Below are 55,772 nucleotides of genomic sequence, written 5' to 3' on the forward strand. Positions count from 1 at the left end.
GTGAAACGATGCATCGCCGATGGTAGTGTGGGGTCTCCCCATGTGAGAGTAGGTCATCGTCAAGCGCCAAATAAAAAGCCCTTGCAGAGTCGCTCTGCAGGGGTTTTTTTATGCCTATAAACTTTTAACAATGACTTTAATTAGTTTGAATTCAATCGCGAAAAGGGCAATCCAACAGCTCTGTAGTCCAGGTTGGAATTAGGGTTGCCGGCGAGGCTTTTGAGGCCCGACGCGTCGAAGAAAAAGCAATGCACCCAGTCTAGAATTAAAGCTCAAATCTCAAACTTAAAATCTGCGTCATGATTTGGTTTTTGGTTCGTTGGCAAGTCAGCTTCTGCATTGAATATGTGCTTTGCCTGCAGCTTTATGCTGGCCTAGGCTTAATCGCGCAAAAGTTGCGCTCCCACAGAAGCTGATCCGGCGCGCTAACCTGCTAAAGTGATCTGCGTTAACTCAGACAGCTATCAACCACGCGCCTAATAAAAAGCCCCTGCAATGAAACGGTGCAGGGGCTTTTTTAGTTACTTGCTGAGTAGCGATCTTTGGTGGATACCTATTTATTTACAAACCTCTACTATAGCGTCCGTTACGGCGTCTATGTTTTTCATATTAAGGGCTGCAACGCATATGCGCCCTGTAGACACCGCGTAGATGGCAAATTCTTCGCGCAGGCGCTCAACCTGTGCTGCTGTTAGCCCGGTATAAGAAAACATTCCGTGCTGCTCAATGATAAAACCAAAGTCTTTATTAGCGCCTTTATTTTTGAGTTGTTGCACCATCAGTGTGCGCATTTGTTGAATGCGTTTGCGCATGGAGGCCAGCTCTTCCTGCCATAAAGCATTTAGCTCTGGGTTGTTGAGTACCATGTTAACGATGGTGGCACCGTGAGTTGGCGGATTTGAGTAGTTGGTGCGGATTACACGCTTTACCTGCGATAGAACACGCTGTGCTTCTTCTGTGGTCTGTGTAACGATTGAAAGCGCGCCAACACGCTCTCCGTAGAAAGAAAAAGATTTTGAAAAAGAGCTGGAAACAAAAAACACCATGCCAGACTCTGCAAACAGTCTCACAGCAGCAGCGTCCTCTTCAATTCCCTGCCCAAAGCCTTGGTAAGCAATGTCTAAAAACGGAATGTGCTGTTTGGTTTGTATGATCTTGATAATTTCGTGCCAATTTTCAACTGTCAAATCTACTCCAGTTGGGTTATGGCAACAGGCGTGTAAGATCACAACCGAGCTAGGTGGTAGCGCTTGCAGATCTTCAAGCATGCCTAGGAAATCTAAACCGTTGGTAGAGGGCTCATAGTAACGGTAATCCTGTACTTCGTAGCCGGCGTTTGTAAACAGCGCGCGGTGATTTTCCCAGCTTGGGTTGCTAATGGCTACAATACCGCTGGTATCAAGAGTTTTTAGAAAATCCGCGCCGAGCTTGAGTGCACCTGTACCACCTATAGACTGAGCAGTAACGATTCTTTGCTGTTGAATAACATCACTGTCTTGACCGAACAATAGTTTTTGAACTGCGTTATCATAGGCGGCTATGCCTTCAATGGGTAAATACCCACGAGGTGCCATGGCCTGTTGGCGAAACTCTTCTGCTCGTGCAACAGCTTTTAGCAAAGGAATTTTTCCGTCTTCGTCAAAGTACACACCTACTCCGAGGTTGATTTTTTCTTTGCGAGGATCAGCGTTAAAGGCTTCGTTTAGACCTAAGATTGGGTCGCGAGGTGCCATTTCAACAGGGGTAAACAGGCTCATATAAGATAACTCTTAATTAAAGTTGGTTGCATAGATTACTGATGTTAAGTCGATAGCTAAGCAGGCATTATAGCCTAGAAGCAGTTTGTTGTTAGTTTAGTTTTACCCTAATGGGTGGCATTTTAAAAGGTGGCACAATGTCTAAGTTTCAACTGGTTACCAAATTTCAACCCGCGGGTGACCAGCCGACGGCTATAGCGCAGATGGTGCAAGGGCTTGAAGCCGGTCTTGCTTATCAAACCCTGCTAGGGGTTACCGGTTCGGGTAAAACCTTTAGTATTGCTAATGTTATTGAGCAGGTTCAGCGTCCGACTATAGTTTTAGCCCCTAACAAAACGTTGGCCGCACAGCTTTACGGTGAGTTTAAGCAGTTCTTTCCACATAATGCCGTGGAGTACTTTGTTTCTTATTACGATTATTACCAGCCGGAAGCCTATGTGCCGGCGTCGGATACATTTATTGAAAAAGACGCATCAATTAATGACCATATTGAACAGATGCGCTTATCTGCCACCAAGGCCTTACTGGAACGCTCCGACGTTATCATTGTGGCAACTGTGTCAGCGATTTATGGTTTGGGTAGTCCCGAAAGCTATTTAAAAATGGTGCTACATCTGGACCGTGGTGATCGCATGGACCAACGGGAGATTCTTAAGCGTCTGGCAGAGTTGCAATATACGCGTAACGATATGGATTTTGCGCGGGCAACGTTTCGCGTGCGTGGCGATACTATTGATGTTTATCCAGCAGAGTCGGATTTTGAAGCCATTCGTATCGAACTCTTTGATGACGAGATAGAGAATATAACCGCCTTTGATCCGCTTACCGGCGAGGTACTTGGTCGTTTGCCACGTTTTACTTTCTATCCTAAAAGCCACTATGTAACACCCCGAGAAGTGCTGCTGGAAGCGATTGATAAAATTAAGAAAGAGCTTGCTGAGCGTCTTAAGCAATTGCACGATGAAAATAAATTGGTGGAAGCTCAGCGTCTTGAGCAACGCACGCGCTTTGATTTGGAAATGATTTTGGAGTTGGGTTATTGCAACGGGATTGAAAACTATTCACGTTACTTGTCGGGTCGACCAGAAGGCTCGCCGCCGCCAACGCTCTATGACTATCTACCGGATAATGCATTAATGGTGATAGATGAATCCCACGTTTCCGTACCGCAAATTGGCGCCATGTACAAAGGCGACCGTTCGCGTAAAGAAACCTTGGTTAATTATGGCTTTCGTCTACCTTCTGCGCTAGATAACCGACCTATGCGTTTTGAAGAGTGGGAGGCGGCGAGCCCGCAGGCGATCTTTGTCTCTGCGACACCGGGTAATTATGAGGCTGAACATGCAGGGCAAATTGTTGAGCAAGTTGTCCGTCCTACAGGGTTGATTGACCCGGAAATTGAAGTGCGTCCTGCTAGCACCCAAGTGGATGATCTGTTATCACAAATCCATAGCCGTGTCGCTGTAGGCGAGCGGGTGTTAGTTACTACCCTGACTAAACGCATGTCCGAGGACTTGAGTGAATACCTTGCTGAGCATGGGGTGCGTGTACGTTATTTACACTCAGACATTGATACGGTTGAGCGAGTGGAGATTATCCGCGATCTGCGCTTGGGTGTTTTTGATGTATTGGTGGGTATTAATTTGCTGCGTGAAGGGCTGGATATGCCGGAAGTGTCCTTGGTGGCTATTTTAGATGCAGATAAAGAAGGTTTTTTACGTTCTGAGCGCTCGTTGATTCAAACCATAGGTCGTGCTGCGCGTAACCTGCATGGTAAAGCGATACTGTATGCGGACCGTATTACCGGTTCCATGGAGCGGGCGATGTGTGAAACAGAGCGCCGTCGTAATAAGCAGATCGCTTTTAACGAATTACATAATATCGTGCCGAAGGGCGTACAAAAAGACATACGCGACATTATGGAAGGTGCGACAGTGCCAGGTTCGCGTAGCGGTAAGCGTAAATCGCAGGCGCGTGCTGCAGAAAAAGAGGCCGCCTATGGCAAGCAGTTTGGCTCCGTTGCAGACTTAGCTAAACACATCAAACAGTTGGAAGAGCGCATGTATAAGCATGCGCGCGATTTGGAGTTTGAGGCAGCTGCACAGTTACGTGATGAGATTCGCCAGCATCGCGATCTATTACTAACTATGGATTAGTGTTCGGCAAAGGCTTGCCTAAGTAGCGCCAAGTCAAAACCTGCATTGATGGCGAGCATTAATAGAATGCGTGCTTTTTGAGGTGGCAGGTCATCGGCAGCAATTAGCTGTAAATCGGCATAACAATCCAAATCTAAGATGCGACCGCTGGCCAGTCTGCTGCTCATTACGACTGGGATGTTCGATTGCGATTTCTTCCAGCGGTGAACAACGTCCCGCACCGGTTCCAGCCAAGACAATACCCTCGGGACGTTCGTACTTAAGCGCGCTTTGCAGTAAACGCGCATCTGCACCGGCATGGGAAAAAAGAATCGGTACATAAGGCTCGTGGTTGTTCAACGGTAGTTGGCTAAATATAGAATTTAAGCTGTGTTTGCGGGCGGGCAGGTGGTCTATGCGCACACTACGATCTGTATCAATGCTGCCAAGCGGGCCATTGTTGAGCGCCTGAAAACTTTCGAGGTGATAGCTGTGGGTTTTGCTCACGTCTCGTGCCGAATAAATTTTATCGTTCATCGCCACCAATACGCCTAAGCCATGGCACTGGGGCGCAGCGGCTGTGCGTACAGCATTAAGCAAATTGAGCGGGGCATCGCTGCTTAAGGCAGAAAAAGGGCGCTGTGAGCCGGTTAGAACGACAGGCTTGTCGCTGGCTAGCGTTAGGTGCAAGAAATAAGCGGTTTCTTCTAACGTGTTGGTGCCATGGGTAATGACTGCACCATTAAAACCTTGTGCAAAGCTTTGTTCCAGTCGCTGCTTTAAATCGAGCCAGTGCTGATAGGTCACCGCAGTACTGGTGATATTGTCTATCTGCTCGATGCTGATTTGAGCGTGCGCACTGAGTTCTGGCAGGGCATCAACCAGTTGTTGGGCGGTGTAATGACCTGTTTGATAGTGGCGCAGTTCATCACGTAGTTCATGATGGGCAGAGATGGTGCCGCCTAACGCAAAAAGCTTGATTCGTGGTTTCATTTGCGGCTCCGCTCTTGTACCAGCACCCAGGGTGAAACTACGCTTGCCCAAAGCTCGGGATCGCGCTCATGAAAATCTAACGCGTCCTGGTCGTTTAGATTACGGATACGATTGCTTTGCATCAGTTGAGTGATTTGGGCTTTATCATCGTTAACAATGGCTATTGCGACTTCAATAAGGTCTTGCTCACTATCTATCCAGAGTAATAAACCTTTAGCAAAAAAAGGCGCCAGTTCAGTCCAGCTTATTTGCGCGGTTTTGCCGAAGATTTCTGCATAAAGGGGGCTAATTTCATCAGGCATGGTCAATCCACTTAAAAACTAACATAGCGGCTATGATAACCAGTTATTGGTATTGATGTCTTTGCGGACTTTGATTTCAGCGTTTAACATGGCTTAGCAGTATTCAGTTTGCGTATGGTGGCTTTGTAATTAGCTAGACGCAAAGTAATTAAAGGAGAAGTTATGGCTCTTCGTTTAGGTTTTGCCGGTATTGGCTTGATGGGCTTGCCTATGTGCGAGCGTTTGTTAGCGGCGGGCTATGCGTTAACAGTCTGGAATCGAACACCTGAGAAATGTATTCCGTTGCTAGAGCAGGGCGCACAGCAGGCGCTTACAGCCAAACAACTGGCAGAGACCTGTGATGTGCTCATACTCTGCTTGGCCGATACCCAGTCGGTGCAAGAGGTGGTGCTGGGTGAACAGGGCATAGCTAAGGGCTTAAGACCGCAACAAATTATAGTGGATTGCTCCAGTATTGAGCCGCAGGCTACGCGCGAACTGGCCAGTTATGTACAAATAGAGTGTTCAGCTGTTTGGCTGGATGTGCCGGTTTCGGGCGGTGTAATCGGTGCGCAAACGGGCAGCCTGACTCTAATGGCTGGTGGTGATGCACAGGCTTTAGCGCAGGTTAAACCGGTGCTGATGCAGTTAGGGCAGCGCTTAACACATATGGGTGAAGTAGGTGCAGGGCAGGTTACTAAAGTTTGTAATCAAATGCTGGTGGCTTGTAATGCGCTGGTTATTGCCGAGGTGGTGGCTTTGGCTGAACGGGCCGGAGTGGATGCGCAGTTGTTAGCTCCCGCTTTGGCGGGAGGTTTTGCCGACAGCAAGCCACTGCAGATATTGGCACCACAAATGGCGAGTCAAACCTATGAGCCCATCAAATGGCATGTACGCACACTGCTAAAAGACTTGGACACTGCGGTTAAACTCTCTCAGAATACTCCCAGCGCCACACCCATGAGCGGCCTAGCTGCACAGTTGATGCGCACCCATGCCGTGCAGGGTAATGCAGATAAAGATCCAGCCACGCTGGTTGAGCTGTATCGTGGGGGAAAAGCATGCACGTAATTGCCAATATCTCCATGTTGTTTACGGAACTGCCCTTATTGCAGCGTATCGGTGCAGCCAAGCAAGCTGGCTTTTTTGGCGTTGAGATACAGTTTCCTTATGAGGTATCTGCTTTAGCGCTTAAACGCGAGCTTGATGAACAGCAAATGCCGTTGTATTTGATTAACTTGCCAGTTGGTGACCTTATGCAGGGTGGTTTGGGATTGGCATGTCAGGCGAAAAGACGCACTGAATTTGCTGAGGCTGTAGATACGGCGTTGGAGTATGCCGTTATTGCTAAACCCAAAATGGTTAACGTGCTGGCTGGCCGTCTAGCGCAAGGGCAGGCATGGGACGAAGCATTTAGTATTCTAGCGGCGAACGTACGTGATACGGCTCAAGCATTTTCGCGTATGCATACTAAGGTGTTATGTGAAGCGATTAATCCGCTGGATATGCCCGGGTTTTTGCTTAATACTCCTGAGCACTTACTGCTTTTGTTAAAAGAAGTGGCACGGCCGAACTGTTTTGCTCAACTTGATCTCTATCATCTGGCGCGGCAGCAAATCGATGTCACAATGGCTATCGAAAAACTTGCCGGACAGATAGGTCATGTACAGTTTGCTGATTGTCCGGGCAGAAATGAGCCGGGTACTGGTACGATTGATTTCCTGCAAATTAGAAAAAAACTGTATGAAATTAATTATCAAGGTGTTTGGGCTGCTGAGTATTGTCCGAGCTCCACAACATTAGACGCTTTGGCGTGGTTAGACTCGGCAGCTTTTACGAGCTATGTGTAAACCCCGCTTAACTTATTTGATTAGGATATGTATGCAGCAGAAAATCGAAGCCGCTTTGGCAGAGTTAACGCCTAACTTTTTGGTTATTGATGACGAAAGCTATATGCACAGCATTGGTGAAAACAGTCATTTTAAGTTAGTGATAGTCAGTGATCAGTTTGTGGGGCAGCGCAAAGTACAGCGCCACCAAAGAGTTTATGCGTTGCTAGGTGAGATCATGCAGCAAATTCATGGCTTGGCACTGCACGCCTATACCCAAGAAGAGTGGGATGCGGTAATAGCAGCACCTGAATCACCCGAATGTCAGGGTGGTGGCTTGTTGGATTTGTGAACTGCTAATCGGCTGACGACTATCTGGTTGCCATCCATATAAGCAACGCCGCTTGGAAAACCGCAAAAACCACTAGCATGGTGATGGTGAATCTGAGGGAGTTGTCATCCCGACGCAAAAACTCAACTTGCTCGGCTAGTTTTTTGAGCTGAACCTCTTGTTCGCGCATGTTTTTGTCTGCTGTTTGTAAAATATCAGCCGTTTCAGGCGTTTCAATAATGCGGATTTTTTCGTTATTCCAGTCGGTATGGATTTGGCTAACTCGCGGTGCACTACAGTTTGCGCGCATCTGAACGCCATCTTCGTAACTGACCGTAAAACCTTGTGCTTGTAACGCATAGTCACGACGTAAGCGGGCATTATCGTTAGGCACGAATTTTGACAGCAAAGGTGTATTTTGTACGGTGTAATGTGCACATTTTTGTTTTGCCCAGCGCGCGGCCATTGCAATCATAAAACGACCGAGTCCCCGATTAGCAGGTTCTGTACGAAAACCTTCTTCAGGTAAGAAACGAATTTCTTTGCGTTCGTGATCGACCCAAACCTCAAGCTGATTAAAACCCTTAGTTGCTTTTTGGTTGGTCAGCTCAACAGTTAGCTTAAGCATACTTTGGCTATCACTATGGCGACTTACCCGACCGAAAGTGCCAAACAATAAAGGGCGCAAGCCTGTTTCTCTGTCGGCTGGCAAGGGTGCTAGGCGGATTAGCTGGTGACGTTCCGCAGCAAGCGAGCTCCAGCTATGTTCCAGCTGTTCTTGTGGGGCGTTTTTCTCTACAGCATCATCAACCTGCTCGGAACTTTCCGTAGTCGCAGCATCAGCCTTGGGCTCATTTAGCGGTTCAACGTTTTTTGAGGCGTTGTCTTGGAGTGTATCCGAATTTTCTGCGTGCATATCAGTCTCTAGTGTTTTTTCATTTAAAGCGTAGCTTAATAGGTTCTATTATAACCGCTGTCTCGGCTGTAATTTTGATAACTATAGACTAGCAATGTGCTATCTGATTGTAATTAAAGTTTTTATTTTGCTTGAAAAAAAGAGTTAGTGTGAAGTTTGACCTTAAGCAGCGTGCAAGAAAAGCCTAATCAAGGGTATAATTCACCTTTTAATCGGTGTGATGGAGTGTTGTGATGTCGGGCAATAGCTTTGGCAAATTATTTACGGTGACTACGGCAGGCGAAAGCCATGGCCCGGGGTTGATGGCCATTGTTGATGGTTGCCCGCCAGGAATGCCGTTAACCACAGCAGACTTGCAACATGACTTGGACCGGCGCAAGCCGGGCACTAGCCGTCATACAACGCAACGTCAAGAAGCCGATGAAGTCGAAATCCTTTCCGGTGTATTTGAAGGTGTTACCACGGGCTGTCCGATTGGTTTGTTAATTCGCAACACCGATCAACGCTCCAGAGACTACTCGGCGATTCAAGACTTGTTCCGTCCAGCGCATGCGGACTATAGCTATCAGCACAAGTACGGTGTGCGTGATTATCGTGGTGGTGGGCGCAGCTCAGCCCGCGAAACGGCAATGCGTGTAGCCGCTGGCGCGATTGCAAAAAAATATTTGGCTACTAAGGGCATTCAAATTCGTGGCTATATGAGCCAGCTTGGGCCCATTACGATTCCTTTTCAGTCGTGGGATGAAGTGCATAACAATGCCTTTTTTAGCCCCAACAGTGGAAAAGTAGCTGAGCTGGAAGCCTATATGGATCAGTTGCGTCGCGATCAAGACTCAGTGGGTGCAAAAATCACTGTGATCGCTGACGGGGTGATGCCTGGACTGGGTGAGCCGATTTTTGATCGCTTAGATGCCGAATTAGCTCATGCGCTAATGAGCATTAATGCGGTGAAAGGCGTTGAAATAGGTGATGGTTTTGCCTGTGTTGCGCAGCGTGGGACTGAACACCGCGATGAAATGACGCCTGATGGTTTTTTGTCCAATCATGCTGGCGGCGTTTTAGGTGGCATCTCCTCAGGCCAGCCGATTGTGGCGCATATTGCACTAAAACCCACCTCAAGCATCACAGTGCCGGGACGTACTATTACGGCCAGCGGTGAGGCGACAGATATGATAACCAAAGGCCGGCATGATCCCTGTGTCGGTATTCGTGCTACACCTATTGCTGAGGCGATGATGGCAATGGTGTTAATGGATCATTTTTTACGCCAACGCGGACAGAATGCTGATGTCAGGGTGTCAGTTCCTGTGCTTAAGCAACTCTAAACCTAAAAGCTAGGTGTTGTAGATGCGCTCGTTTAGTGGCAGCCTCTGCAACACCCCCCCCCACTTCCCGATACATATTTGCCCATGCCCTATTGGCGCTTATCCAATTTTTATTTCTTTTACTTTGCTCTGTTAGGTGCAATAGCGCCGTATGTGCCGTTATATTTTGCGCACTTGGGTTTTAGTCCTGCACGCATTGGTGAGCTGGTAGCTATGCCGATGGTGATGCGTTGCTTGGCACCGAATTTATGGGGTTGGTTAGGAGATAAGACCGGACAGCGTTTACGTATTATACGCTGGGGTGCTTTGTTGACACTGCTTGGGTTTAGCCTGATTTTTATCAGTAAAAGCTATGCTTGGCTGGCATTGGTGATGTTCGTACATGCGTTTTTCTGGCACGCGATTTTGCCACAGTTTGAAGTCATTACCTTTGAGCACTTGAGTCAGCGCCCGCAAGACTACAGTCGTATCCGTCTATGGGGTTCGGTGGGTTTTATTGTTACGGTAGTGCTGCTGGGTTATGTATTTGTTGATTTGGGTTTGGGTAGTTTTCCGTGGCTGGTTTGTTTAATCATGCTGGGGATTTGGCTTAGCAGTCTGCTAGTTCCCAAAGCGAAAACCCAAGCCGCGCGCCTTCAAAGTCAGGTTGGCTATGGGTTTTTCAGCTATTTGCAGCAGCGCCCGATAGGGGCGTTTTATTTGGCCGTTATGTTGATGCAAATCTCCCACGGCCCGTATTATACGTTTTTGTCAGTGTATTTAACGGAGTTGGGTTATAGCCGCAGTGCAGTAGGCTGGCTTTGGTCGTTGGGTGTGCTGGCTGAAATTGGCTTGTTTATTTATATGCCCAAATTGTTGTTGCGTTTTAGTCTGCGACACGTATTGTTAGCGAGTTTTGCCCTAGCCGCCGTGCGTTGGTTAGCCTTAGGTTATCTGGCGGATCAATTGTTATGCTTGATTGTGATCCAGATTTTACATGCGGCAACCTTTGGCAGTTTTCACGCTGCGGCAATGCAGTTTGTTCAGCGTCAGTTCCCTAGCAACAGGCAAGGGCAGGGGCAAGCGCTGTATGTGTCATTATCTGGTGTGGGTGCAGCTATTGGTGCACTCTATGCAGGCTATATGTGGAGTGCGGCGGGCGCGGCAGGAACTTTTGCTGTCGCAGCTGGCGCTGCTACTATGGCGTTGATTATTGTGTGGATGGGATTAACCGAGCATCGAAATGGACAAACAGCGTAAACATCTAACCCAGCAAATTATCCAAGCTGGACAATTTTTATACCGTCAGGGTTGGTCGCCAGCGACCAGCAGTAATTATTCAACGCGCTTATCAGCCGAGCAGGCGTTATTGACGGTGTCAGGTCGGCATAAAGGAGAGTTAACGGCTGAAGATGTACTCGTCGTTGACTGGCAGGGGCAAAGCTTGGAAGAAGGTAAGAAACCCTCAGCCGAAACCTTGCTGCATACGCAGCTATATCAGTGGCGTGCCGAGATTGGCGCTGTATTGCATACCCATTCTAACGATGCCTGTGTGCTGTCGTTATTAGAGCAGAGCACAGAGTTGCGCTTACATGGCTATGAACTGCAAAAAGCATTTACCGGCTATACCACACATGAGTCGACTCTGGTGGTGCCGATTTTTGCTAATGACCAGACGATTCCTCGTTTAGCAACGCAAGTGCAACAGTGGTTGGATACACATCCTGACTGTGTTGGTTACTTAATCCGTGGTCATGGCTTGTATACCTGGGGCGCACAAATGAGCGATGCGCTGCGGCATATTGAGGCTTTTGAGGCCTTGTTTGCCTGTGAGTTGAAGCTAAGAGCGCTCAGAGCTGTTTAAGCTGCCGCTTGAAAACCCAATTAAAACATTAGGATAATGGTGCTTGTATGAGTCATTTATGTGTTTATCACAGCAGTAGCCCAAAACAACCGGTGAAACTGTTAAATCATCTGGAAGATATTAGCAGTGCGCTGGCGGAAATAGGTGTTCGCTTTGAACGTTGGCAGGCCAATCAGCCGATCACTGCGCAGTCCACAACCGAGGAAGTGTTAGCGGCTTATCGAGACGACATTGAGCGCTTAAAGCAAGAAGGGGGCTATGTGGCAGTCGATGTCATCAGCGTAGATGAACAGCATCCGCAAAAAACTGAATTACGCGCGAAGTTTCTTGAAGAGCACACACACAACGAGGATGAAGTACGGTTTTTCGTTGCTGGACGTGGTTTGTTTAATCTGCATGTCGATGAGCAGGTTTACTCTGTGTTGTGCGAGCGGGGTGATTTGATTTCCGTACCAGCGGGTGCCAAGCATTGGTTTGATATGGGTGAGCATCCGCGCTTTACGGCGATTCGTTTGTTTAATAACCCCGAAGGTTGGGTGGCGCACTATACGGGTGATACGGTTACGGCGCTTTATCCACTGCTGGAGGACTAAACGTGGCGGTACAGGCAATTCTGACGGATATCGAAGGTACGACCAGCTCGATAGGTTTTGTTTATGATGTGTTGTTTCCTTATGCCCGTGAGCGGATGAAAGATTACGTACAGCAACACGCAGCAGAGTTGAACGAGCAACTGGAGGCGGTGCGTCTTGAAGCGCAAGAGCCGGAGGCTGAACCTGCTCGCGTGGCAGAAATTTTAGTGCAATGGATGGCTGAAGATCGCAAAGCGACGGTTTTAAAAGACGTGCAGGGTAAAATCTGGCGTGAAGGTTATCTCAGTGGTGCGTTGCAAGGTCATGTATATGCTGATGCCGTGAATGCATTGCAGCAATGGCATGCGATGGGTTTACAGCTGTATGTGTACTCATCAGGTTCGATTGAGGCGCAGAAACTGATTTTTGGTTACAGCGTGGCGGGTGATTTAACGCCGCTATTTACGGGCTATTTTGACACCACCAGCGGCGCAAAGCGTGAGCGGGAGTCCTATCAACGTATCGCCGAGGCTATAGACAAGCCTGTAGACAGTATTTTGTTTTTATCGGATGTTGTGCAAGAGCTTGATGCAGCGAGGGCAGCGGGCATGCAAACCTGTGGTCTTGCGCGTGAGGGAGGAGTATTAGGCGATCATCAAACAGTAGCCAGTTTTGCTGAGGTGAAAATCTAAACCCGAAAACTTAAATATACTTGACTTGTTTGGTAGGTCTTTATTTTTACCTGATTTCTGCGTACACTGTGCACACTCTTACCCATTAGTGGGTGCTGGGGTTTTCATAAAAATACAAAACTTCAGCGGCCAGACATGAATGAATCTTCCGAGGAATTACGATGAGCATTATCACCATCACAGACGCAGCACAGGCTTATCTTGCTGAGTTGTTAAGCAAACAAAACACTCCGGGAATTGGCGTGCGTATTTTCATTACCCAGCCTGGTAGTCAGTATGCGGAAACCTGTTTATCTTATTGCAAGCCCGACGATCAGAACCCAGAGGATGAGATCATTGGTTATGCGGACTTTACCGCATGGATTGATCGTCCCAGCATTCCTTTTTTAGAGGATGCCGTTGTTGACTTTACAACCGACAAAATGGGCGGGCAGCTGACCATCAAAGCCCCTAATGCCAAGTTGCCAATGGTAAACGATGATAGCCCGCTTGAAGATAAGGTTAACTACTACATTCAAACTGAAATCAATCCGGGTTTAGCCAGCCACGGCGGTCAGGTGAGTTTGGTGGATATTGACAAGGGCATAGCTATTTTGCGCTTTGGTGGCGGCTGTCAGGGCTGTGGTCAAGCGGATCTGACTTTAAAGGAAGGTATTGAAAAAACTTTAATGGAGCGTTTGCCAGAAATTAAGGGCGTGCGTGATGTTACGGATCACACCTACCGCGAGAATGCCTACTACCGCTAGTTGTACGATTGAGTTCGACCTTAGTGTTTTGTTATTGCGCTAACCCGTTGTAGTGCTTATAGTTATTTAGTTGATTTGTGTTGCAAAAAACTGTTTTGCTACTGTTCAAATCAACCTGTGCATGTTAAAAGCTGTGCAAAACACTAATTAAAGGGATATATAGATGACCAAATCTGAGTTGGTTGAGCGTATGGCAACCAAGCAAGACCAATTGTCAGTGCGCGATATAGAACTGGCAGTAAAAACTTTGCTGGAACAAATGACCCAGGCTTTGGCAGATGGAAAACGTATAGAAATACGTGGCTTTGGTAGTTTTTCACTAAATTATCGCGCGCCTCGCACAGGGCGTAATCCAAAGACGGGCGAGTCGGTGGTGCTGGAAGGTAAGCACGTGCCGCACTTTAAACCGGGCAAAGAACTGCGCGAACGTGTGAACACAGTTAAGTAGAAACTGAGAATATTATGCAAAAAATAAAACGCGCCATTGTGTTTGTTTTCTTATTGGCTGTTGCTGTAGTGGTTTTGTTATTTACTATGGAAAACAGACAGTTGGTACACCTGTCACTTATGGGTCAGCTAACACCTGATTTGCCTTTGGCTTTATTTGTATTGGTGGTCTTTGTTTTAGGTTTGATAGTGGGTTTTGCGATAAATTGGTTGCGTAGCAAAGGGCTGGAATATAAATGTCGCAAACAAGCTAAACAGATCGATAGACTCAAATCTGAACAAAAAAGCACTCAAGAAAAATCAAACTTGCCAGAAATCAGCCACAGCTAAGGCTGCTGCGCTTTCAAGCGGCTCTTGTTCAGCTCATCAGCCGCCTCCAGAGCAGGGTAGACGGTTGAGCAAATGTGCGAATGGATGCGCTTTAAATCCCGAATGATATCCAAATGCAGCGAGCTGGTTTCTAGGCTGGCTAAGCGCTCCTCTCTAAGTCTCTTCATATGGTTTTTTGCAGCTTTTAGCTCAAGTTCACGCATGTGAGATTTTTGTGCTAATAGCATGCGCGCCGATTTTACATCTCCTGACAAAAATACGGTCATAGCCAACTTAAGGTTGTTGACCACGATACTGTGGAACTCAACTATTTCTTGCGCGCCCTCATCGGAAAACTGCAGCTGATGTTTGATTTTTTTGCTGGCTAATTCCATCAAGTTTTTATCAATAATATCGCCGATATGTTCAAGGTTAATCGATAGGCTATGGATTTCCATAGCGCGTCTATTTTCGTGATCCTCAAGGCTGTTCTGGGTGATTTTAACCACATATAGTTTGATGGTTTCATGCAGGCGGTCGACAGAGTCATCCATCTGTGAGATTTGCGCCACTAGCTTGCGGTCGTTAGTCATAATGGCAGTAATGGTGTTTTGCAGCATCTGCTCAATCAGATCGCCCATGCGCAGGGTTTCACGTGTCGCGCAGGAGAGTGCGATAGCCGGATTACTAAGAGCTTGTTTATCAAGATAGATAGGTGTGGCTGGATCGTTGGTTATTTTCTTATCAGGCAGTAAACGTTCTAACAGCTTGGCAACTAAGCCCAGCGGAAGCAGAAAAATAAGCGCCATTACGAGGTTGAATAAAACATGGAAGTTGGCTGTTAGGCGCGCGGGGTTGCTATCAAAGGCCGCCAAGGGCTCGGCGATAAAAGGTAATAAAGGTAAGAAAATTAAGCAGCCCAGCATACGGTTAAATAGATTACCCAGCGGCATACGTTTGTTGGCAGGATTAGCACTGCTCAAACCTTCCAGCAAGGGATTGAAGGCGCTGCCTAGGTTGGCGCCTAGCACCAACGCCATCGAAGCCAGTGGCGTAACCAGTCCAGAGGCAGCAAGTGACATGGTCAATAAAACCGTAGCAACGCTGGAGTGGGCAGCCCAGGTCAGTATTGCGGCCACGAAAAGAGTCAATACGGGCTCGTCCGCCATAGCATTAAATAATTGCTGTGCGGTGGCTGAGTTTTGTACCGGTGTTAAGCTGTCAACCAATAAACCCAGTGATAACAGCATCAAGCCTAGGCCGATAGCGACACGTCCTAAGTCTTTAAACAGCGTTTGTTTGCTGCGTTTAAATACAGCATAACCCGTAATTATCAGCAGCGGAGAAAGGGCGGACGCATCAAAGGAAAGCACCTGCACGATGAGAGTCGTGCCTACGTTAGCGCCGAGCATAACGGCCAGTGCTGGCGCTAGGGCAACAACACCGCTGGCAGAGAAGGAGCTGAGCATTAAAGCTGTAGCGGTGCTGCTTTGTAAAATGGCGGTAACGCCAATACCGGTTGTAAAAGCCTGGATAGGATTTTTTAATACTTTGCCCAGCCAGCGTCTCAGGCGTGTACCAAAAGCGCGCACTATGCCTGTGTTGACCATGTGCAGGCCCCACAGAAGTAAGGCTACACCGCCAGCAATGTTTAAAATAATTTTGGCGCCCATAGCGGTGTCCGGCTGAGAGATAAGATTGCTTACAGCTTTGACTATGAGGCTTGGCTAGCAAGAAGAAAATGCCACATCAGTAGTAGAAAATAGGCAATAAAAAACCCCTAACCGAAGTTAGGGGTTTTTGTGCAGCACTCTGAAACAGTTACAACTTAAACGTTGTCGAACTGGTTCATGGTGTTGTCTTCGCCGCTTGCTTTCAGCGCTGCGTCACCGGAGAAGTACTCTTTATGAGTATCACCGATGTCAGAACCCGCCATGTTCTGGTGACGAACACAGGCAATGCCTTGGCGGATTTCTTTACGCTGAACACCTTCAACGTACGCCAACATGCCTTCTTCACCGAAGTAGCCTTTAGCGAGGTTGTCAGTTGACAGCGCCGCAGTGTGGTACGTAGGCAGAGTGATCAAGTGGTGGAAGATACCCGCTTCGCGCGCTGCATCTTTCTGGAAGCTCTGGATGCGTGCATCAGCTTCGTTACACAGGTCAGTACCGTCGTAGTCAGCACTCATCAGGCGGTCACGATCGTACTTGGATACGTCTTTACCAGCAGCTACCCAGTCATCGTACACTTGCTGACGGAAGTTCAGAGTCCAGTTGAATGATGGGCTGTTGTTGTAAACCAGTTTCGCATCAGGAACAACTTTACGGATCTCGTTAACCATTTCAGCGATCTGGCCAACGTGTGGTTTCTCAGTTTCGATCCACAGTAAGTCAGCACCGTTCTGCAGTGAAGTGATGCAGTCCAGAACAACGCGATCAAAACCAGTGCCTTCGCGGAACTGGAATAAGCCGCTGGCTAAGCGCTTAGGCTTGAGCAGTTTGCCGTTAGATTTGATAACAACGTCGCCGTTCTCGATTTCGCTAGCATCATTGATGTAGTCGCCATCTAGGAAGCTGTTGTACTTATCGCCCAAGTCGCCCGGCTCATTAGTCACAGCAATTTGCTTGGTCAGGCCAGCACCTAGGGAGTCAGTACGAGCAACGATAATGCCGTCGTCAACACCTAACTCTAGGAACGCATAACGCAGTGCGTTAATTTTGGCGATGAAGTCAGCGTGCGGAACAGTTACTTTACCGTCCTGGTGACCACACTGCTTCTCGTCAGAAACTTGGTTTTCGATCTGTAGGGCACAGGCACCTGCTTCGATCATTTGCTTAGCCATCAAGTAGGTGGCTTCTTCGTTACCGAAACCAGCATCGATGTCTGCAATAATTGGCACAACGTGCGTTTCGAAGTTTTCAATTTGGTCTAGAATCTTAGCTTCTTCGGCTTTGTCGCCTTCTTTACGTGCTTTGTCTAGCGCGGTGAACAGCATGTCGAGTTCACGGGTGTCGGCTTGACGTAAGAAGGTGTAGAGCTCTTCGATCAGGTGTGCAACAGAGTTTTTCTCGTGCATGGACTGGTCAGGCAGTGGGCCGAACTCAGAGCGCAGTGCAGCAACCATCCAACCGGAGAGGTAGAGGTAGCGCTTGTTGGTGGTTTTTAAGTGTTTTTTGATGGCAATCAGCTTTTGCTGACCAATAAAACCGTGCCAGCAACCCAGTGATTGGGTGTACTTGGAGGTGTCAGCATCATACTCAGCCATGTCTTTGCGCATGATGGCTGCAGTGTACTTGGCGATATCTAAACCTGTTTTAAAACGGTTCTGGTAACGCATACGAGCGGCAAACTCTGGGTTAATCGCCTTCCAGCTGCTACCAGCTTTTTCTACAACAGCGGCAATTGCCTTAATTTCGTTCTGATATGACATGGTCAATCCTTCATAGAGTGTATTGGGTTGCCCCACAACCTGCTATCGCTGGATGTTAAATTGCGGGTAAGCTCGCCGCTGCTTGCCGGTTTTGTCTGGAGAGTGTTGAGCTGAAGAGGGAAGGCTGAGTAGCATGTTAAAGACTACCCAATATGCTTTTGCTTCCACGTCCCTCAGGACAACAACGTTCCAGTCGCAACCTCGACATGCTTTCTTGTGGAAAGAATGAACACAAATCAACTTGGCAATTCATCAGGCTGATTTGGAGGCAAAAGCCTCTGGCTAGCGGGAGCGGGCATATGATGCGCTTTCATAAAGCGTTCGTCAAATATTTTTGTAGTGTTTCTGCTCAGGCACTACAAGAAAGCACAATGTCGTTAAGTATTATTAATCTAAAAGTTCAACTTTGATGCGTAAATCATTGTTGTTACTGCTATATATTTTGCTTCTTGAGAGTGCGTCGCGACTGTTTGAGTTTTGTTGAGCGTCAATACTGCTGACGCTGATCCACTCATTTAAGCGTCCAGAAATGCGTGTGTTGGTTGATTGGGTTTCGGTGATATGTTGCTGCTGAGCATTGAGGCGGTCGTCCTGATTGCTTAGCTCTAGGGTTACCCAATCACCTTGTACGGTAGCGGTTACATAAAAGCCTTGGGTAAGGTTGCGCTGGCTGGTTTGTTGTTGTGGCTGGCCATGTTGATTCAGCGCCCAGTGTTTTTCTTGTATTTGTTGGCCTGTTTGCACCAAGGCGGCCGAACCCTCAAGCGTCTGTACGCTGCGTACGCCGGTGTTTTGTTTTTGGCTATTGTAGCGTTTGACTTCTACTCTGTTACTGCCACCTTGACCTATCACCACCTCGCCTTGTTTGCCTTTAATGCGGCCCTGCGCATCAAGCTGACTGTCACGACTGATGCTGCTACCTTGCGTATCTACGCTGATAAGTAAACGACGGGCTGGAGTGTCGATTTGCTCAATCAGCTGTTTGATTTCTTCAATTTTCTTGTCGTCTGCCTGAATAATTAATTGATAACCCCACTCAGTGGCACGCTCGTAGGGTTCCATAAAGGAGTTAATTACCGGCAACAGCTCAGCTGCAGTGCGATGCTTAAGTTCAATCACTTCGGTTTTTGCGTGGGATAAACTGATAAATAACGCCAATACTATGCTGACGCTAACCTGCAATATCTTGGTCATAAAGGCATCCTTCTTAGATTGACATCGAGGCGAGCAACAGACCACATGGCCTCGAATTCGGCGTGTTTTTTCTGTGCCAATGCTGGATCGTAGTAATAAGCTGACGCCTGCTTTGGGGTTTCAGCTTGGCGCAGCAATAAGGCCTGTTGGTCGACATCCAGCCAGTAATTATCAGAAAACGGATGCTCGCTATTGACCCGTCTGATTTGGCAGCGGCTATGCAAACGCTCGGCTAAGGGTAGCAAGCGATGACCTTCTTGCACTATGCGGCTGGTATCACGCAGTAAAATGCGTAAACGGTTGCGCTCATGGGCGAGCAGGAACTCTTTACAGTATTGATAGGTTTCGTCGTTGTCGTACAGCCAAGGCTCGAATTCTAGGCTGTAGATACATAGTTCACGTTTGGCTTGGCTAATTAAGTGGATGCTGTGTGTGCGAACAGCATCCATACTTGTCAGTAGTACGCGCTTAGCTTGACCTATTGTCGCAACGGCCTCATCCCCGTCCGTAACCGGCGCGCTGTAAGTAGGCGCAGTAGGGTTATGCACACTGAAGACGCCGGGCGAATTAAATTCAATATCACCCAAATCTTCTGGGGTCTGTGCCTGTGGGGGGATGGTTTTTGGCATGGTCAGTTAGCCGCTGGCGCGTAACATGTCAATATGTGGAATGCCGGCCTCAATAAACTCGTCACTAATAATTTTAAAACCCAGGCGCTCATAAAAGCCTGCCGCATGGGTTTGCGCGGTTAAGGTTTGCTCTGCCAAGCCTTGGCGCTCAGCTTCGCTGATGGCAGCCTGCATTAAAGCTTCACCAATGTTTAGTCCGCGCCAGTCTCTTAGGACGGACACACGGCCGATACAGCCATTAGGTAGTAAACGAGCTGTGCCGACGGCACATTCACCTTCATAGGCGAGAAAGTGCGTAGCTGAAGCATCATCGCTGTCCCATTCTTGTTCTGGGCTAACGCCTTGTTCTTTGATAAAAACACTTTCTCGAATTCGGCGAATCTCAGCATTATCTTTATGCCAATCCGCCGTTAAAACTCGGATATCAGTCATTTATACACTCCAAGCTGCCTTGTTTAATGAGCTCACACAGGAGCAAGGTGGCTTCTTCATTGTTAAGCCAAGGTTGAAGATTATCAACATGCAGACTATCACTGTCACAGATTAGTTTAATAAGTTCTACTAATGGCTCATTAAAAATACGGCTATTGCCGCAGCTAAATAACACAATTTCCTGCAGGCCATTACTCTCAAGTAAGCTCCACGCAAAACGTGCGCTGGGATGTTTTATCAATAGGCTGCCTTGCTGTAATTGGTCGAGTAATTCGTGCTCAGTGATGTCGTGACCCTGAATGAAATCCGGGTATTTGGCTTCAGTAACGAATTGACCCAACCAAGTGAGCAATGTCTGGTCATCAGAAAGCTGCTCGTTAATGAGCGCACGCAAGCGCTGCAGTTCTTCTGCACGGATCTCATTGGGATTGGTAATAGGACTCATGCCGGCATCGTTGTAACGCTGCTCATCGGTCAGAAAACGGGCTACAAAATCGGTATAACCCAATAAAGCATCTGTTGTTGAAGGTGCACGATAACCAAACGACCAAGTCATGCAGTTGTCTAGTGCAGTGCCCCAGTGTGCTAAACGTGGCGGCAGGTAAAGCATGTCGCCGGGCTCTAGTATCCAGCTCTCAGTGGTATTGAGCTCGGCCAAAATACGCATATCGGGATGGTCTTGCAGTGGGCTATCACTGTCACACATTTGACCAACCTTCCATTCGCGACGACCTTCTGCTTGCAGCAAGAATACGTCGTAGTTGTCATAATGCGGGCCAACGCCACCGCCTTCGACGGCGTAACTGATCATCAGATCATCACTGCGCCAGCGTGGTAAAAAGTCGAATTCTTTCCAGTAGTCAGCCGCATCTGGAACAAATTGGTCTACCGCTTGTACCAGTAGCGTCCAGTGACTGGGCGGCAATTTGGCAAAGGTATCTTCGGTGAAAGGACCGTGCAGTAGCTGCCAAGGTGTTTCGCCATGCTCTAAAACAATGCGTGACTCAACTTCGTCCTCTAACGCAAGGCCGGCCAGCTCATCACCCTCAATCGGGCTGACAAAATCAGGCATAGCTTGGCGAATCAGTAGAGGTTTTTTCTGCCAGTAGTCGCGTAAAAACTCTTCAGCTGTTATGCCACCAAGCAGGGTTAAGGGAGTATTGTGCGGGATAGACATGGCGGAACACCTGTGGGTTTTAACTGGGTAGGGTTGTGTAGACGGGCAGTATTTACGCGACACCTGTGTGCTAGAACACACAGGTGTCGCGCATTAGATAGCTTCCTGAAAAGAAAGAGCCTAAACCTGCTTGGCTTGCTCGATAGCGTTGCCTATGTAGTTGGCAGGCGTGAGGGCGCGCAGCTCAACTTTGGCGGACTCAGGCAGCTCTAGGGTGTCGATAAACTCTTGCAGTGCTTGGGCAGTGATGCCTTTACCACGCGTCAGGTCTTTGAGTTTCTCATAGGGGTTTTCAATGCCATAGCGGCGCATGACGGTTTGCACTGGCTCAGCTAACACTTCCCAGCAGTTATCTAAGTCTTCGGCCAGTGAAGCAGCGTTCACTTCGAGCTTGCTAATACCTTTCAGGCTCGCTTCATAGGCAATCACACTGTGGGCAAAACCGACACCCAGATTGCGCAATACAGTGGAGTCGGTCAGGTCACGCTGCCAGCGCGATACGGGTAGTTTGCTCGCCAAGTGCTGGAAAATTGCATTGGCAATGCCAAGGTTGCCTTCTGAGTTTTCAAAGTCAATCGGGTTCACCTTGTGCGGCATGGTGGAGGAACCGATTTCACCTTCGACGGTTTTTTGTTTGAAGTAACCCAGCGAAATATAGCCCCACACATCGCGGTCAAAATCGAGCAGGATGGTGTTGAAGCGGGCAATGGCATCAAATAGCTCGGCAATGTAGTCGTGCGGTTCGATCTGCGTAGTGTAGGGGTTAAAGGTTAAACCCAAATCACCTTCAATAAATTCTTGTGCGTTAGCGACCCAGTCAATCTCTGGGTAGGCAGACAGGTGCGCATTGTAGTTGCCTACGGCGCCGTTGATTTTACCCAGCAAAGGTACTTGTTCAATCTGAGCGATTTGGCGCTCTAGACGATAGACCACGTTAGCCATTTCCTTACCGAGTGTGGTCGGGGAAGCGGGTTGACCGTGGGTGCGTGACAGCATAGGTACGGCGGCGAACTCATGGGCAAGTTGGCGAATGCTGTCCGCGACTTGGCGCATCAGGGGTAGCAGTACCTCATCGCGGCCTTCGCGCAGCATCAGCGCGTGGGACAGGTTGTTAATGTCTTCACTGGTGCAAGCAAAGTGAATGAATTCACTGACTTTAGCCAGTTCGGGCAGCTGTTGTGCTTGCTCTTTGAGCAGGTATTCCACCGCTTTTACGTCATGGTTGGTGGTGCGCTCGAATTCTTTGACCCGCTCAGCGTGTTCGATTTTAAAATTCTCGGCCAGCTCGTTAAGCAGTGTGTTGGCTTGCTCAGAAAAAGGCGCGACTTCACTGATTTGTGCGTGAGCAGCGAGGCGTTGCAGCCAGCGCACTTCGACATGGACACGGTTACGAATCAGACCGTATTCGCTAAAAATAGCGCGCAGGGAGGTAGTTCTGCTGCCGTAACGGCCATCGACTGGGGACACGGCGGTAAGCGGGGACAGTTGCATAGCGTTCTCTTTTAACAGTTTAAGTAATGAAATAAATTGCCGCATTGTACACCAAAGCGGTGCTGTGTTTTAAGGCAGTGTGGAAAAGTATCTAAGCCTGTGCGTGGCAGGTGAGCTTGGCTGAGGCGGTAAAGCCACAGGCCTAGAGCGGCGATTTAACGGATTCGGGGGTGCTCTTATTGCCTTTAGGGTGATAAATGCTGAGTAAACTGGCGCTAAAAATCAGCACTGCTCCCGTAATAGAGGTGCTATCTGGTGCTTCATTCCACAGTATCCAGCCAATCACGCCCGAAAAAATAATTGCCGAATAAGCAACCGGTCCAATCAAGCCCGGCGGTGCTAGCGAATAGGCTTTGGACATGATGATTTGGGCAAAGGAAGCCAACAGTCCGGCTGCCAACAGCACTAATAGCTGTGGTTGTGTTAACGGCTGCCATGACCAGCTCAGTGGCACTGCAGAGATCAGCATGCTAAATAAAGCATAGTAGAACACGATGCGGTAACTGGGCTCGCTGCCGCTAAGCTCACGAATGGAGACGAACGCGCTGGCGGCTAAGAGACTGGCGGCTAAGCCCACCAAGGATAGGCTGCTAAATAAAGCATCTGAAGGTTTGGCGACTAAAAAAACACCTATCAATCCCAGCACAGAAAGCACTAGCATGCGCGGTGTGAGCGGCTCTTTAAGCCAGAAGTACGCCAGGACGGGCGTGAATACCGGCGCTGAGTAGGTGAAAATCATAGCGTCTGCAAGCGGTAGATGGGCGATGGCATAAAAAAAGCAATACATGGCGCCCAAGCCAAAACCAGTACGCAAAAGATGGGACTTAACCCGTGCGGTCTTAAAGGGCTGAAAGCCTTTGACTAACACCAAAGGTAGGAAAATCAACACCCCAACCAGGTTGCGGAAGAAGACAATGCTTTCATTACCAACTGTGGCTGAGGCTTCGCGCACAAAAACACCCATCAGCGAGAACAGTAGCGCAGAAAGTGCCAGCAAGGCAGCACCCTGAAGAGGGCGAACACTGCGCATTAATGGGCAAGGCGATGCTGTAGCGCGTTAAGCATAGCGCGGCGTTTAAACAGGAGTTGCCAGCGATGACCACCAAGTTGGCGCCACAAACGCGCGGAACGGATACCCGCAAAGAGGAGGGCGCGAATTTTAGAGGCCGTGAGTTCGTGCTGCAAAAAACGCATATCGCCGTGTACCTGAATACGCTGGTTAAAGGTACTGATGGTGTCTTGATACAAAGCAGCGCAAGCACTGATAGTGGCGGCACTGGTGATGTCTACATGCTCAAGTTGGCGTTCTATTTGTTCCAGACGCCGGGCTGTAAGTTCAAGCAAGTCATCGCGGCGTGCAAACTGCTGCTCAAGACTGAGCATGGCGAGTGCGTAGCGCAGGCTTTCACGCGGCAGATTATGCGCATCACGTAGCAAAGCAGCCTGCAGGGTGCGGTAACCATCGAGTAGGGCGTAATCATCCCCACCATAAACAGCGAGGGTATCCGGTGGGTTGCGTACCAACAGGGTTTTTAACATATTGCCTAAAGCTGCATCATGGATTTGACCGGTATTGGCAAGTTTATGCACCAAGTGGGCAGCCTGAAATACACCGCCCAAGGCGATTAACTGTTCTTGTAAGGGGGTCATGGACGTACAATCTCCTCATCCCAAGGGGTGCAGGCCTCAATAATGCCACCGCCCAAACATGTTTCCCCGTCGTAAAAAACAATGGATTGCCCAAGCGTTACCGCGCGTTGCGGTTGGGCAAAAGTGACCCAGTAGCCGTCTTCGCACTGCTTTATTTGACAGGCTTGATCAGGTTGGCGGTAGCGTACCTTAGCGGTTAAACCGTCAAGGGTTGTTATATCTACGGGATTAATCCAGTTCACTTGGCGAGTCAGCAAGCGTCGAGAAAATAACCAGGGATGTTCATTACCTTGGCCGACAATCAATACATTACGTTTAAGGTCTTTAGCTAGCACGTACCAAGGGTCTTCGCTGGCGTTTTTCATACCGCCAATGCCCAGTCCTTGCCGTTGGCCGATGGTGTGGTACATCAAACCAGCGTGCTCGCCGATTACTTGCCCGTCGGTGGTTTCAATGGTGCCGGGCTGGGCGGGTAAGTACTGTTTGAGGAAGTCAGTAAAACGGCGCTCGCCGATAAAACAAATACCGGTTGAGTCTTTTTTGCTGGCCGTAATCAAACCGTGCTGCTCAGCCAGTGCGCGTACAGCAGGCTTTTCTAATGCGCCAATAGGGAACAGGCTTTGGCCGATTTCATTACCGCCTACGGCGTGTAGAAAATAGCTTTGGTCTTTATTGTTATCCAGACCTTTGAGCAGCAGGCTGTGACCGTTACGATCAACGCGGCGCACGTAATGACCCGTAGCGATAAGGTCGGCACCTAGGTGTTTGGCATAATCCAAAAAAGCTTTAAATTTGATTTCGCGATTGCAGAGAATATCTGGGTTCGGTGTGCGTCCGGCTTGGTATTCCTGCAGGAAGTGCTCAAACACGTTGTCCCAGTACTCAGCCGCGAAATTGGCTGTGTGCAGCACGATACCAAGCGTGTCGCACACAGCTTGCGCATCAGCGAGGTCTTCTTTGGCGGTGCAGTATTCGGTGCCGTCGTCTTCTTCCCAGTTTTTCATAAACAGGCCTTCGACCTGATAGCCTTGCTGCAGCAACAGCAAAGCGGCTACTGAGGAATCAACACCGCCGGACATGCCGACAATTACACGGGTTTGGTTTGGATTTGAATTTGTCATTGTGCGCAGGAGATTGCTAGTTTGAAAGAAGCGCATTCTAGCAGGTTTTGGCCTGCTAGATGTTAGCCTTGCAGCTTACTTAGTAAATGAACTTTAACTCTGAGCGGCTCTTCAACACGGCAGCAGCAGGGCAATATTTCGCTGCTGCGCACGTAGGCCAAAGGAGGTTTATCGTAACTGACACTGCCTGCGGTTAATGGAATGCGGCAGGCACCACAGTAACCACTACGACATTGGTATTCGATGTGGTGCCCAGTGCGTTGCAGACCATCGAGCAGACTTTCGTTTTCTTTTAGCTCAAAAATCAGATCTTCGGTGATAACTTGCATAACGGAATTTATAGCTCAAACTCACCTAGATCATCGACAGAAACGGAAGAGTCGATTTGCCCAACTAGATAAGAACTTACTTCCACTTCTTGCGGAGCTACTTGCACGTTATCTGATACAAGCCAGGCGTTAATCCAAGGAATTGGGTTTTGCTTGGCGCCAGCAAAAGCAGGTTCTAAACCGACCGCAGCCATCCGCAGGTTAGTAATGTATTCAACATACTGGCTGAGAATATCTAAGTTAAGACCAATCATGGAGCCGTCTTTAAACAGGTATTTAGCCCATTCTTTTTCCTGCTGTGCGGCATGTTTAAACATATCCACGGACTCTTGATAACAGGACTTAGCAACTTCAGCCATCTCTGGATCATCCTGACCGTTTTGCATGATATTAAGAATGTGCTGGGTGCCGGTTAGGTGCAGGGCTTCATCACGGGCAATCAGGCGAATGATTTTCGCATTACCTTCCATCAGCCTGCGCTCGGCAAAGGCAAAGGAGCAGGCAAAACTGACATAGAAGCGAATGGCTTCAAGGATATTTACACTCATCATGCACAGATAGAGTTTGCGCTTGAGTTCGAACAACTCAACGGTCTCTGTTTTGCCATTCACCACGTGCTTGCCTACGCCGTATTTTAAATACAGCATGCTGTATTGGATGAGATCGTCATAGTATTTAGAGATGTCAGTGGCGCGCTCAATAATGTGATCGTTACGCATAATGTCATCAAAGACGACGCTAGGGTCATTCACAATATTGCGAATAATGTGCGTGTAGGAGCGAGAATGAATGGTCTCTGAGAATGACCAGGTTTCAATCCAGGTTTCTAGTTCTGGAATGGACACCAGCGGTAAAAACGCCACGTTGGGACTGCGACCTTGGATAGAGTCCAGTAGAGTTTGATACTTCAGGTTGCTGATAAATATATGTTTTTCATGATCCGGCAGGCTTTGGTAATGGGCACGGTCTTGTGATACATCAACCTCTTCCGGACGCCAGAAAAAAGACAGTTGTTTTTCGATAAGCTTTTCAAAAATAGGATATTTCTGCTGATCGTAACGCGCAACGTTGACCGGTTGGCCGAAAAACATAGGCTCTTTTAGTTGATCGTTATCTGTCTGACAAAAAATACTGTATTTCATACTCTGCTCTCCGATTAAATTTTGCAGGCGCCGCCGGCACAGCCGTCATCCATATCTGCTTGAGAATCTTCTGCTCCATCACGGGTGTTTTGGTAATAGAGGGTTTTTAAACCAAATTTGTAGGCGGTTAACAAGTCTTTGAGTAGCTGGCGCATTGGCACACGACCGCCTTCAAAGCGTTGTGGATCATAGTTGGTGTTGGCGGAAATCGCCTGATCAACAAACTTTTGCATAATACCAACAAGGTGTAAGTAACCTTCGTTATTGGGCATGTTCCATAACAGCTCGTAATTGTCTTTTAGGCGCTCGTACTCAGGCACCACTTGCTTGAGAATGCCATCTTTAGACTGCTTCACACTTACCAATCCACGCGGTGGTTCGATACCGTTGGTGGCGTTAGAGATCTGACTGGAGGTTTCAGAAGGCATCAATGATGACAGGGTTGAGTTACGCAAACCGTGGGCTTTAATATCTTGGCGCAGGGTTTCCCAGTCAAAATGCAGCGGTTCTTGGCAGATGTTATCAATATCTTTTTTATAGGTATCGATAGGCAAAATACCCTGTGAGTAAGTGGTTTCATCAAAAGCAGGGCAGGCGCCAAAGTCTTTAGCCAGATTGTTAGATGCTTTGAGTAAGTAGTACTGGATAGCTTCAAAAGTGCGGTGCGTCAATGCGTTGGCAGAACCGTCGGAATAGCGCACACCATTTTTTGCCAAGTAGTAAGCATAGTTAATTACACCTATGCCCAGCGTGCGGCGTTTCATAGAGGCATTGCGTGCCGCTTCGATTGGGTAGTCTTGGTAATCCAGCAAAGAATCCAAAGCACGTACCGCTAGGTCTGCCAGCTCTTCCAATTCTTCCAGGCTATTGATAGCGCCAAGGTTAAAGGCAGAAAGGGTGCACAGCGCAATTTCCTTGTCCGTGTCATTGATGTTTTCCAGCGGGCTAGTAGGCAATGCAATTTCAAGGCACAGGTTAGACTGACGTATGGGTGCAACGCTGGGATCGAAGGGGCTGTGCGTATTACAGTGGTCTACGTTTTGGATGTAGATACGACCGGTGTTGGCACGTTCTTGCATCATGAGTGAGAACAGCTCAACGGCAGGAATGCTGCGTTTGCGGATGCTAAGGTCTGACTCGTACTGCAAATACAGGCGCTCAAACTCATCCTGATCAGCGAAAAATGCCTCATATAAGCCCGGAACATCGTGCGGGGAGAAGAGGGTGATGTTTTCACTTTTAATCAAGCGTTGGTACATCAGCTTGTTGATTTGTACACCGTAGTCCATGTGACGTACGCGGTTTTCTTCTACACCGCGGTTGTTTTTCAGAACTAACAAAGATTCCACTTCAAGGTGCCACATGGGGTAAAACAATGTAGCAGCACCGCCGCGAACACCGCCCTGCGAGCAAGATTTAACCGCAGCTTGGAATAGCTTAAAGAAAGGAATACAACCGGTGTGTTGGGCTTCACCACCACGGATTGGGCTGCCTAGTGCGCGAATGCGTCCGGCGTTAATCCCAATACCGGCACGCAGCGAGACGTATTTAACAATGGCGGCAGTGGTAGTGCTGATGGAGTCGAGGCTGTCGCCACATTCAATCAGTACGCAAGAGCTAAACTGGCGCGAAGGTGTGCGTACACCCGCCATAATGGGCGTGGGCAGCGAAATTTTAAACTGGGAAATGGCATCGTAAAAACGCACCACATATTCCAAGCGCGTGTCTTTTGGGTAGTTAGAAAACAAACACATACCGATGAGCATGTAGAGCATTTGTGGGCTTTCGTAAACTTCACCGGTGACGCGGTTTTGCACCAAATATTTGCCTTCCAACTGCTTGACCGCTGCATAGGAGAAGTTCATGTCACGCGCGTGGTCGATTGCATCGTTGAGTCTGTCGAACTCTTCCCTGCTGTAATCCTGCAAAATATGTTCATCGTAGCGCTGCTCTGCGGTGAGCTTGGTTACGTGGTCAAATAAGTGCGGCGGCTCAAACTCACCATAGGCGACTTTGCGTAGATGGAAAATGGCTAAACTGGCAGCCATATATTGATAATCGGGTGTTTCGGCAGAAATAAGATCAGCGGCAGCCTTGATAATTGTTTCGTGAATGTCTTTTGTATGAATGCCATCATAGAACTGAATGTGTGATTTAAGCTCAACCTGAGAAACAGATACGTTATCTAAACCCATCGCTGCCCAATCGAGGACGCGGTGAATTTTATCTAGGTTTATTGGCTCTTTACGGCCATCGCGTTTGGTTACCTGGATGGCGTTAAAATCGGTCATAATCAGTGTCCTTTAGGGTTTTATGCGTAAAAGATGCGCGAACAGTGGAGTGGCGCGAAACACAATATGCTGTGTTTGGGAGATAATTTTCACGCAATATAAGGGAATAAGCGCCTGCTATCAACTAGTAAATTTGTGAACTAAACCTTGACTGTCGGCTAAGCCAATATTGGCGAGGCTTAAGCATTATACCCAGTAAAAAGTCAGGGGCGAAGCAAAGACGCGTACACAAAAAGCAACGGGTTAAGTATGCTTGAGCAAGCAACAGACTAAAAAAGCGTAGTATGTTGACCACAACAAAACCTATTTGTTAGGCGTAATCGGTGATGGAACAGTTAGAGTTTTTTGAAATCCCAAGCCCATGTATTGGTGTCTGTGAAGTGAATAACAGAGGCTATTGCAAGGGCTGCTTTCGTTCCCGAGATGAGCGCCAGTTTTGGTTGCAGTACGATGCAAACCAAAAGCGAGACGTAGTGCGCTTGTGTCAACAACGTAAGGCTCGGGTTATGGCGGCGCGCAATGCGTTACTACTCGAGCAAAAACAGCTGCCGGATGGTGGCAGCGATCAATCCGAGCTGTTTTAAAAGACTCCCTTCATAACGCTCAGTGGATACACAGAGCCCGCTAAATAATCGTTAAGGCTTTGTAACACTAAAGGGCTGCGGCATTGTTCTTGTCGTTCAAGTAGCTGGGCATGCGATAACCACAGCGCTTCAATAATTCCCGCGTCCAATGCGCGTTCTGGCTGGTGCATGATGGGCTTGGCGGCAAAACAAATTCTCTGGTAAGTCACGCCATTAGGTGCTTGGTATAGATAAATCCCTACCAGTGCAGTGAGTTCTACAAGCCAGGCGGTTTCTTCTAAAGTTTCACGAATTGCCGCTTGATTTAGACTTTCGTCCATTTCTAAGTGACCGGCAGGTTGGTTTAATACCTTGGTGTTTTTTGCGAACTCTTTGACAAAAAGAAAGCGTCCATGCTGTTCGACTATAGTCGCTACCGTTATATGTGGAGCGAAAGACATAGTGTTTCTCCGTTTAATGCAATTAGGCGCAGTAGACAGCTGTAATTTACAGTTAAAGCCATGTAGTGCCTTTTTAGTTTGACTACATCGTGCTAATGGGTATTGTGAAGCGCGCAACAATAGTTGTATATGTGTTAACATTCATCCGTTACAAATACGTATTTAATACATAGGTAAATTCTTGGTTCCATCGTTTTACCTAATTAATTAGCTTTATTGCTGCCATGCCACACGCGTGGCAGATTTATTGTACGATCACCTTAACCAATGGAGTTCAGCATGGGATACCAAAAGATCCAAGTGCCAGCTGGTGACAAAATCACCGTTAATGCCGACATGTCCTTAACCGTTCCAAATAACCCAATCATTCCTTACATCGAGGGTGATGGTATTGGTACTGATATCAGCCCAGTAATGATCAAAGTGGTTGATGCAGCGGTTGAGAAAGCATATGGCGGTCAGCGTAAAATTTCCTGGATGGAAGTGTATGCTGGCGAAAAAGCCACTCAGGTTTATGATTCTGAAACCTGGTTACCAGAAGAAACCCTAGAAGCTGTACGTGACTACGTTGTTTCTATTAAGGGTCCATTAACCACTCCAGTGGGTGGTGGCATTCGTTCCTTGAACGTAGCTCTGCGTCAACAGCTTGATCTTTATGTGTGCTTGCGTCCAGTACGCTGGTTCGAAGGCGTACCAAGCCCTGTTAAGCGCCCGCAAGACACAGATATGGTTATCTTCCGTGAGAACTCAGAAGATATTTACGCCGGTGTTGAGTGGCAAGCAGGTACACCAGAAGCCGATAAAGTTATCAAGTTCTTAACCGAAGAAATGGGCGCAACTAAAATTCGCTTCACTGAAAACTGCGGTATCGGTATCAAGCCAGTTTCTGAGCAGGGTACCAAGCGTTTAGTACGTAAGGCGTTGCAGTACGCAGTAGATAACAACCGCGAATCCGTAACCATCGTGCACAAAGGCAACATCATGAAATTCACCGAAGGTGCTTTCAAAGATTGGGGCTACGAAGTTGCACGTGATGAGTTTGGTGCAGAGTTATTGGATGGCGGTCCTTGGATGCAGTTCAAGAATCCTAACACAGGCACAAATATCGTTGTTAAAGATGCTATTGCTGACGCCATGCTGCAGCAAATCGTTCTGCGTCCAGCAGAGTACGACGTTATTGCAACCTTGAACCTAAACGGTGACTACATTTCTGACGCACTTGCGGCGCAGGTTGGTGGTATTGGTATCGCACCCGGTGCGAACCTATCTGACAGCGTTGCTATGTTCGAAGCGACTCACGGTACAGCACCTAAGTACGCAGGTCAGGACAAAGTGAACCCAGGTTCACTGATTCTTTCTGCAGAAATGATGTTACGCCACATGGGTTGGACTGAAGCAGCTGATTTAATCATTGATGGTATCAATGGCGCGATCTCTGACAAGACCGTAACCTATGACTTTGAGCGTCTGATGGACGATGCTAAGCTGCTGTCCTGCTCAGAGTTTGGTGATGCAATGATTGCTAAAATGTAATTTTTGACATTACTTCGTAACACAAAACGCCTCACTCTTTGTTAGTGGGGCGTTTTTATTCGTGTGATGAGATAGCCATGACAACCGATGACGACTTCGCCATATTTGCCCAGCAAATGCAGGGTGTTCGACGTATTCATGTCGATCAGGCGGATACTGGAAAGAAACGAACGAACTCTAAACTGCTTTCTGGCCGGCGGGCGAATGCGGTAGAGACTGTAACAGAGCTTAAAGTGGACGGGCTATCGGATCAGTTTGTCCTAGATGTGGGTCCTGAGGATTTTTTGCTGTGGCAAAGTAATGGTGTGCAAGACAGCCAATTACGCCGTTTAAAAGCAGGGCAAATCCCTTTTGATGGCAGCATCGACCTGCACGGTATGAGCGTAGAGGAAGCGCGTTCTGAGTTGTGGGAGTTTTTAGCCGAAGCCGTACGCCTAGAAGTGCGCTGTGTGCGTGTTACCCATGGTAAATCCAATCGCCCTGATGGGCGCAAGCCTATTCTGAAAAGTCATGCCAACACCTGGTTGCGCCAACACGACAGAGTACTCGCCTTTAGCTCTTGCTTGCCTAAGCATGGTGGTACAGGTGCACTGTACGTGCTGCTGCGCCGAACCATGCTGGAAGGACGGGATGAGCCTGTATTCTAGAGGCTGTTAGCGTATTGGCGTTTGTAGGTGCAGAGAGTTCAATAGCGAATCTAAAATACCGTTGTGAATATTGACGGGGTGGTTAAGGATAGCCACTATCACCCAAGGTTCACCGTCTTTATCATTACTGTAGCCAGCAATGGCGCGAACGTTTCTTAAAGTCCCAGTTTTGATGCGTGCTTGGCCGGCTATGGGGCTTCTACGCAAGCGTCTGCTCATAGTGCCGTCAATAGCTACTAGAGGTAATGAGGCCTGAAACTCAGCCGCATAAGGACTGCTGGCCGCATCTTTAAGCATCAATGCCAGCTCGTAAGCGCTTAACCTTTCCGAACGTGATAGACCTGAGCCGTTTTCAATAATCAGGCTAGGACGCTGGATGCCTTTGCTTTTCCACCATTCAATAACTACGCGTTTAGCTGCTTCAGCATCATCTGTGTCCGTGGCAAGCCGGTTGTTAGCGCCGATAGTTAAAAAAAGTTGCTTGGCCATAGCGTTGTTGCTGAATTTGTTTACATCACGAATGGCTTCGGCAACTGAAATCGAAGGTAATGAGCTTAAACGACTGGCAGAACGAGGCGTGACTGCGAAAACAGTTTTGCCGGAAATTGTTCCGCCCATATCTTCCCAAGTACTGCGAATGATTCCAGCGGCGTAACGCTCATGCTCCATAAAAGCAAAATACTTTTGCGTTGAGCAACCTTCCGGAATAGAACCCGTCACTCTCAGTGTGTGCCTCTCATCAGTTTGCAATGGGTGGAAATATACTTTGGTGTGTGCGTTACAGTTTTGTGGTGGTATGACCCGCACCTGATTGTCCACCATCACATCGGGGATAAAGGGATCGCTGGTTACTGTAGCGCCGGTTAGGCTACCGGTCACAATGAAGCGTTGCGCGTTAAAGTTAACCAATAAGCTGCTGCCATCCACCATAAAAGGTCGATACAGATCGCCTTTCTCGCCATCAAAAGCTTTAAAGCTTTCGATTTGATAAAAAGAACCGTCTAAAACTAGGTCGCCATTGATGTGGCTGATGCCCTGTAGTTTTAGGTTGCGCAGCAGCAACCAGAGACGTTCTATCGTTAACTTAGGGTCGCCACCACTACGGAAATACAGGTTGCCATTGAGTTTATTACCCTCGATTTTTCCATCGGTGAGCAAATCGGTGCGCCAGGTAAAGGCCGGGCCTAAGTTTTCCAATGCAGCATAAGTAGTCACCAGCTTAATAACGGATGCAGGATTAACGCTGGTGTTTGCGTTATAGAAGGTTCCTTTGCTGGTTGAGTTTTTGTTTAACGGCAATGTAACCAAGGCAAGCGCATGTGTAGGCAACTGGTTTTTTTGTAAGATTTTTTGCACGTCGGTTAAATTGGGGTGTGCAGAATGTGCTTGAAGGTGGAATGTGGAGAAAGTAAGTGCAAGGGTGAAGCTGAGTATTTTACGTAACATTTTAACTACTACTGCCTAAGGGAGGGTGAGACGCTTATTGTTACGCACTTTATCAAGTAATAGGCGGTTGATGAAGCAGTAAATTTTTTCGCGTATGGCTTTTTGTAAGAACAACTCTGTTAAGATACGCGCACAAATAGGAGACCTACTATGGCTAAAAATCGTTCCCGTCGTTTACGTAAAAAACTTTGTGTTGATGAGTTCCAAGAATTAGGCTTTGAAGTGCAGCTTGAGTACCCAGAAGACACTACAGATGAGACCGTTGAAGCGTTCTTTTCTGACTTTATTGTGCAAGCCATAGAAGCAAATGGTTTGGCGCTGATTGGCGGTCCAGAGTACTCATTGGTGTGCTTGGCAAAGCGTGGCTCGGTCAGCGAAGAGCAGCGCGCTGCTGTTGAAGGCTGGCTTAAAGCACGTAAAGAGCATAGCTCTTGCACCGTTAGTCCGTTATTGGATGCTTGGTATCCAGGTAATGCGATAGCGTAAGTGATGCATGTAAAACGATGCACATATAAAAAAACGCCACATTTAAGTGGCGTTTTTTATTGCAGAGAAGAACTAGTCTTCGTTCTGGGTATCAATATCATGTGTAATCAATGCCAGCAGAGCGTTTTGCTGACGTTGAGCTAAAAAGCGAAAGTGTTGCAGCAACTCACGCTCATGAATGCTGAGTTCAGGGCTATCTATGCGTAAGCCTTGTTCTAAGTTAACTCCATCTTCCTGGTTAAGGCTCTGCTCTATGCGCGCTATTATTTCTGAGTTCATACTGCGGTGATTGTTGCGTGCTACCTCAGCGATACGATTGCGCATGCCTGAAGGCAAGCGAACAACAAACTTGTCAGCAGTACGGCTAGTGTTGGCAATTTTTCTTGCAGTGCTCATATATCAACCAATCAGTGTAATAAGTTTAATGAAATGATAATAAAACCGGGCGCATCTTGCAGTGAAACTAATCGTAGGTGTAGGTAATTTTCCAGAAATTACAAACCTTAAGGCGCTTTATAAGTACGTACAATACTTTAACGCTAACACTAAAATAGTCAATTAGAAAAGCAATTTGATACAAATAGGCCTATAGCTGCAGGGTTGTTACTGTTGTTTGGTGCACAGGCAATGCTTAAGCAAGCACAGTTTGGCGATGCGTTTGATTTTCAGCGCTCTACTTAAGGTTTTTTGGTGTAAAGTACGCCTTTATTTTTGTGAAGAAGCGGGTGGCAAAATGAGAAAATTATGGGTTTTCCTAACCCTGTCCTTAAGCTTAATGTTTGCTAGCGCAGTGCTTGCAGCTGATAAAAAAGCGGCGAAGTGGAATTTATCACGCTTACCTGTATTGCAAGAAGCCGTGGCGGGAACCACCTTTGAGTTGCACGAGCTAGAGGATGCGTTGTTAATTAAAGTGTATGCCGCGGGCACCTTTAAACCTGAACGTCCAGAGCTGTTACTGCCATCGGCTTTAAGTAAGGTGGGTCAACTAGGGCGACACTTAGCCGCGGATCAAGAGCTCTCTATTTTGGTGTTGGGCATGTCGGCAGAACAAAAAAACTCAATCAAGCAGCAAGAGATTAGTCATGCGCGCGCTAAATCCTTGGCCAGCATTTTGCGTTTAAATAAGATTTCAACGGTACGTATGCAAGCTTTTGGCGTGGGAGCATCACCACAAGCGGGCCCAGAGCTGGCCGCCAGTATTCTTATCGTTCCTGTCAACGAGTTGCCGACCTTTGCCGCACATTTCCGCGAAACCCCAATATTTTTAGCGCACGAATAATTCAATAGCCAAAAATACATTCCAACAGAGCAGCACGTCATGAACCATGAAGAACTGGCGCACATGCGCAGAAACTATATTAAAGAGGGTTTACTCGAACAACATGCCCCCGCTGATCCTTTTGCGTTGTTTGATTTATGGTTGGAACAGGCTGTAGCTACCGAGCTGGCACCCACAGAGCCTAATGCCATGACGCTGGCAACCGCTGATGCGCAGGGGCAGCCACACTGTCGCGTGCTGCTACTTAAAGACTTTGATGAGTCGGGTTTTGTTTTTTATACCAATTATCAAAGCAATAAAGGCTTGGAGATTGAGAAAAACCCCAAGGCAGCGATGATGTTTTTTTGGCCTGTACTTGAGCGCCAAGTGCGTATTGAAGGTCGGCTTGAAAAAGTAAGCGAGCAGGAGTCGGATGAGTACTTTCAAATTCGTCCTTTAGGAAGTCGCATTGGTGCGTGGGCCTCGCCACAAAGTAGACCACTGCGTGACAGAGCAGAGCTGGAAGAGCGGGTTGTCCAAGCCCAGTCACGTTTTCAACAAGATCCACCGCGACCACCGTACTGGGGCGGTTATAAACTGGTGGCAAACAGCATTGAGTTTTGGCAGGGGCGACCGGATCGCTTGCACGACCGTTTGTTTTACCTAAAGCAGAGTACAAATGACTGGTTGCGCCAACGCTTAGCACCTTAAGCGTTGGGCGATGAGACGCTTTAGTTGGTTGTGTAGCGGTCTGCGGCGGCTTGTAACCATGTTGCTAGTTCACGTTTTGGGATTTTCAGCTGCTGTGCTTGCGCCAGTTGCTCTAGCATATAGGCCTGTTTAGCTTTGTCTTTTTCAGCCATTGATAAGGCAAGGTCACGGTTAACCCAGCGCTTAATGCGCACGTAAAGCCACCAGTGAAAATAAAATCCAGAAATGCTTACCACTGCAACAATAAAATAATCCATATAAAACTCTTACCTGATTTGGAAGTCTTAAGACTCACGGGGTCATAACTTGTTTGATAATAAATCGAGCAAAGGAGAAATAGAATATGCTTAAAACAAGTCTAATCGCAATCCTTTTGACCAGCACGGCGCTGGTCTCCGGGTGTGCTAGTAAGCTCAGCGGGGAAAGTTACTCGCGTGATGAAGCGCGCCAAGTGCAGACTGTACGTATGGGAACAATTGAATCTCTGCGTCCCGTTAAAATTGAAGGTACAAAAACGCCGATTGGAGCCGGTACAGGTGCGGTAATAGGTGGTATTGCCGGCAGTGGTGTTGGTGGCGGTCGTGGTAGTGCTGTGGCAGCGGTTATCGGTGCAGTAGCAGGGGGAATGATCGGTGCGGCCACTGAAGAAGGGCTAACACGTACACAGGGTGTTGAAATCACAGTGCGTGAAGATGATGGTGTGATGCGCGCCTATGTGCAGGCATTAAACCCCAATGAAACCTTCCATGTGGGTGACCGTGTACGTATCACTAATGTAAAAGGCACCTACCGAGTAAGCCGCTAGTAACCTGTAACACCTTACAAAGGTTCCACGACAAATAAACACTCCAGCTGTATATCTTAGTAATGTTTAGGTATGCCGCTGGAGTTTTGTAACATTTTGAATTTTAATGCGGGTTTTCTTGAATAGACAGTTAAGGTTATCGTATAAAATAATTTTAGCGTATGCGCACGCTTGGTATGGTTTCGTCCTGCATAAAGCGTAATAACAAGAACTGGGGATTCAAGCATGTTGGTTGCTTTACTGTTATTGCCATTTTTCTGTGCCTTGTTGGTACTTTTTTTGGCTAACCGTCCGCGTCGATTAATCGTGGCGCTATCCAGTGTTGCTCCAGTATTAGGCTTGCTTTTGTTAGGCAGCAAAGCGCGTGAAATTTTGGGTGGTGAGGCTATTTGTGCGCAACAGGCTTGGCTGCCAAGCTTGGGACTTAATCTTAATTTTTGCTTAGATGGCTTAAGTTTTCTTTTTTCTCTCTTAATTCTCGGCATAGGCCTGCTGGTCATTATCTATGCACGCTATTACATGGCGGAGCAGGAAAGAGTCGCCAAATTCTTTGCAAGCCTGTTACTGTTTATGGGCGCCATGCTGGGTGTGGTGCTGTCGAGTAACCTGTTGCTGATGCTGATGTTTTGGGAGCTGACCAGTCTTTCTTCATTTTTACTAATTGGTTTTTGGAGTCAGCGTGCAGAAGCTCGTGCTGGTGCGCGCATGGCGCTGGCGGTTACCGGTGGTGGTGGGCTGGCGTTGTTAGCCGGTATTCTGCTGCTCGGTAATATAGTGGGCAGTTATGAGTTGGCCGACGTCATTGCAGCCAAAGAGCTGATTCTTGCACATAAACTCTATCCCATTACCTTGATTTTGGTGCTGATCGGCGCATTCACTAAGTCCGCCCAATTTCCTTTTCACTTTTGGTTACCCCATGCCATGTCGGCACCGACCCCGGTATCTGCGTACTTGCACTCAGCGACCATGGTGAAGGCCGGGGTGTTTTTGCTGGCGCGTTTATACCCAGCGCTTGCTGGAACGGATTGGTGGTTCTATCTGGTTACCTTTACTGGACTGGTGACATTGTTAATTGGTGCGATTACGGCGCTGTTCCAACACGACCTTAAAGGGTTACTGGCGTATTCCACTGTCAGTCATTTGGGTCTGATTACCATGCTGTTTGGTATCGGATCTGACTTAGCGCCCGTGGCGGCTATTTTCCACATTATTAACCATGCCACCTTTAAAGCCTCTTTGTTTATGGCGGCAGGAATTATTGATCATGAAACTGGCACTCGTGATATGCGGCGTATTAATGGGCTGTGGAAATACATGCCCCATACCGCGCTGCTGGCGATGGTGGCGTCTTCAGCGATGGCGGGTGTGCCTTTGCTGAATGGTTTTTTGAGTAAAGAAATGTTTTTTGCCGAAACCCTACACCAGCAACTCTTGGGTAGTTTTAGTTGGTTGATTCCTGCCTTGGCAACAGCAGCTGCTGTGTTTTCGGTCGCTTATTCACTGCGTTTTATTCATGATGTGTTCTTTAACGGTGAGCCCATTAATTTGCCGAAGTTTCCACCACATGAACCGCCGCGCTATATGAAAACACCGGTCGAAATACTGGTGTTCTTATGCTTGTTAGTGGGCATGTTGCCGGCCTATAGCGTGTCGGGTTTGCTAGCCAGTGCCGCGCAAGCCAGTTTGGGTCACGCACCGCCTGAATATAGCCTCACGATTTGGCATGGCTTAAATACGCCGCTACTGATGAGCACGGCTGCGATGTTGGGTGGGATTTTGATTTACCTGTTTAGACGACCGCTCTATGCATGGTATGACGGACTTCCCAGCTTAAACGCATTGGACACCTTCAAGTATTTTTTACAGCGCTCAACGGCGCAATCCTCACAGATTGTGGCACGCGTGCAAGCTGCTTCATTGCAGCGATTTATAGCCATTGTTTTGCTAAGCGTGTGTGCTGTAGTGCTGTGGAAGCTGTTGCCCATGACGCGCCTCAGTGGTGATGAGCCCTTGTCACCGGTGGACCCGCTCACCCTAATTGGTCTGGCGGCCATGGTGCTGACGGCGCTGCTAACTGTTATGTATCACCGCCAACGCCTGATCTCACTAACCACCTTAAGCGTGGTGGGGCTGGTTACTGCGATGTTGTTTGCACGCTTTTCTGCTCCGGACTTGGCATTAACGCAGTTAGTGGTGGAAGTAGTGACCATTTTATTAATGCTGCTGGTGCTGAATTTTATTCCGGAAAAATCACCGATAGAAAGTAGTAGTCTGCGACGCTTAAGGGATTTTTGTATAGCCTTGGTTAGTGGTGGTTTGGTGGCGGTGTTGACCTATGCCGTGCTCACGCGCCCCTTTAGCAGCATTGCTGATTACTACTTAGCTAACAGCGTCAGTGGTGGCGGTGGCACAAACGTGGTCAATGTGATTTTGGTCGACTTTAGGGGCTTTGATACTCTGGGCGAAATTAGCGTCTTGGCCATTACGGCAATGGCCGTCATGGCGTTGTTACATGGCTTACGACTGCCGCACAGACGTACGGATCATCATGGAAAATTTTGGGCAGCACACAGCCATTACCTGATGCTGAAAATTCTAACCCGACTCTTGCTCCCTTTAGCGTTATTGGTTTCCGTGTTTATGTTTTTGCGCGGTCATAATGAGCCGGGTGGTGGTTTTATTGCCGGTTTGATTACCTCAGTTGCGCTAGTGTTACTGCAGGTAAGCTCTGGACAGGCATGGGTTGAGCGACGCATCAAGTTTAATTACCGTGTGATGGCTTCAGCTGGAGTGTTATTGGCGGGCTTTACCGGGTTGGCCAGCTGGTTTTTTGGCAAGCCGTACCTCACCTCGGCCCACGGCAGTGTGACTATTCCTTGGTTGGGTGAAATGGAGTTGGCTTCTGCCATGGTGTTTGACCTGGGTGTGTATTTAACCGTGGTGGGCGGTACGTTGTTAATTCTGAGTAGTCTGGGTCGTCTAGGCCACTATGTTAAGTTACCGGAGGGCAAATAATGGAGCTATGGATTGCTTGCGCCATTGGCGGCCTAGTGTTTTGCGGCGTGTATTTGATTTTGCGTGCGCGCACCTTTCCCGTAGCCTTGGGCCTTACGCTGTTGTCGTACGCCATTAATATCTTTCTGTTTTCCATGGGCCGTTTAAAAACAGGCCAGCCTGCAGTGATTGGCACCTCGGCTAGTTATACCGATCCTGTTCCGCAAGCCTTGGTGTTAACCGCCATTGTGATCGGATTTGCGATGACGGCGTTTTTACTGATTTTATCCCTGCGCGCCTATGTGATTTTGGGTACGGACCATGTGGATGGTTCTGAGAAAAATAAACAGGAGGCACCGTGAGTCATTTAATTGTTGTGCCTTTTATTTTGCCTTTGTTGATTGGCGCATTATTAAGCTGGGTAAAAGACGAGCGCATCAGTCTGCAGCGCAACATTAGCCTTGCTGCTAGCTTGGCATTGCTCGTGGTGGCTTTGCTGCTGTTGAGCATGGCCGAGCAGGGTGGTATTCAGGTGTATAGCATGGGTAACTGGCATGCACCTTTTGGTATTGTTTTGGTGCTGGACCGCCTGAGTGCTTTGCTCTTAGCCACCACTGCGATGTTGGCGCTGTGGGTGAATTTTTATGCGCTAGCTGGGGATGACCAACGCGGGCGCAATTTTCATGCGTTGTTTCAGTTTCAATTGGCTGGCATTAACGGTGCTTTTTTAACGGGTGACCTGTTTAACCTATTTGTCTGCTTTGAGATTTTACTGATAGCCTCTTATGCTTTGCTACTGCATGGCTTGGGTGCTGAACGACTCCGCTCTGCGGTGCATTATGTAATTTTAAACCTAGTGGGTTCGAGTTTGTTTCTGCTCGGCGCGGGATTGTTTTATGGCGTGGCTGGTACGCTTAACATGGCGGATTTGGCACGCTTTGTGGCGCAAGCGCAGGGCGACGAGCGATATTTATTGCAGGCTGCAGGCTGGGTGTTATTACTGGTGTTTGGCTTAAAGGCTGCTTTCTTACCGCTACACTTTTGGTTACCGCGCGCCTATGCCAGCGCTACAGCACCGGTGGCGGCTTTGTTTGCCATTATGACTAAGGTGGGACTGTATGCGATTTTACGCATGACGACCTTGGTGTTCGGGGGACAAACAGGCGCTGCAGCAGGTTTTGGTTTGGATGTGCTGTTTGTAATTGCGCTGTTGACCATGATGTTGGGCGCATTAGGCGCTTTTGCTGCGGGAACGCTGCACAGCATGCTGGCGTATTTGGTTCTAGTATCCGTAGGTACGTTGCTGGCAGGTATTAGCATGGGTTCTGAGGCGGCGCTTACTGCCAGTTTGTATTACTTATTACACAGCACCTGGGGCATTGCTGGCCTGTTTTTGTTGGCAGACTTGATCGCTAAACAACGCGGCAAGCTCAAGGGGATTTTTCGCACAGGCGCGCCGCTATTAACTCCAGCTCGAATGGGTGCTTTGTTTTTTGTGGGTGCTGTGGCCACTGCAGGTTTGCCGCCGTTTTCTGGCTTTGTCGGCAAACTCAGTTTATTGCAAGCAGCGCAGGGCATGCAGCAGGGCTTTCTTTGGGTAACGGTATTACTAGCGAGCTTGGTGGTTTTACTCGCCCTCAGCCGCGCTGGTAGTGTTTTGTTTTGGCAGCACACAGGCGCAATTGATGAGCATGCGCGTTTTAGCACGCCTGCTTTTGTCAGTGCCGTGGCACTTATCGGTAGTGGCGTGTTGCTAGTGATTTTTGCTGAGCCTGCACTGGCTTTTTGTCAGGCTAGCGCGCAACAGTTATTGCAGTCCGAGCTGTATTTACAGCAGTTAGCAGGAGAATAGGCAATGGGGGATTGGTTTAAGCAACCCATGCTCAGCGCGCTGTTATTGCTAGCGTGGCTATTGTTGGTGGACAGTTTCACCTCGCCCGGTCAATGGGTGTTTGGTGCGATTTTGGCGTTGGCGATTCCTCGACTAATGCAAAACTGGTGGCTGCCCGGACCAAAAATACGAAGCTGGTCGGCCTTGGTAATTTTTTTTTGGCGTGCATTGATCGATATTGTTTTGGGCAATATAGAAGTGGCACGTTTAGCTTTGGGACCACAGGCTAAGCTAGAGCCTAAATTTGTTGAGTTTTACACTGAACTTAATAATGATCTGGCGATTTTTATGTTGATGAGCGCCATTTCGCTGGCGCCGGGCTCGGTGTCGACCTGTTACAACAGGGAAACCAAGCGAATTGAAGTGCATGCACTGCACTGCACCGATGTCGACGCATTGCGTGCCGGTATTCGGCAGCGCTACGAAGTACTCTTGCAGCAGGTGTTTATATGATAGGCGTGGTTATCTGGATCAGCATGCTGATGATGGGCGTGGCGTTTGTGTTAAACCTTGTACGCTTAATCAGAGGTCCCGCCATTGTTGACCGGGCTTTGGCGGTGGATACGCTGTATATCAACGGTTTAGCTATTTTGATTTTATTTGGGATGGCGCTGGATAGCCGATTGTTTTTCGAGGTCGCTTTGTTAATCGCGCTGTTTGGCTTCTTCAGCACGGTGGTGATCAGTAAATACATTCTGCGCGGTGATGTGATTGATTAGGGTGAGTCATGAATTTTTTTGTTGAGCTAGTGGTGTGTTTCTTTCTAATGGTCGGCAGCTTTTTTGCATTGGTTGGCTCGATTGGTTTGTTTCGCTTTAAAGACTTTTACATGCGCTTGCACGGTCCCGCCAAAGCCACCACTCTGGGTGTGGGTGGGATCCTTATCGCATCCATGATTTATTTTAGTTTCGCCCATGGCGGATTGTTGGTGCACGAATTGTTGGTAACGTTATTTTTGGTCATTAGTGCGCCGGTTTCTGCTTATATGCTGTCTGCGGCGGCTAAGCGAAGCTAATTAAATCTTCGTCAATCTCATACAGCACCAGCAATTTCATGTAAGATTCCGTGTTCGATTAATTATGTTTTAGGGTTGCCAATGTTTGCAGAGTTATGGTTACACGAGCGTCTATTAAAAGCGCTGGCTGAGTTGGAGTTTAGTGAGCCAACAGAGGTGCAAAAACAAGCCATACCGGTTGCTCTGCAAGGCCGCGATTTGCGTGTAACAGCGCAGACCGGTAGTGGCAAAACAGCCGCCTTTGTGTTGCCGATATTACATCACCTGCTAAACCAAGAAGAAAGCGCCCACGCAACCCGTGCACTGATTATTGTACCTACGCGCGAGTTGGCGCGACAAATTACCGATGAAATCGAGCGTTTTGCACGTTTCACCTTTATCAAAGCCACCATGCTCATTGGCGGTGAAGGTTTTAGAGAGCAAGCCGCCGAGTTGCGTCGTGTACCAGAAATTATCGTGGCCACTCCGGGACGCTTGCTAGAGCATATTGAAGCCGCCAGTTTTCCTGCTAAAGAAGTGCGTTGGTTGGTGCTGGATGAAGCAGATCGCATGCTGGACTTGGGCTTTGCGGATGCGATGCAGTCCATCATCAAAGCCTGTGAACTGCGTGAACAAACGCTGTTGTTTTCTGCCACCACCGGAGGACGTGTACTGCGTGAAATTACCCAGAGCCTATTGCATGAGCCTGTGCATTTAATGCTCAATCCAGTTTCACAACTAAGCGAATCTACACGGCAGGAATTCATCACAGCAGAAAGCTTTGCACACAAAGAGCAGCTGTTAGCTTGGTTGCTGGCCAATGAAACCTATCGCAAAGCCATAGTTTTTACCAATACACGCATCGCTGCAGATAAGCTGTATGGCCGCCTGCGCGCTCAAGATTTTCGTGTGTTTGTTTTGCATGGTGAAAAGGATCAGCAAGAAAGAAAACAAACGTTACTGCGTTTTAGTCAGGGCAGTGAGCGGGTACTGTTAGCTACAGATGTAGCAGCGCGCGGATTGGATATTGAAGGAGTTGATCTGGTAATTAACTTTGATATGCCGCGTTCCGGTGACGAGTACGTACACCGTATTGGCCGTACGGGGCGTAGTGGTAATGAAGGTTTAGCGATTTCACTGATTGAACATTTGGACTGGAATTTGATGTCCAGTGTTCAGCGCTACCTTAAGCAAGAGTTCGAAAAGCGCGTACTGCCGGGCTTGAAGGGCGGTTATCACGGTCCGAAAAAAGTAAAAAGCTCGGGTAAAGCCGTTGGCGTGAAAAAGAAAAAAAATACGGCTAAAGGCGGAGCTAAGAAAAAGGCAGCGAAAAAACCCAATAGACCCCGCAGCGCACCCAGCAAACCGGCCGTGTTTAGCGATGACGGTCATGCACCCTTGCGTAAAAAGCAGCCCTAAGCAGGGGGTTGCTGCCACTGTCCCATACTGTGGTTAAGGAATAATTGATGCACAGCATAGAGCAGATACTCGCTAAGGCTTATCCCGTATTACCGGTCTTAGTGGTTAACCAGCCCGATACAGCGATTGCGTTGGCGCAAGCGCTACATCAGGGAGGTGTGCAGGTCTTAGAAATCACCTTAAGAACACCGCAAGCGCTTGAGGTGGTCACGACTTTGCGTCAACAACTGCCAGAGCTTCTAGTGGGGGTGGGGACTGTGGTGCAAGCAGAGCAGTTTGAACAGGCCAAGCAAGCAGGCGCGCAATTTGCCGTAAGCCCAGGGTTTACGCCGCAATTGGCTGACGCTGCACAAGCCAGCGCATTACCCTATTTGCCCGCCGTAATGACGCCTTCTGAGGTGTTGCACGCCATGGAGCATGGCTATCGTACGCTAAAGCTATTTCCTGCCAGTCTTGAAGGTAGCCTAAAGTTACTGGACAGCTTTAAAGGCCCCTTTACCGATATCAAATTTTGTCCTACAGGCGGTATTCAGCTCGATAACCTGTTGAGCTTTCTTAAGCTACCCAATGTGATTTGCTGTGGCGGCAGCTGGTTGGCACCGGATGCTTTGGTGCGGGCTAATGATTGGCGGCAAATAACCGCCTTGGCGCAACAGGCGCAGGAGTTAGCGAGGAGTTTGGTATGTGTTTAGAATGGGATTGGCCTGCGCCATTTCAAAGCAAGTTTCAAGCAAGTGCTGAACAAATCGACGAGCTAAACCACGTCAATAACGCTGTCTATGTACAGTGGATGGAAGATTGCGCGTGGCAGCACTCACAAAGCTTGGGCTTGGATGTCAAACGCTACCAAGAATTGGACCGTGGCATGGCAATAGTGCGCCATGAAATTGATTACCTCGCCAGCGCGTATTTGGGTGAAGAACTGTGCATGGGTACTTGGATTGTTACACCCGACAATCGCCTGAAAATGGATCGCCTGTTTCAACTGATTCGTCCTGCCGATGGTGCTACTTTGCTGCGCGCCCGCACGACTTTTGTTTGTGTGCAGCTCACCACCGGTCGCCCAAAGCGCATGCCGGAAGAGTTTTTGGCCGGTTACGGCAAAGCTTGGCGTGATTTGGATAAGGACTGACCCAGTGGAAATCGCTTTAGCCCCCATGGAAGGCTTAGCCGATGCCATGATGCGCGACCTGCTCACGCGCCAAGGCGGTATCGACTGGTGCGTGACCGAATTTATCCGCATCACCGACACGCTGCTACCACCGTCAATCATTCAACGCATTGCACCCGAACTAAAGCAGGGCAGCGCAACGGCAAGCGGCACACAACTGCGCGTGCAATTATTGGGTTCTGATCCTGTTTGCTTGGCTGAAAATGCCGCACAAGTAGCGCAACTGGGTGCCTCTGTCGTGGATTTAAACTTTGGTTGTCCCGCCAAAACTGTTAATAAATCCAAAGGCGGCGCGATTTTGATGAAAGAACCTGAACGCTTATTTCGTATTGCTGAACAAGTGCGCGTCGCTTTACCCAAACACACACCTCTCACCGCCAAAATGCGCTTGGGTTATGACAACACAGACACTGCGCTAGATTGTGCGCGCGCGTTGGCGCAGGGCGGAATTGCACAGCTGGTGGTGCACGCACGCACCAAAACAGACGGTTATAAACCACCAGCGCACTGGGAGTGGATTGCCAAAATTCAAGACGTGGTGGATGTGCCAGTCATGGCGAATGGCGAGGTGTGGTCGGTGGCGGACTGGCTGCGTTGCCGTGAAGTCAGTGGTGTGCAGTCTGTGATGATTGGTCGGGGATTGGTGACGCAACCGGATTTGGCGCGGCAAATCCAAGCGCTACAGCGTGGCGAATCTTATCAGCCACTAACTTGGGAAGGCTTGATGCCACTGATACAGGAGTTTTGGCAGCGAGTGCGCATCAACGTCACCCCGCGCCAAGCACCGGGCCGATTAAAACAATGGCTGGCGCTATTAATGCGTAACTATCCCGAAGCGCAGCAGTTATTTAATCAAATCCGTCGTGAAACCGATGCCAATGTTTTGGACGTACTTTTACTTGGCAACACAGCTCAAACATAAATAGCCCTTCGCATTTAAGGGTGTAGATGATTTCTAAACCCTCCTGACTTCAGCAAGCACCTAGCTATCAGTCCTACTGTAAAGCGGTTTACACGCAGCCGGTCGCTTGGCACAGCTCTTGTGGGAGCGCAACTCTTGCGCGAAACAAACCATCCCGCCACACCAAACCTTAATCGCGCATAAGATGCGCTCCCACAATCCCACAACTCCACAGTAAAGCAAAGCGGTTTGCACGCAGCCGTTCGCTTGGCACAGCTCTTGTGGGAGCTTACATTTTCCAGATTCCCCAACATTTTTCCAGCTGGCCAGATTTTTTCTACTCCCTTAAATACGAAAAGCCACATAAATAACTCACACTAATCAACTCATTAACTAATAGTTGCATAGCTATTGTTGATTGTTGATAACTTAGTAAACTACTCTGAATGCAGGACAGCACCTAGTGCTTATTCAGGATGTTTATATATGAGTGGTTTAAAGTACGACCCTTTTAGCTGGCTTATCGAACTCTTGGCCTATTGGGAAGGGCGCGTACAGCCAGCACAGCTAGCAAGTATTAAAGCGATCAGCCGCCAGCAAGCTAGCAAAAAACTAAAGGACTTTTTATCTGAAAACCCCGAGGCACTGCACTACCACAGCCGTGAAAAGACCTACCGCCCGACCAATAAGTTTTTTCCGCGGCACATCAATTGTGACGTGGGGGAATACCTCAGCTGGGTAACAGGGCAGAGCGCACATCACGATGCTATCCCCGCCAATATATGCCTAGAGCCGCCCAGACGTCCCATCACTCCTGAACTTATGCGCCCATTGATGCAAGCCTTGCGCGAAGGACGTCGTGTAGAAGTCAATTACGTTTCTATTAGCAACCCTAATGACGAGGGACGCATTATCGTGCCGCACCATCTGGTCAATACCGGCCAGCGTTGGCATTTGCGTGCTTGGTGCGAAAAAAGTAAAGGCTTTAGAGATTTTGTTCTGGCGCGCTTTCAAGAAGTTGCCGAGCTACTAGATAAAAGCCCTATTTCTGCCAGCGATGATGAGGCTTGGCACACACAAGTCCGCATTATAATCGCCCCCGATCCACGCCTCAGCGAGTCGCAACGCAAAGTACTCGAGCACGAGTACGACATGCACGACGGACAACTAGAGATCCATACTCGCGGCTGTTTAGTCAGTTATAAGCTACAGCTTTTAAATATAAACCCCCGCATTTATGAAGCCGACGCTAAGGCTCAGCAACTGATCATCGTCAACAAAGACGACATTCAACCATGGTTATTTGGCTGAAATAGTGCGGAAACACAAAACACTGTCAAGTTTGATTACGGTGTTTTTGTACAGTGTTGCTATTTAGTTTCATTAATCGCAAAGTGTCTTTAGCTTATAAAAATAGTTCTACAAGGGTAAAGCTACATGGATGATTTATCTGCTTCAGATCTGAAGGCTATCCTGCACTCAAAACGAGCCAATATTTATTACCTGCAATACTGCCGCGTAATGCAAAAAGACGGGCGTGTGCTTTACCTTGCTGAAGATGACAAACAAAACAGCTATTACAACATTCCCATAGCCAACACTACCTGCCTGTTACTGGGTACAGGAACCTCCATTACTCAAGCAGCCATGCGAATGCTAGCTCAGGCAGGTGTACTGGTTGGTTTTAGTGGTGGCGGCGGCACTCCTTTGCTAATGGCTAGTGAAATAGAATGGTTGTCCCCTCAAAGTGAATACCGCCCTACCGAATATGTACAAGCTTGGCTCAGCTTTTGGTTTGACGAGCAAAAACGCCTCGCAGCCGCAAAAGAACTCCAGCAAGCACGCTTAGGTTTTTTGCAAAAAACTTGGGCTAAGGATAAAGACTTAAAGCTGGAAGGTTTTGATTCAACTAATCTGGCCATCGCACAGCTGTTGGAAAGCTTTGTATTGCAAATAGATAAAGCAGACCGAGTGGGGAAGCTGTTACAGCTTGAAGCAGAGCTGGTGTTGAGTGATAATGGCTCCGCATCTATTCATTAATAGTGTTGCACTCAGATTTAGAAACCGCCGTATTTTTATTATTGCTATGCTAATTATAAAGTAATCGTCTGCCTTTATAGGTAAACCTCACGAACAAATCCTGTTGATTAATGAAAAGAGACTTAGAATGAAAAGAAATATTATCATTACGATTTTAGCTAGTGTTGCTGTTGTTGGATGCCAAGAGAAGCCGAAGTTTAGCTGTGAAAATAGTATTGTCACAGAAAAGGTTGTAGAGCTGCAAACCAAGGTATTTAACGAAGTGATTTCTGTTCCAGGTTATAAGCAAATGTTATTCAACGCAATGCCGGAAATACCTGGCTATGACTTTATAATGGAAGATGATCATCAGAATATTAAATTTAAATTGCAAGCTATACGCACCATAAGCCAAGATAAAGAGCTTGGCAACTATGAGTGCAAAGCTATTCTTTATGCCGAAAAAGGTGGAGAAAAATCGGAAACTGAAATTATATATAAATCTGAGTCTACAAATGGTGGAAAAGATACATATGTCCAAACGCAGCCATTGAGCGACTATCAAGTTGGAGCTCTTGCAGCAGTAATGATTAAACAGAAAGAATATCATGAAAAAACGACAAGAGGTACGATTGATTATGGGACGTTAAGCTCTTCAGTGGGAGATTTCTCATTTGCAACCGAATCTGATGTTGGAAATATTATTTTTGATAAGTGCAGCGTTATGGACGAGTGCGAGGTTAAAGCGAAAGTAGAAGAAACTGAATTTGGTTATATTGTAAGAAAAGTAATAGACGTGAAAAAAATAAACTAAGCCAAAATTTATTTTATGTTGAATCTCTACAACAGCTCAGCGCATGAAGTCATTTTGTAGATATATTGAAGTATTGTAATAAAACTGCTTGTCAGTGCTTCTGTTTTAATTTGAAATTTGTAGACTTAAAAGGATATTTTGATGCCAGGCCCGAAAATTTATTTAACACGAACGCCATACGAACTTGTAAAGATCGGGCAAATAGGTTACGGCTGGCCGCAAGTTAATTTTTCCGAAGCAAGCACGCTAGATGAGTTGGTATTGATGTTTCGTAAGCAGGATATTGATGTCGGCCGCCAGCTAAATCAAATCAAACGGTTTTACTCAATTAAAGCAGGGGATATTGTTGTCGTACCTCTGCCGTGCGTTATTGCAATCGGTTATGCGACAGGTATAAAAACATACAAATCCGGCATTGAATATGGTGAAAATCGTATCGGTGTTAATTTTTTACGTCACGATGATGGTTCAATTTTACGTATTCCGAGGGATAACCTGACAGGAGCTTTTTCCAGTCGCCTCAAAATACGCATGACTGTAGTGTCACTGAGCGAATTTAAGGATGAAGTGATTGCAGTTATTGAGCGTATCAAAAGTAACGGCATAACAGTTATTAATAGCCGAGTGCAGGAGTTAGAAGAGAAAGCACAGCAGCAATTGAAGTATCAGCTTCTGCAAAATATTTGCGAAGGTAAAACCTATCTTGAAAGTGGCGGGTACGGCCTTGAAAAGCTTGTTGCAGAGCTTTTGATGGCTGAAGGCTACGAGGCAAATATTTTAGACAAGGCTGCATTTTCAGGTCAGGCAGATGCAGATATTTTGGCTGTTCGTGAAGATCGTTTCTCTTCAACGACTCTCTTGGTTCAGGTAAAGCATCACACAGGCACAACAGGCTTTCAGGCAGTCAGACAGCTTGAATCTATAGATGAAGAGCTAAAAGCACAAAAGTGGATAGTAACTTCCGCCAAAATGAATCCAGCAGCTAAAGCAGCTGCCGAGAAACAAGATATCAATATTATCGAAGGTGAAAGCTTGGTTGACTGGATTGTTGAACAATCCGATAAGCTGTCCAGGCAAACATTACATAAACTTGGTATTTCGTCTGTACCTACCCTGTTAACTTATTAGTTGCATTTAGTGTGCAGCACTCTCAGCCAAAAGCTTAGGTGCTGCTTGATCATTGAGCTGTTGTTCCCTGCATAGCCCCCAGTTTTCTAGGCACCTGTTTGGCTCATGCTTCCTCCTAGTATGCCTCATTATAAGGTCTGGAGAGTAAGCGCTACTAAATCACCCCCTTGCCGAACGGCTTTACCCTGTAAACACTAAGCGCCGGTTCAAGAAGGCTGTGCGGCCCTGTTTTGGGCAGGCGTTTCCAGTTTGATGTTCCAGGCCAGCAGCTGCTCCAGTTGCTCCAGCGTGTTTGCTGTCGCGATATGTTCCAGTACATGCAGCAGGTAGGCCTGCGGATTCAGGCCATGCATTTTGGCAGTTTCGATCAGCGAGTACCAGGCGGCGCTGGCATGAGCACCTTTGCTGGTGTCGGCAAACAACCAGTTCTTGCGGCCAATGGCAAAGGGGCGAAGTAAGCGCCCTTAAATCAGCATCTTTTATCTTGCATTATACCGCTTCAAACTAGTCCTCGTCTTTTTTGGAGGTACTGGTTATGAGTTCTGCGAGCTCGCGCGAGCGTTATGAGTTTTGGCAGCGGCATATGGTGGCTTGGCAAGGCTCCGGTTTATCCGGTGCGTCTTTTTGCAAACAGCATGAGCTCAATTATGCGCAGTTTAATTATTGGCGTAAGAAGCTTGTTGCTTCTGCGCCAGAGTCAAAGCCTGCTGGTTTTGCACGAGTTACTCAGCTGGCGACTAGCTCAGTACAAGATGGGCTTGCATTGCATTTGCCCAGCGGTATGCGCCTGTCAGGTATTACCGGCTCTTCGCATTTAAGGGTGTAGAAAAAATCTGACCGGCTGGAAAAAGAGTCGGGGATCTTAGAAAATGTAAGTTCCCACACCAACAAAAACTAAGCCCCCGACGTGAACAATCTTACCTTTTCTAGCCCTGATCTTTCCAGCTTTTGCCAACTAAATATCCTCGGCCTGACTGCCACTGGACAACATCTTTGTGCAGAACGCGCCGTCATCGAATGCCGTTTCACCAAAGCACCTGAGCCGTGCCCCAAGTGCGGGGCTGCTGGCGTTTCACGCGGTACTGTCGATAGACATCTTGCCCACGCGCCTTACGGGCAGCGGCCATCCAGATTGCTGCTGCGTATCCGTCGCTGGCGTTGTGCTTGCGGCTGTTTTTGGCACGAAGACACAAGTAGTGCGGCGCCACCACGCTCAAAGCTTTCCCATGGGGCGATACGCTGGGCCTTGGCTGCCATCGTACTGGATCATCTATCGGTCTCCCGTGTTGCGAGTCATCTTGACGTTGCCTGGCACACCGCCAATAACGCCATTATCAACGAAGGACGGCGCCTGCTTTTTAATGACTCGACACGTTTTGACGGTGTGACCGTGCTGGGCGTAGATGAGCATGTTTGGCGACATACACGCCGTGGTGACAAGTACGTCACCATCGTGGTTGACCTTACGCCCGTGCGTAACAAAACTGGGCCGGCCCGCTTGCTCGATGTGCTGGAAGGCCGCTCCAAACAAGCCTTTAAGCATTGGCTGAACAATCGTCCCAAGGCCTGGCGGGACCAGATTGAAAGCATTGCCATGGATAGCTTCACAGGGTTTAAATCTGCGGCGCAAGAAGCCCTGCCTCAAGCCCAAACCGTGCTGGATCCTTTCCATGTCGTGCGCTGGGCAAGCAACATGCTGGATGAATGCCGCAGACGTGTTCAACAAGAAATCCTGGGCCGCAGAGGGCGTAAAAACGACCCGCTCTATAAAAGCCGTCGAACGCTACTAACTCGGATCAGCTACCTGTCTGACGCCAACAAAAAGCAACTGTTCCAGCTGTTTGCAGATGAACACCACCTCGAAGTGGATTGCAGCTGGAGCATGTATCAGCGAGTGGTTAGCGCCTACAACGAGCCGGATCGAGGGCGTGGTAAAAAACTCATGCAAGAGGTCATAAATATCATTACAGCCAGCGACTTGCCCAAAGCGCTCATCGAGGTGAAACGCTTGGGGAAAACGCTGAAAAAATACGCTCAGAGCATCCTTGCTTACTTCGACCGGCCAGGAACCAGCAACGGTCCAACAGAAGCTATCAACGGGCGGCTTGAGCACTTACGAGGTACCGCCCTAGGCTTTAGAAATTTAACCAATTACATAGCCAGGTGCTTGCTGAAATCAGGAGGGTTTAGAAATCAGCTACACCCTTAAATGCGAAGAGCCGCTTTAGCTCCCTAACATCCAACCCCAGCTATACATCCTTCGACTCTTCCGCCGCCTGCAGTATTTCTGCTTTCTTAACCGGGTAGGGCTGCTTTGATTTCTTCTTGCGCGCGAAGTATTGCGCCAGGCGCAGGTCGATCAATTCTTGGAAGTAGTCGGCAAAAATCTCTTGTAGTTCAGGTGTGACTGTAAAGTTAAGCGCGAAGCTGTTGCCGTGCTCGATAAACCAAGCTTGGCTGCTGTTTTTGTCTTGTTGGCAGGAATAAAAAATCGGGTTTTTGCGCCAGTAGCTCAGCCATGGGCGGCTTTCAGCGCTGGCTTGTTGAATACTTTGCGGCAACTCGTTGCGCAGGTCATCGGGTCGGTGTTCTAAGAGCTGCCGGCTGCGCTTAGCTAGTTGTGTGGTGGCAACGGGTTCTTGTACGCCGCTTAAGTCTAAAAAGGCTTGATATAGAAAGCCTTTAAAGCTTTTGTTCATGCTGGTGGTTTCTACACCTTTGGCGAAAAACTCGCCGTGCTCGCTAAGTAACTGCTTGAACAGTGCGTCTTCTTCTTGTTTGGCAACCAAGGCCAGCCAGCTACCGGCCTGTTTGCGCATTTTCGCGAGGTCGTAGCCTTTGTGAAAAAATTCAGTAGCGGTGGGGCGATGGCCTAACTCATCGCGTAGTTGTTGGTAATCTTCTGCAGCAGTGCTGCCTATTTTGCGTGCAAGCTTTTCCCAGAAGCCCACTATTTTTGGGGCAAAATTAATGAAACAGCCTTCGGCTAACTGGATGGGCTGTTGCTGGCGAATTGTGTTAAGCACTGTGTTACGGTCTTTTTCACCGAGCAAAGCCGCTGGACTGTTTAGAAAACTGTGGTGATTGCCCAAAAAGTCCAACACCACCACGTGGGTTTTGTTGGTTTCTTGTGAGAGGCGTAAACCACGCCCCAGTTGCTGCAAGAAAATAATTTTAGACTCAGTGGGGCGCAGCATCAGTACGGTGTCTAGGGCGGGCAAGTCGGTGCCTTCGTTAAACATATCCACGGAGAAAATCACCTCCAGTTGGCCCTGTGCTAGCTGGCTTAATGCAGCGTGGCGGGTCAGTTGTGAACCGGCATACACAGCACCGGCACGCACGCCCTGTTGCTGAAAGTACTGGCTCATATAGTCAGCGTGCTTTTGTGAAATACAAAAGCCTAGGGTGCGGGTTTGCTTGTGCTTAAGCCAATGTTGGTAAATGTGTTTGGCACGTTTTTGGGTGGCAAAAGCAAACTCGATTTGCGCCGGTTCAAAGCGGCCACTGCGCCATGGGATTTCTTGATAATCCACGTATTCGTCATAGATACCGTAATAATGAATCGGTGCTAGTAATTGCGCGTTAATGCCGTGAACTAAGTTGCGCTCAAAAACCAGATTGTTGTCGCATAGGCTGAGGATATCGGCTTGGTCGGTACGTTCTGGGGTGGCGGTCAGACCTAATAAAAATTGCGGATTAAAATGCTTAATAATGCTGCGGTAACTGGGTGCACTGGCATGGTGAAACTCATCCACGACGATGTAATCAAAATGCTTAATGCTAAAACGTTGTAGTGCTTCAGGCTTGCTGAGGCTTTGTACCGAGGCAAACACAAAGTCTGCCTCATGTTCTTTTAATGCACCTTGAAACAAGCCGGTGTGGGCGTTGGGATGCACGCGGTTAAACACCGATTGGGCTTGCAGCAAAATCTCTTCGCGGTGGGCGACAAAGAGCACGCGCTTGGCTTGCATCTGTAGTGCATCAAAGGCGGCGAGCCAGGTTTTTCCCATGCCGGTGGCGAGTACGACTAAACCGCGAGAAAACCCTTCGGTGCGAGTCTCAAGCAGCGCTTGCAGTGCTTCAACTTGCACGCTGTTAGGGCTGGGCTGTTCGATATTTTCATCAATAAAACCGCTAATCGGTGCCAGTAGCGGCAAGTTGATTTGTCGTCGGACACTGTAGGTATCAATCCAGTCAGCGGTTAAAGACACGCAACTCGGCTCATCAAACAGCTGTGCAAAGGCGTGGCGAATTTTGACAAACTCTTGGGCTGCGGATGAGTCTTCTGGGGGTTGCCAATCATGACGCCATGACCATTCGTAGGCATGGGTGAGTGCCGTGCGACTGATGTTGTTGGAGCCAATAAAAGCACTGCCTTTAATAATCTTAGCGTTTTTGTTTTGCGTAAAGATGTAGCTTTTAAGGTGGAAGCTGGTTTGTCCGGTGCACTCAAACACGCGCACCTGTGCACCGCGCTCAGCCAGCATCAATAGTTCGCGTAAGGCGCGCGGGTGAGTGATATTTAAATAATCCGAGGTCAGAAGGCGTATCGAAGCGCCCTTGTTAAGGGCTTCTAGCAGGGGGTCAAATAACAGCTCTAAACCCGATGGCTGGATAAAAGATACGGCTATCTCAATATCAGTGGCTTGATAGATGGCTTCAAGCAGTTTAGGCAGTAAAGGGTCCTGCGCTGTTCCCGTGGTTAGGCGTGGGCTGTTAGCTAACATCAGTACGTCTGTCTATGCCAAGGTTAATAACGCATTGAGCCATTGCTCGTCATCGCGATCAGGGCGTCTGTCTGTGCTAATCCAGACTTCTTTGGTGTGCAACCCTGTATTTTCAAGAAATTGTTCTAAACGCGCTTCAGTGCAGTTGGTGAAATGACGACCACTGCGAACGCTTTCATCTTCGCCGTATTTAAAGGACACATACATCACGCCCTTGGGCTCTAGCAGTTCGCCTAGGTGCTTTAGAGTGGCGGATAGACTGACGGTAGGCACGTGCAGTAAAGAGGCGCACGCCCAAATTCCTGCATAGCTGTGCTCGCTGCTAAAGTTAAGAAAGGTGCTGAGCTGGACAGGGATGCCGCTGACTTCTTTAGCGATTTTGACCAGTTTTGGGCTGGCATCAAAGGCATCAACTTGATAGCCAAGCTGTATAAAAGTGGCAGCGTCACGACCCGCACCGCAGCCGGCATCTAGGATGCGACTGGTGGGAGGTAGGTGCGCAAGAAAACGCTCATACAGTTCGCTCATATCAACGTCTAACGTGTTTTGTGCAAATTGCTCAGCGTTGTCTTCGTAATACTGTAGTGTCATTTCTGTCCCTAATTTTAAACAAGTTATTGCTCCGATGAGGTGCTGTATACGCTAATTCAGTAAAGCTATACAAGCAAGTAAAACACTTTGCATGCTTCGTTAGTATGCTTATTTAAAGTGCAAGGGCTGGGCGCTTGTAAATACTGAGTGC

General features: G+C 48.1%; 60 protein-coding genes. 35 read left to right on the forward strand and 25 right to left on the reverse strand.

Annotated features, from left to right (window positions below):
- Positions 1–557 precede the first annotated feature (557 nt).
- Positions 558–1,757 (reverse strand): amino acid aminotransferase, encoded by a 1,200-nt coding sequence (locus tag QEZ41_RS03250; RefSeq protein ID WP_289409956.1) that lies wholly within the window; start codon positions 1,755–1,757, stop codon positions 558–560.
- 137 nt (positions 1,758–1,894) lie between these two features.
- On the opposite strand from QEZ41_RS03250, the gene uvrB reads away from it, so the two are divergent.
- Positions 1,895–3,913 (forward strand): excinuclease ABC subunit UvrB, encoded by a 2,019-nt coding sequence (uvrB, locus tag QEZ41_RS03255; RefSeq protein ID WP_289409957.1) that lies wholly within the window; start codon positions 1,895–1,897, stop codon positions 3,911–3,913.
- On the opposite strand, the gene QEZ41_RS12010 is transcribed toward uvrB, so the two are convergent.
- Genes QEZ41_RS12010 through QEZ41_RS03265 form a run of 3 tightly spaced genes read right to left on the reverse strand, consistent with a single transcriptional unit; the run spans position 3,910 to position 5,187 of the window.
- Entirely contained in the window at positions 3,910–4,080 is a 171-nt protein-coding gene (locus QEZ41_RS12010; RefSeq protein WP_353061881.1) for a hypothetical protein, read from the reverse strand. The genes uvrB and QEZ41_RS12010 overlap by 4 nt on opposite strands.
- Positions 4,004–4,885 (reverse strand): asparaginase, encoded by an 882-nt coding sequence (locus tag QEZ41_RS03260; RefSeq protein ID WP_289409958.1) that lies wholly within the window; start codon positions 4,883–4,885, stop codon positions 4,004–4,006. Before QEZ41_RS03260 ends, QEZ41_RS12010 begins: the two co-directional genes overlap by 77 nt.
- Positions 4,882–5,187 (reverse strand): DUF2288 domain-containing protein, encoded by a 306-nt coding sequence (locus QEZ41_RS03265; RefSeq protein WP_289409959.1) that lies wholly within the window; start codon positions 5,185–5,187, stop codon positions 4,882–4,884. The genes QEZ41_RS03260 and QEZ41_RS03265 overlap by 4 nt, the downstream gene beginning before the upstream one ends.
- A 162-nt stretch (positions 5,188–5,349) precedes the next feature.
- Here QEZ41_RS03265 and QEZ41_RS03270 point away from each other — a divergent pair, with 162 nt between their 5' ends.
- Genes QEZ41_RS03270 through QEZ41_RS03280 form a run of 3 tightly spaced genes read left to right on the forward strand, consistent with a single transcriptional unit; the run spans position 5,350 to position 7,347 of the window.
- Positions 5,350–6,237: an NAD(P)-dependent oxidoreductase gene (locus QEZ41_RS03270; protein ID WP_289409960.1), complete on the forward strand. Its 888-nt coding sequence runs from the start codon at positions 5,350–5,352 to the stop codon at positions 6,235–6,237.
- Positions 6,228–7,016 carry a hydroxypyruvate isomerase family protein gene (locus QEZ41_RS03275; protein ID WP_289409961.1) on the forward strand — a complete coding sequence of 263 codons (789 nt, stop codon included), beginning with the start codon at positions 6,228–6,230 and terminating at the stop codon, positions 7,014–7,016. The genes QEZ41_RS03270 and QEZ41_RS03275 overlap by 10 nt, the downstream gene beginning before the upstream one ends.
- A 31-nt stretch (positions 7,017–7,047) precedes the next feature.
- On the forward strand, positions 7,048–7,347 hold the full coding sequence (locus tag QEZ41_RS03280; protein ID WP_434556784.1) for a BolA family protein: 300 nt from the start codon (positions 7,048–7,050) through the stop codon (positions 7,345–7,347).
- Between the two features lie 19 nt (positions 7,348–7,366).
- Here QEZ41_RS03280 and QEZ41_RS03285 read toward each other — a convergent pair whose 3' ends face one another.
- Positions 7,367–8,242: a hypothetical protein gene (locus QEZ41_RS03285; RefSeq protein WP_289409962.1), complete on the reverse strand. Its 876-nt coding sequence runs from the start codon at positions 8,240–8,242 to the stop codon at positions 7,367–7,369.
- Between the two features lie 233 nt (positions 8,243–8,475).
- Here QEZ41_RS03285 and aroC point away from each other — a divergent pair, with 233 nt between their 5' ends.
- The 8 genes from aroC (at position 8,476) to QEZ41_RS03325 (ending at position 14,197) form a co-directional block, all read left to right on the forward strand.
- A complete protein-coding gene (aroC, locus tag QEZ41_RS03290) occupies positions 8,476–9,567 on the forward strand; it encodes a chorismate synthase (protein ID WP_289409963.1) in 1,092 nt (363 codons plus the stop codon).
- Positions 9,568–9,651: 84 nt separating this feature from the next.
- Positions 9,652–10,806, forward strand: a complete 1,155-nt coding sequence (locus QEZ41_RS03295; protein ID WP_289409964.1) for an MFS transporter — start codon at positions 9,652–9,654, stop codon at positions 10,804–10,806.
- On the forward strand, positions 10,790–11,410 hold the full coding sequence (locus tag QEZ41_RS03300) for a methylthioribulose 1-phosphate dehydratase (protein ID WP_289409965.1): 621 nt from the start codon (positions 10,790–10,792) through the stop codon (positions 11,408–11,410). Before QEZ41_RS03295 ends, QEZ41_RS03300 begins: the two co-directional genes overlap by 17 nt.
- Before the next feature lie 47 nt (positions 11,411–11,457).
- The gene (locus QEZ41_RS03305) at positions 11,458–12,003 is read left to right on the forward strand and encodes a 1,2-dihydroxy-3-keto-5-methylthiopentene dioxygenase (RefSeq protein ID WP_289409966.1); all 546 of its coding nucleotides are present in this window, start codon (positions 11,458–11,460) and stop codon (positions 12,001–12,003) included.
- Between the two features lie 2 nt (positions 12,004–12,005).
- The gene (mtnC, locus tag QEZ41_RS03310; protein ID WP_289409967.1) at positions 12,006–12,674 is read left to right on the forward strand and encodes an acireductone synthase; all 669 of its coding nucleotides are present in this window, start codon (positions 12,006–12,008) and stop codon (positions 12,672–12,674) included.
- Between the two features lie 161 nt (positions 12,675–12,835).
- Positions 12,836–13,420: a Fe-S biogenesis protein NfuA gene (nfuA, locus tag QEZ41_RS03315; RefSeq protein ID WP_289409968.1), complete on the forward strand. Its 585-nt coding sequence runs from the start codon at positions 12,836–12,838 to the stop codon at positions 13,418–13,420.
- A 163-nt stretch (positions 13,421–13,583) separates the two neighbouring features.
- The gene (ihfB, locus tag QEZ41_RS03320) at positions 13,584–13,868 is read left to right on the forward strand and encodes an integration host factor subunit beta (RefSeq protein ID WP_289409969.1); all 285 of its coding nucleotides are present in this window, start codon (positions 13,584–13,586) and stop codon (positions 13,866–13,868) included.
- 14 nt (positions 13,869–13,882) lie between these two features.
- On the forward strand, positions 13,883–14,197 hold the full coding sequence (locus QEZ41_RS03325; RefSeq protein ID WP_289409970.1) for a LapA family protein: 315 nt from the start codon (positions 13,883–13,885) through the stop codon (positions 14,195–14,197).
- On the opposite strand, the gene QEZ41_RS03330 is transcribed toward QEZ41_RS03325, so the two are convergent.
- The 13 genes from QEZ41_RS03330 to nrdA form a co-directional block, all read right to left on the reverse strand.
- A complete protein-coding gene (locus QEZ41_RS03330; RefSeq protein ID WP_289409971.1) occupies positions 14,194–15,849 on the reverse strand; it encodes a Na/Pi cotransporter family protein in 1,656 nt (551 codons plus the stop codon). The two genes, QEZ41_RS03325 and QEZ41_RS03330, sit on opposite strands and share 4 nt — an antisense overlap.
- A gap of 155 nt (positions 15,850–16,004) precedes the next feature.
- Positions 16,005–17,606, reverse strand: a complete 1,602-nt coding sequence (locus tag QEZ41_RS03335; protein WP_289409972.1) for an isocitrate lyase — start codon at positions 17,604–17,606, stop codon at positions 16,005–16,007.
- A gap of 387 nt (positions 17,607–17,993) precedes the next feature.
- Positions 17,994–18,800 (reverse strand): hypothetical protein, encoded by an 807-nt coding sequence (locus tag QEZ41_RS03340; protein WP_289409973.1) that lies wholly within the window; start codon positions 18,798–18,800, stop codon positions 17,994–17,996.
- The gene (locus QEZ41_RS03345; RefSeq protein ID WP_289409974.1) at positions 18,797–19,429 is read right to left on the reverse strand and encodes a DUF7931 domain-containing protein; all 633 of its coding nucleotides are present in this window, start codon (positions 19,427–19,429) and stop codon (positions 18,797–18,799) included. Before QEZ41_RS03345 ends, QEZ41_RS03340 begins: the two co-directional genes overlap by 4 nt.
- Before the next feature lie 6 nt (positions 19,430–19,435).
- Positions 19,436–19,861, reverse strand: a complete 426-nt coding sequence (locus QEZ41_RS03350; RefSeq protein ID WP_289409975.1) for a GNAT family N-acetyltransferase — start codon at positions 19,859–19,861, stop codon at positions 19,436–19,438.
- Positions 19,854–21,038 (reverse strand): ribosomal protein uL16 3-hydroxylase, encoded by a 1,185-nt coding sequence (locus tag QEZ41_RS03355; protein WP_434556785.1) that lies wholly within the window; start codon positions 21,036–21,038, stop codon positions 19,854–19,856. Before QEZ41_RS03355 ends, QEZ41_RS03350 begins: the two co-directional genes overlap by 8 nt.
- 120 nt (positions 21,039–21,158) lie before the next feature.
- Complete coding sequence (gene purB, locus QEZ41_RS03360; protein ID WP_289409976.1) at positions 21,159–22,529, reverse strand: adenylosuccinate lyase; 1,371 nt, start codon at positions 22,527–22,529, stop codon at positions 21,159–21,161.
- A 142-nt stretch (positions 22,530–22,671) separates the two neighbouring features.
- Positions 22,672–23,559 carry a DMT family transporter gene (locus QEZ41_RS03365; protein ID WP_353061882.1) on the reverse strand — a complete coding sequence of 296 codons (888 nt, stop codon included), beginning with the start codon at positions 23,557–23,559 and terminating at the stop codon, positions 22,672–22,674.
- Positions 23,559–24,179, reverse strand: a complete 621-nt coding sequence (gene hflD, locus QEZ41_RS03370; RefSeq protein ID WP_289409978.1) for a high frequency lysogenization protein HflD — start codon at positions 24,177–24,179, stop codon at positions 23,559–23,561. Before hflD ends, QEZ41_RS03365 begins: the two co-directional genes overlap by 1 nt.
- Complete coding sequence (gene mnmA / locus QEZ41_RS03375) at positions 24,176–25,300, reverse strand: tRNA 2-thiouridine(34) synthase MnmA (RefSeq protein WP_289409979.1); 1,125 nt, start codon at positions 25,298–25,300, stop codon at positions 24,176–24,178. The genes hflD and mnmA overlap by 4 nt, the downstream gene beginning before the upstream one ends.
- Positions 25,301–25,362: 62 nt before the next feature.
- Positions 25,363–25,629 (reverse strand): class I ribonucleotide reductase maintenance protein YfaE, encoded by a 267-nt coding sequence (gene yfaE, locus QEZ41_RS03380; RefSeq protein WP_289409980.1) that lies wholly within the window; start codon positions 25,627–25,629, stop codon positions 25,363–25,365.
- 8 nt (positions 25,630–25,637) lie between these two features.
- Complete coding sequence (nrdB, locus tag QEZ41_RS03385) at positions 25,638–26,771, reverse strand: class Ia ribonucleoside-diphosphate reductase subunit beta (protein ID WP_289409981.1); 1,134 nt, start codon at positions 26,769–26,771, stop codon at positions 25,638–25,640.
- Between the two features lie 14 nt (positions 26,772–26,785).
- Entirely contained in the window at positions 26,786–29,062 is a 2,277-nt protein-coding gene (gene nrdA / locus QEZ41_RS03390; RefSeq protein WP_289409982.1) for a class 1a ribonucleoside-diphosphate reductase subunit alpha, read from the reverse strand.
- A gap of 326 nt (positions 29,063–29,388) precedes the next feature.
- Between nrdA and QEZ41_RS03395 the strand changes: the two genes are divergently transcribed.
- Positions 29,389–29,646, forward strand: a complete 258-nt coding sequence (locus tag QEZ41_RS03395) for a DUF1289 domain-containing protein (protein ID WP_353061886.1) — start codon at positions 29,389–29,391, stop codon at positions 29,644–29,646.
- Here the strand turns inward: QEZ41_RS03395 and QEZ41_RS03400 are convergent.
- A complete protein-coding gene (locus QEZ41_RS03400) occupies positions 29,643–30,086 on the reverse strand; it encodes an NUDIX hydrolase (protein WP_289409983.1) in 444 nt (147 codons plus the stop codon). The two genes, QEZ41_RS03395 and QEZ41_RS03400, sit on opposite strands and share 4 nt — an antisense overlap.
- 279 nt (positions 30,087–30,365) lie before the next feature.
- Between QEZ41_RS03400 and icd the strand changes: the two genes are divergently transcribed.
- The gene (gene icd, locus QEZ41_RS03405) at positions 30,366–31,619 is read left to right on the forward strand and encodes an NADP-dependent isocitrate dehydrogenase (protein WP_289409984.1); all 1,254 of its coding nucleotides are present in this window, start codon (positions 30,366–30,368) and stop codon (positions 31,617–31,619) included.
- Positions 31,620–31,696: 77 nt separating this feature from the next.
- Positions 31,697–32,266 carry a Smr/MutS family protein gene (locus QEZ41_RS03410; protein ID WP_289409985.1) on the forward strand — a complete coding sequence of 190 codons (570 nt, stop codon included), beginning with the start codon at positions 31,697–31,699 and terminating at the stop codon, positions 32,264–32,266.
- 6 nt (positions 32,267–32,272) lie between these two features.
- Here the strand turns inward: QEZ41_RS03410 and dacB are convergent, their stop codons facing one another.
- Positions 32,273–33,712, reverse strand: coding sequence for a D-alanyl-D-alanine carboxypeptidase/D-alanyl-D-alanine endopeptidase (gene dacB, locus QEZ41_RS03415; RefSeq protein WP_289409986.1), 1,440 nt, complete (start codon positions 33,710–33,712; stop codon positions 32,273–32,275).
- A 150-nt stretch (positions 33,713–33,862) separates the two neighbouring features.
- Here dacB and QEZ41_RS03420 point away from each other — a divergent pair, with 150 nt between their 5' ends.
- Positions 33,863–34,198 carry a YggL 50S ribosome-binding family protein gene (locus QEZ41_RS03420; RefSeq protein ID WP_289409987.1) on the forward strand — a complete coding sequence of 112 codons (336 nt, stop codon included), beginning with the start codon at positions 33,863–33,865 and terminating at the stop codon, positions 34,196–34,198.
- Positions 34,199–34,270: 72 nt separating this feature from the next.
- On the opposite strand, the gene QEZ41_RS03425 is transcribed toward QEZ41_RS03420, so the two are convergent.
- Positions 34,271–34,594, reverse strand: a complete 324-nt coding sequence (locus tag QEZ41_RS03425) for an Arc family DNA-binding protein (RefSeq protein ID WP_289409988.1) — start codon at positions 34,592–34,594, stop codon at positions 34,271–34,273.
- A 337-nt stretch (positions 34,595–34,931) separates the two neighbouring features.
- On the opposite strand from QEZ41_RS03425, the gene QEZ41_RS03430 reads away from it, so the two are divergent.
- Positions 34,932–35,477, forward strand: a complete 546-nt coding sequence (locus QEZ41_RS03430; RefSeq protein ID WP_289409989.1) for a hypothetical protein — start codon at positions 34,932–34,934, stop codon at positions 35,475–35,477.
- Positions 35,478–35,516: 39 nt separating this feature from the next.
- Positions 35,517–36,167 (forward strand): pyridoxamine 5'-phosphate oxidase, encoded by a 651-nt coding sequence (pdxH, locus tag QEZ41_RS03435; RefSeq protein WP_289409990.1) that lies wholly within the window; start codon positions 35,517–35,519, stop codon positions 36,165–36,167.
- A 20-nt stretch (positions 36,168–36,187) separates the two neighbouring features.
- Here pdxH and QEZ41_RS03440 read toward each other — a convergent pair whose 3' ends face one another.
- Positions 36,188–36,424 carry a hypothetical protein gene (locus QEZ41_RS03440; RefSeq protein ID WP_289409991.1) on the reverse strand — a complete coding sequence of 79 codons (237 nt, stop codon included), beginning with the start codon at positions 36,422–36,424 and terminating at the stop codon, positions 36,188–36,190.
- 86 nt (positions 36,425–36,510) lie between these two features.
- Here QEZ41_RS03440 and QEZ41_RS03445 point away from each other — a divergent pair, with 86 nt between their 5' ends.
- From QEZ41_RS03445 to QEZ41_RS03515, 15 genes are all read left to right on the forward strand, one after another.
- On the forward strand, positions 36,511–36,972 hold the full coding sequence (locus tag QEZ41_RS03445; protein ID WP_289409992.1) for an outer membrane lipoprotein: 462 nt from the start codon (positions 36,511–36,513) through the stop codon (positions 36,970–36,972).
- A gap of 225 nt (positions 36,973–37,197) precedes the next feature.
- Positions 37,198–39,987, forward strand: a complete 2,790-nt coding sequence (locus QEZ41_RS03450; protein ID WP_289409993.1) for a monovalent cation/H+ antiporter subunit A — start codon at positions 37,198–37,200, stop codon at positions 39,985–39,987.
- Positions 39,987–40,328, forward strand: a complete 342-nt coding sequence (locus QEZ41_RS03455; RefSeq protein WP_289409994.1) for a Na+/H+ antiporter subunit C — start codon at positions 39,987–39,989, stop codon at positions 40,326–40,328. The genes QEZ41_RS03450 and QEZ41_RS03455 overlap by 1 nt, the downstream gene beginning before the upstream one ends.
- On the forward strand, positions 40,325–41,818 hold the full coding sequence (locus QEZ41_RS03460; RefSeq protein WP_289409995.1) for a monovalent cation/H+ antiporter subunit D: 1,494 nt from the start codon (positions 40,325–40,327) through the stop codon (positions 41,816–41,818). The genes QEZ41_RS03455 and QEZ41_RS03460 overlap by 4 nt, the downstream gene beginning before the upstream one ends.
- Positions 41,819–41,821: 3 nt before the next feature.
- Positions 41,822–42,310, forward strand: coding sequence for a Na+/H+ antiporter subunit E (locus QEZ41_RS03465; RefSeq protein ID WP_289409996.1), 489 nt, complete (start codon positions 41,822–41,824; stop codon positions 42,308–42,310).
- The gene (locus QEZ41_RS03470; protein WP_289409997.1) at positions 42,307–42,576 is read left to right on the forward strand and encodes a K+/H+ antiporter subunit F; all 270 of its coding nucleotides are present in this window, start codon (positions 42,307–42,309) and stop codon (positions 42,574–42,576) included. The genes QEZ41_RS03465 and QEZ41_RS03470 overlap by 4 nt, the downstream gene beginning before the upstream one ends.
- 8 nt (positions 42,577–42,584) lie before the next feature.
- A complete protein-coding gene (locus tag QEZ41_RS03475; protein ID WP_289409998.1) occupies positions 42,585–42,872 on the forward strand; it encodes a Na+/H+ antiporter subunit G in 288 nt (95 codons plus the stop codon).
- An 81-nt stretch (positions 42,873–42,953) separates the two neighbouring features.
- Positions 42,954–44,270 carry a DEAD/DEAH box helicase gene (locus QEZ41_RS03480; protein ID WP_289409999.1) on the forward strand — a complete coding sequence of 439 codons (1,317 nt, stop codon included), beginning with the start codon at positions 42,954–42,956 and terminating at the stop codon, positions 44,268–44,270.
- Between the two features lie 47 nt (positions 44,271–44,317).
- Entirely contained in the window at positions 44,318–44,962 is a 645-nt protein-coding gene (gene eda, locus QEZ41_RS03485) for a bifunctional 4-hydroxy-2-oxoglutarate aldolase/2-dehydro-3-deoxy-phosphogluconate aldolase (RefSeq protein ID WP_434556786.1), read from the forward strand.
- Positions 44,953–45,402, forward strand: coding sequence for an acyl-CoA thioesterase (locus tag QEZ41_RS03490; RefSeq protein WP_289410001.1), 450 nt, complete (start codon positions 44,953–44,955; stop codon positions 45,400–45,402). The genes eda and QEZ41_RS03490 overlap by 10 nt, the downstream gene beginning before the upstream one ends.
- Before the next feature lie 4 nt (positions 45,403–45,406).
- Positions 45,407–46,363 (forward strand): tRNA dihydrouridine synthase, encoded by a 957-nt coding sequence (locus tag QEZ41_RS03495; protein ID WP_289410002.1) that lies wholly within the window; start codon positions 45,407–45,409, stop codon positions 46,361–46,363.
- 465 nt (positions 46,364–46,828) lie between these two features.
- Positions 46,829–47,653 (forward strand): helix-turn-helix transcriptional regulator, encoded by an 825-nt coding sequence (locus QEZ41_RS03500; RefSeq protein WP_289410003.1) that lies wholly within the window; start codon positions 46,829–46,831, stop codon positions 47,651–47,653.
- Between the two features lie 126 nt (positions 47,654–47,779).
- Positions 47,780–48,382 carry a type I-F CRISPR-associated endonuclease Cas1f gene (cas1f, locus tag QEZ41_RS03505; RefSeq protein ID WP_289410004.1) on the forward strand — a complete coding sequence of 201 codons (603 nt, stop codon included), beginning with the start codon at positions 47,780–47,782 and terminating at the stop codon, positions 48,380–48,382.
- Between the two features lie 127 nt (positions 48,383–48,509).
- Positions 48,510–49,175 (forward strand): hypothetical protein, encoded by a 666-nt coding sequence (locus QEZ41_RS03510; RefSeq protein ID WP_289410005.1) that lies wholly within the window; start codon positions 48,510–48,512, stop codon positions 49,173–49,175.
- Between the two features lie 141 nt (positions 49,176–49,316).
- Positions 49,317–50,303 (forward strand): restriction endonuclease, encoded by a 987-nt coding sequence (locus QEZ41_RS03515; RefSeq protein WP_289410006.1) that lies wholly within the window; start codon positions 49,317–49,319, stop codon positions 50,301–50,303.
- A 206-nt stretch (positions 50,304–50,509) separates the two neighbouring features.
- Here the strand turns inward: QEZ41_RS03515 and QEZ41_RS03520 are convergent, their stop codons facing one another.
- Entirely contained in the window at positions 50,510–50,725 is a 216-nt protein-coding gene (locus tag QEZ41_RS03520) for a transposase domain-containing protein (RefSeq protein WP_353061883.1), read from the reverse strand.
- Positions 50,726–50,838: 113 nt separating this feature from the next.
- Here QEZ41_RS03520 and tnpA point away from each other — a divergent pair, with 113 nt between their 5' ends.
- A complete protein-coding gene (gene tnpA, locus QEZ41_RS03525; RefSeq protein ID WP_289410007.1) occupies positions 50,839–51,129 on the forward strand; it encodes an IS66 family insertion sequence element accessory protein TnpA in 291 nt (96 codons plus the stop codon).
- Positions 51,130–51,210: 81 nt separating this feature from the next.
- Complete coding sequence (locus QEZ41_RS03530; protein WP_289410008.1) at positions 51,211–52,512, forward strand: ISL3 family transposase; 1,302 nt, start codon at positions 51,211–51,213, stop codon at positions 52,510–52,512.
- Between the two features lie 40 nt (positions 52,513–52,552).
- Here the strand turns inward: QEZ41_RS03530 and QEZ41_RS03535 are convergent, their stop codons facing one another.
- On the reverse strand, positions 52,553–55,030 hold the full coding sequence (locus tag QEZ41_RS03535; RefSeq protein ID WP_289410009.1) for a DEAD/DEAH box helicase family protein: 2,478 nt from the start codon (positions 55,028–55,030) through the stop codon (positions 52,553–52,555).
- Positions 55,031–55,042: 12 nt separating this feature from the next.
- Entirely contained in the window at positions 55,043–55,621 is a 579-nt protein-coding gene (locus QEZ41_RS03540; RefSeq protein WP_289410010.1) for a class I SAM-dependent methyltransferase, read from the reverse strand.
- Positions 55,622–55,772: the final 151 nt, after the last annotated feature.

It is taken from the genome of Thiopseudomonas acetoxidans (assembly GCF_030362935.1).
Classification (GTDB): Bacteria; Pseudomonadota; Gammaproteobacteria; order Pseudomonadales; family Pseudomonadaceae; genus Thiopseudomonas; species Thiopseudomonas acetoxidans.

Coding starts and splice junctions, on each gene's coding strand:
- QEZ41_RS03250 (WP_289409956.1), bottom strand. CDS start 1,757: ATGAGCCTGTTTACCCCTGTTGAAATGGCACCTCGCGACCCAATCTTA.
- uvrB (WP_289409957.1), top strand. CDS start 1,895: ATGTCTAAGTTTCAACTGGTTACCAAATTTCAACCCGCGGGTGACCAG.
- QEZ41_RS12010 (WP_353061881.1), bottom strand. CDS start 4,080: ATGAGCAGCAGACTGGCCAGCGGTCGCATCTTAGATTTGGATTGTTAT.
- QEZ41_RS03260 (WP_289409958.1), bottom strand. CDS start 4,885: ATGAAACCACGAATCAAGCTTTTTGCGTTAGGCGGCACCATCTCTGCC.
- QEZ41_RS03265 (WP_289409959.1), bottom strand. CDS start 5,187: ATGCCTGATGAAATTAGCCCCCTTTATGCAGAAATCTTCGGCAAAACC.
- QEZ41_RS03270 (WP_289409960.1), top strand. CDS start 5,350: ATGGCTCTTCGTTTAGGTTTTGCCGGTATTGGCTTGATGGGCTTGCCT.
- QEZ41_RS03275 (WP_289409961.1), top strand. CDS start 6,228: ATGCACGTAATTGCCAATATCTCCATGTTGTTTACGGAACTGCCCTTA.
- QEZ41_RS03280 (WP_434556784.1), top strand. CDS start 7,048: ATGCAGCAGAAAATCGAAGCCGCTTTGGCAGAGTTAACGCCTAACTTT.
- QEZ41_RS03285 (WP_289409962.1), bottom strand. CDS start 8,242: ATGCACGCAGAAAATTCGGATACACTCCAAGACAACGCCTCAAAAAAC.
- aroC (WP_289409963.1), top strand. CDS start 8,476: ATGTCGGGCAATAGCTTTGGCAAATTATTTACGGTGACTACGGCAGGC.
- QEZ41_RS03295 (WP_289409964.1), top strand. CDS start 9,652: ATGCCCTATTGGCGCTTATCCAATTTTTATTTCTTTTACTTTGCTCTG.
- QEZ41_RS03300 (WP_289409965.1), top strand. CDS start 10,790: ATGGACAAACAGCGTAAACATCTAACCCAGCAAATTATCCAAGCTGGA.
- QEZ41_RS03305 (WP_289409966.1), top strand. CDS start 11,458: ATGAGTCATTTATGTGTTTATCACAGCAGTAGCCCAAAACAACCGGTG.
- nfuA (WP_289409968.1), top strand. CDS start 12,836: ATGAGCATTATCACCATCACAGACGCAGCACAGGCTTATCTTGCTGAG.
- ihfB (WP_289409969.1), top strand. CDS start 13,584: ATGACCAAATCTGAGTTGGTTGAGCGTATGGCAACCAAGCAAGACCAA.
- QEZ41_RS03325 (WP_289409970.1), top strand. CDS start 13,883: ATGCAAAAAATAAAACGCGCCATTGTGTTTGTTTTCTTATTGGCTGTT.
- QEZ41_RS03330 (WP_289409971.1), bottom strand. CDS start 15,849: ATGGGCGCCAAAATTATTTTAAACATTGCTGGCGGTGTAGCCTTACTT.
- QEZ41_RS03335 (WP_289409972.1), bottom strand. CDS start 17,606: ATGTCATATCAGAACGAAATTAAGGCAATTGCCGCTGTTGTAGAAAAA.
- QEZ41_RS03340 (WP_289409973.1), bottom strand. CDS start 18,800: ATGACCAAGATATTGCAGGTTAGCGTCAGCATAGTATTGGCGTTATTT.
- QEZ41_RS03345 (WP_289409974.1), bottom strand. CDS start 19,429: ATGCCAAAAACCATCCCCCCACAGGCACAGACCCCAGAAGATTTGGGT.
- QEZ41_RS03350 (WP_289409975.1), bottom strand. CDS start 19,861: ATGACTGATATCCGAGTTTTAACGGCGGATTGGCATAAAGATAATGCT.
- QEZ41_RS03355 (WP_434556785.1), bottom strand. CDS start 21,038: ATGTCTATCCCGCACAATACTCCCTTAACCCTGCTTGGTGGCATAACA.
- purB (WP_289409976.1), bottom strand. CDS start 22,529: ATGCAACTGTCCCCGCTTACCGCCGTGTCCCCAGTCGATGGCCGTTAC.
- QEZ41_RS03365 (WP_353061882.1), bottom strand. CDS start 23,559: ATGCGCAGTGTTCGCCCTCTTCAGGGTGCTGCCTTGCTGGCACTTTCT.
- hflD (WP_289409978.1), bottom strand. CDS start 24,179: ATGACCCCCTTACAAGAACAGTTAATCGCCTTGGGCGGTGTATTTCAG.
- mnmA (WP_289409979.1), bottom strand. CDS start 25,300: ATGACAAATTCAAATCCAAACCAAACCCGTGTAATTGTCGGCATGTCC.
- yfaE (WP_289409980.1), bottom strand. CDS start 25,629: ATGCAAGTTATCACCGAAGATCTGATTTTTGAGCTAAAAGAAAACGAA.
- nrdB (WP_289409981.1), bottom strand. CDS start 26,771: ATGAAATACAGTATTTTTTGTCAGACAGATAACGATCAACTAAAAGAG.
- nrdA (WP_289409982.1), bottom strand. CDS start 29,062: ATGACCGATTTTAACGCCATCCAGGTAACCAAACGCGATGGCCGTAAA.
- QEZ41_RS03395 (WP_353061886.1), top strand. CDS start 29,389: ATGGAACAGTTAGAGTTTTTTGAAATCCCAAGCCCATGTATTGGTGTC.
- QEZ41_RS03400 (WP_289409983.1), bottom strand. CDS start 30,086: ATGTCTTTCGCTCCACATATAACGGTAGCGACTATAGTCGAACAGCAT.
- icd (WP_289409984.1), top strand. CDS start 30,366: ATGGGATACCAAAAGATCCAAGTGCCAGCTGGTGACAAAATCACCGTT.
- QEZ41_RS03410 (WP_289409985.1), top strand. CDS start 31,697: ATGACAACCGATGACGACTTCGCCATATTTGCCCAGCAAATGCAGGGT.
- dacB (WP_289409986.1), bottom strand. CDS start 33,712: ATGTTACGTAAAATACTCAGCTTCACCCTTGCACTTACTTTCTCCACA.
- QEZ41_RS03420 (WP_289409987.1), top strand. CDS start 33,863: ATGGCTAAAAATCGTTCCCGTCGTTTACGTAAAAAACTTTGTGTTGAT.
- QEZ41_RS03425 (WP_289409988.1), bottom strand. CDS start 34,594: ATGAGCACTGCAAGAAAAATTGCCAACACTAGCCGTACTGCTGACAAG.
- QEZ41_RS03430 (WP_289409989.1), top strand. CDS start 34,932: ATGAGAAAATTATGGGTTTTCCTAACCCTGTCCTTAAGCTTAATGTTT.
- pdxH (WP_289409990.1), top strand. CDS start 35,517: ATGAACCATGAAGAACTGGCGCACATGCGCAGAAACTATATTAAAGAG.
- QEZ41_RS03440 (WP_289409991.1), bottom strand. CDS start 36,424: ATGGATTATTTTATTGTTGCAGTGGTAAGCATTTCTGGATTTTATTTT.
- QEZ41_RS03445 (WP_289409992.1), top strand. CDS start 36,511: ATGCTTAAAACAAGTCTAATCGCAATCCTTTTGACCAGCACGGCGCTG.
- QEZ41_RS03450 (WP_289409993.1), top strand. CDS start 37,198: ATGTTGGTTGCTTTACTGTTATTGCCATTTTTCTGTGCCTTGTTGGTA.
- QEZ41_RS03455 (WP_289409994.1), top strand. CDS start 39,987: ATGGAGCTATGGATTGCTTGCGCCATTGGCGGCCTAGTGTTTTGCGGC.
- QEZ41_RS03465 (WP_289409996.1), top strand. CDS start 41,822: ATGGGGGATTGGTTTAAGCAACCCATGCTCAGCGCGCTGTTATTGCTA.
- QEZ41_RS03470 (WP_289409997.1), top strand. CDS start 42,307: ATGATAGGCGTGGTTATCTGGATCAGCATGCTGATGATGGGCGTGGCG.
- QEZ41_RS03475 (WP_289409998.1), top strand. CDS start 42,585: ATGAATTTTTTTGTTGAGCTAGTGGTGTGTTTCTTTCTAATGGTCGGC.
- QEZ41_RS03480 (WP_289409999.1), top strand. CDS start 42,954: ATGTTTGCAGAGTTATGGTTACACGAGCGTCTATTAAAAGCGCTGGCT.
- eda (WP_434556786.1), top strand. CDS start 44,318: ATGCACAGCATAGAGCAGATACTCGCTAAGGCTTATCCCGTATTACCG.
- QEZ41_RS03490 (WP_289410001.1), top strand. CDS start 44,953: ATGTGTTTAGAATGGGATTGGCCTGCGCCATTTCAAAGCAAGTTTCAA.
- QEZ41_RS03500 (WP_289410003.1), top strand. CDS start 46,829: ATGAGTGGTTTAAAGTACGACCCTTTTAGCTGGCTTATCGAACTCTTG.
- cas1f (WP_289410004.1), top strand. CDS start 47,780: ATGGATGATTTATCTGCTTCAGATCTGAAGGCTATCCTGCACTCAAAA.
- QEZ41_RS03510 (WP_289410005.1), top strand. CDS start 48,510: ATGAAAAGAAATATTATCATTACGATTTTAGCTAGTGTTGCTGTTGTT.
- QEZ41_RS03515 (WP_289410006.1), top strand. CDS start 49,317: ATGCCAGGCCCGAAAATTTATTTAACACGAACGCCATACGAACTTGTA.
- tnpA (WP_289410007.1), top strand. CDS start 50,839: ATGAGTTCTGCGAGCTCGCGCGAGCGTTATGAGTTTTGGCAGCGGCAT.
- QEZ41_RS03535 (WP_289410009.1), bottom strand. CDS start 55,030: ATGTTAGCTAACAGCCCACGCCTAACCACGGGAACAGCGCAGGACCCT.
- QEZ41_RS03540 (WP_289410010.1), bottom strand. CDS start 55,621: ATGACACTACAGTATTACGAAGACAACGCTGAGCAATTTGCACAAAAC.